Origin of the sequence: Leptonema illini DSM 21528 (assembly GCF_000243335.1) — a bacterium.
Classification (GTDB): Bacteria; Spirochaetota; Leptospiria; order Leptospirales; family Leptonemataceae; genus Leptonema; species Leptonema illini.
The window spans coordinates 2,850,654-2,908,324 of record NZ_JH597773.1; the positions used below are offsets into that span (position 1 = coordinate 2,850,654).

A 57,671-nucleotide genomic window follows, 5' to 3' on the forward strand; every position below is an offset into this window, starting at 1 on the left:
GTCGAGAATTCGATGAGCGTAACGATCCAGCATGGCGTAACCGAGCTTGACGGATTGATCAGGCAGCATCTCGGGCGCCCTATTCCCGAAGCCGGTCAACAGATCTGCACCGAGACCATCCGTCTTTACGCCGACGAACTGAAGGCATCCCTCGGCATAAAGGGACCTGTCTTTCTTGCCGGCCATCAACCGATCTTCTATCATCCGGGCATTCTTGCCAAAGATTACCTTGTACAGGCGCTCGTTCGCCGGCACGGCGGAACGGCCGTTTCGCTTATCCTCGACACCGACCAGGAAGCCATCGATTTCGCCTGGCCGGGTACCGGCAGGCATTCCATCGTGCTCTCGGACGTTAGTCGAATCGTCGCCGGTCAGCGTTTGAATCCCAGTCGCAAGGCGCAGCTTCTGCGTTCTATAGATCAGGCGTTGATCGATCTTTCGGCGACGTTCACTCCGGCAGCGGCACAACGAGCTCGTCCGTATCTCTTTCATCTGCATCGGGCTGTAAATCAAACCGACGATATCGTAACGATTACGAATTCCGTGCGCGAATTTCATGCCAGCCGTAACGGCTGGAAGATTGCGTTTCTCAAGGCATCCGACCTGATCAAAACAAGGGCCTTTCGCTTCTTTGCATCCGAGGTCTGTCGCCGACCCGATGAATTCCGTAATGTCTTTAATTTCGCCCTTGCCGAATACCGGCGCAAACACGACATCAAGAACCACGCCCAGCCCTTTCCCGACCTGAAAGAATCGGAGTTGCCGTTCTGGTATTCTCTTCACGGGAATCGCAGGCCTCTTGTGGACAGCGACATCCGCGAAGCCGGCCTTTTTGACGCCGGTAGAGACGCCCCCGCCTTTACTGCGCTGTTCGAGCAGGGGCATGTTCTTCCGCGAGCCATCACGCTCAGTCTATTTATGCGGCTTTTCGTCTGCGACCTTTTTGTACACGGAACAGGCGGCGGACGATACGATCGTATAACCGAAAAGGTCATCGAGCGCTTCTTTAACTGCCACGCGGCGCCGATCACCGTCGCGACGGCCACTCTGCGTCTCGAAGCGAGAGCTGACTTCGCGCTACAGAGCCGAAGTCGAGAAGCCCTGCATGAAGAAGAGCGACGCCTGCTTTTCGATCCTGTACGCTTTCTGCCAGACGAATGCGCCCTGCATGCAGAAAGAGAAGTGCTGATCCACATACGACGACATTTGAGCGGACCGGACGGCCATCTGCTATACGAATCGCCTCTGCCTGATTTGCAAAGAGTGCGTCCTGCCTTTGCCGCCCATATGCAGCGTCTTGCATTGCGGTTAAAGAATCCGGCGATGAACCCGCCGGCATTGCTGCATCGCGAATTCGTCGCCCTGAGAAGACGCGCCGCTCCTTATCTGAAACGACGACGAAAGCTGCTCGAACTGGAAGTTGAACGAGAGAAGCGCTGTGCTGAGAATCTGAGGCTTTTCACCGATCGCACACTGCCGTTCTTTTTCTACGATCTCGCAGAGATAGAAGAGGCAGTCAGGCCCTACGGCGACGTAACTCCGCCCTGAAAGTCACCGAGATGCACTCCATCCGGGCGGCGCATAACGCCTCGCTGCGGCATTGTTAACCGAACAGCCCGCTCAGATTATTCTTTGCCGTCGCCTTCTCCCAGTCGTCGCGATCGATGACGGTGACGTTTCGACCGTCCTGTTCGAGCCGGGCGAGGATTTTTGGCGTTTCAGAGGGGATGCGCGTCGCCAGATAGCGGAACTCCGCCCCGCATTGCGTACACTTGAGATCTTTTGTGTAGTTCAGACCGACATGCCGGCAGTTCGCGCAGCTGCCGTACAGATCGTCGATGAGAAGCAGATGGCCTTTAATCTCGTCGACGTCAAGATGCTTGTAGATGCGAAGATACTGTTTCACTCCTCTATTGAAGATGGCCGTGCGGCGCTGTCAAGTCGCATCGCAACCGGTGAGCTGATCGAGCGTCTTACCAGATTTATCGAGAAACGTATCGATGGAGCGACAGATCTGCGCCGGTAGACCCGGGCCTCTGTAGATGTAACCCGTGTACACCTGAACAAGAGAGGCGCCCGCTTTGATCTTTTCAAGCGCATCCTCTCCTGAAAAGATGCCACCGACGCCGATAATGGGCGTTCTGCCCTCTGTAAGCTGAAACGCACGTCGGATGATCTGCGTCGAACGCTGTCGCACGGGTGCTCCGGATAACCCTCCCTGCACGTCGACGGCTGCGGGCACGGAGCTTTTATCAAGGCTTGTATTCGTAAGAATCAGGCCGTCCGCACGAGCGGCGACGATGGCTTCGATCGAGGCCTTGAGCTCCTCTTCGCTCAGATCGGGAGCGAGCTTCACAAAAAGCGGAACCCTGCGATTCTCGTCGATAAACGAACGCAGGGCGGCGACCAGACTGTGAATCTTCGAGGCCTCCTGTAAAAGACGAAGGCCCGGCGTGTTCGGCGAGCTCACATTGACGGCAATATAATCGGCATAAGGGAGAAGCAGGGCCAGGCTTTTCAGATAGTCCTCTTCAGCCTCTTCGACGGAAGCTGCCTTGCTCTTGCCGATATTGATGCCGCGAACGATGCTGCGCGGCTGATGGGCAAGGATCGCGGCGACGGCCTGCGCTCCTGGATTATTGAACCCCATGCGATTCACAAGGGCGTCATGATCGGGAAAGCGAAACATACGCGGCTTCGGGTTCCCTTCCTGTGCAAGGGCCGTGAACGTGCCCGATTCAACAAAGCCGAAGCCCATGCGCGCGAGAAACGGATACAGCTCTGCCGTCTTGTCGAATCCGGCAGCCATGCCCACCGGATTCTCAAAGCGCAAACCGCAGACAGTACGACCGAGACGCGAAGAGCCATAATGAAAGGCGGCCTGCATCGCCGCAGCCGCTCCGGGAATGCGCACCGCCGCCGACATGAAATGCGACACACGCTCATGAGCGGATTCAGGATCAGACAGAAACAGCAGGGAACGCAAAGCGGAATAGAACATGGGTCAATTCTTCTTTTCCAGATGCCGAGGCAAGCCCGAACGAGACGGCCGGGGCATGCCGACCGGCAGAGTAGAAGACCACGATTAGAGGATTACAATCCGGCAATTGCGATCCGGCGATTACGATCAGGCTATCAGGTCGACTGATAACTCAATAGAACGACGCCGCTTGAGAACTGCCGGCTCTCCGTTAGCCTGAGTCGCTGGACCTCGGGCAGTCCCTGAAAGGGCGAGCGACCGGTGCCAAGCACGACCGGATCGATCATAAACTGATACTCATCAATCAGACGAGCGGCGGCAAGCTGTGCAATCACCGACCCGCTTCCCAGTACGGTCATATCGGCGCCGTCTTCCTGCTTGAGGCGTTTCATATCTGCGATCAAATCGGTCAACACTGTCGTATGCTGCCAGGCAGCAGAAGGCATCGTTTTCGAGAAGACGATCTTCGCTGAATCGTTCATGCCTCTCGCCACATCGGGCATCTGCTTCATCGCCATCTCGGTCGGCCAGAACGACGCCATCATCTCGTAGGTCTTACGGCCGAATACGAGAACGTCTCGCACGGACAGCGATTCCGCGGCGTAGGCCGCCTCTTCGGCGTCGTGTACATGCCATGAGGTGTCACCGTCCTTCGAGGTATAGTATCCATCGAGAGATAAGAAATTATAGGCCCTCAGCTTTCGCATATGCTCCTCCTTTTTTCATATTGGAACATTGTCAACATACCACTCGGTATGTAAAGAAAAATAAGGTCCGGAAAATACTTTTCACAGGAAGAGGGATTGCGTCGCTGTCCCTGTGGGCGGTCCGATACGAAACCTCGAACGAACGCGTGAAGCGCTTCTTGCAGCCGGATTTCAATTAATCTTCAGACGCGGATTTCAGGGCGTAAGCGTCGCCGACATCGTGCAGCAGGCCGGCCTGACTAAAGGCGCCTTCTTTCATCATTTTGAGAATAAACAGGAGCTCGGCTACGCCGTCGTCGACGAAACCATCCGCGAGCTGATGATGAATCGCTGGATTCATCCGATAGAGAACAGTGCCCATCCAGCGAAGGCCATTCTCACTCAGCTGAAAAAGGTGATCGACGAAACCCCTGAAGAGCGGCTGGCGCTTGGCTGCCCGCTCAATAATCTCATGCAGGAGATGTCGTCGATCGATACCGTCTTTCACGAAAAGCTGCAGAGCGTTCTACTGATGTGGATCGACGAAACGGAACGGCAGCTCAAAAGGGCAAAGCAGATGGGCCAGCTGAAACCGGGTGTGAAGCCGAGGCAGGCCGCCGAGTTCATCGTCATGGCGCATGAGGGCTTTTTTGGAATCATCAAAGGTCTCGGTGATAAGCGCATCTTCCGCTCTCTGTATGAATCCCTGAAGATCTATATCGAAGCCATCTCGCTGTAGAAGCCATCGCCCAGAATGGCTTCTACAAGTTATCTCGTTCTATTCCGGAAGCTTAAGTCGTCGTGTGATCTCTTCGATCTCAAGGGCCTTCTTGTGCGGCGACCAGCTCAGCTCGGCAGCGACGATATCGGCGACGGCCTGCACGACCTCTGCGCCCGGATAACCAAGCGTACCGAGTCCGGTGCGGCGAAGAAAGACGTCGGCAAGCGAACAGGCCATCTCATGGCGAACGGCAAAAACGACCTGAGCCATGATCTCGCCATCGGCGTCGAGAACACGCGCAAACGCAGGACTGGAGCGAGCCAGATCAAGGATGGTCTCGGTGTCGGTCCCATAATGACGCATCAGGTAGTCGACCGTACTCGCGGCAAAGTCAGAGTGACGACGCTTCGCCTCTTCAATGACCTGTTCCACGGTCAATCCTCTCGCCTGAGCTCCCGTCTGTGGAAGACGATCGATGTCGCAGGCATACAGCGCTTCTTTTGCCGAAATCGACGCAACGGCCTTCTTGCCGATCTTCTTCTGAATGGCCTTAAAGATCTTCACCGCAAAATCACGGCTTGTCGTGTACTTTCCACCCGCTGCCGTAATCAAACCCTCGATACCGTCCTTTGCATGATCGTGCAGGTCGCTTCTTCTGGATGCCGAATAGGTGTCGCCCTCGCTTTCCACAAGCGGTCGCAATCCGCCATAGGCGAATTTCACATCGGCTAACGTCAGCTTCTCAGGCAGTCGAGCCGAGCTGTTAATCGCATCAAGAAATTCGACGATGCTTTCGCGCGTGAGCTTCCAGTCTTCAACCGGCCCGGTATAAGATTTCTCAGTCGGACCGATCATGCTATGCCCTCTCCAGGGTGCGAAGCTGAAATGGCCATGCTTTTCCACATACAGCGTCATCACATCGGATAACTTTCGCGTGATGAGATAGATGCCCTCCGATCGTTGCTTCGGCATGGCCGTCTCGGTTTCTTTTGTGCGATTCAAAAGATCCTGCGTCCACGGGCCTGCGGCGTTTACAACGACATCGGCTCTGATCTCATAGACGGGCCCGCCTGTGTCCTCAGCATCCGCGCTGCCAGACGCAAGAAGATCGCGCACCTCTGCCCCAACGACGCGCCGGCCGTCGAAGATCAGTCGCTCCACTTTTGTATAATTCGCAACAGACGCCCCGCAGGCGACGGCCGACTTCACAAAGGCGAGCGTCAGGCGTTCGGGACTGATCATGATGCAGTCATAGAAATAGATGGCTCTCTCAAGCGAACCAAGCCCGAGCTTCTCAAGAGCCTTCTTGCCGATGATTCTATGCCACGGTATCTTCTTGCTCGGATCCCGCGTCCATCCGCTGTCAAACGAAAGCAGATCGTAGGCGATCAATCCGACTCGCTCAAGCAATCCTGGATTCGGCAGAACCATCGGATAAGGATACACAAGATTCGGCGCAATATCAGAAAGTATGCGCCGCTCACGCAGCGCCTCGCGCACAAGGGCTATGTCGAATTTCTTGAGATAACGAAGCCCGCCGTGAATCAGCTTTCCCGTGGCCGCCGACGTGGCGCCGCCAAAATCCGACTTTTCGACAAGCGCTACCGTATAACCCCGGCTCGCCGCCTCATAGGCGACGGCCGCTCCGGTGATTCCGCCGCCAATAACAAGCACATCATAGCGCCCCACGGTACCGAGGCGTTTCATCTGCAATGGGGATCGATCCATATCAGCCCTCCTGCATCTGCGCCGACAGAGCGGTTAACAGCATCTTCTGCAGGCGAGGCCGTTCGCTCTGCACGTTCCACTGCCCCATGCGCAGCATCAGCGCCGCAAGCCTCCAGGCGTCGATGGCCTCGTCGCTCATGCCGGTGATTTCCTGATACGTTTTACGATATTTCTTGAGAACGTATTTGCGAATAAACGAATAGAGGAAGACCTTGATCTGCGGAGTTCCAGGCCAGAGCTCCGCCTCGACAGAGATGAGCGAGGTGTAGGCGACATCGGCGGCCGGATCTCCGCGAAGCGCCGTCATCCAGTCGATGACGACGGGGCCTTCCGGGGTCACGATGATGTTCTCGGGATGATAGTCCATATGCAGAAGCGAGCTGCCTTCGGGTAACGCTTTTACGTATCGTCGGGCGGCCTCTTTCTGAGCCTGCGAGAGGAAGGCAAGCGGCTCGCTATCGACCATATCAAGCACGACATCCTTCACGCTTCTCAGTCGATCGGTTTTCTTCTCGTGCATGGATGCATGCAGTCGGCCGAGAATAACCGGCAGCTCAAAGAACATCAGTGGCTTTGTGTCGGGCAGTTTGGTCAGCGAAGGACCGGTCAGTCGATCAAAGATCAGACCGCAGCGATCTGCCTGCTCGACAAACTCGTAGCAGCGCATCGTCGTCGCGCCCAGCTCGAAGGCCTCGCTTGTATTTGTGAATTCACGCCGCACCTCTTCGGCCGAATAATCCGAATGAAAGAGCTTTAAGACACGCCCCTCATCCGGAAGCTCAATAATATCGGCCGATCGCCCGATGGCGATCTGACTGCCCGCTGCCATAGCCCCTCCAGAGAATGAACACCTGTTTACTAAAAACAGAAATGTCCGACACGGGGGCTACGGTCAAGCGGGAAGAAACGCGCAGCGCGAAATATCAGATGGAGTCGGCGATGGCCTTGAAGACCTCGATCTCTTCCATTTCCATCTCCTCTCCCGTCGCACCGCCGTTCTCTGTATAATCCGCATAGGCGGACGTCCGGGCGATCACGATGCGGTTGCGCGGAGAAACATAGATAGACTGCCCGTAGACGCCGATGGCCATGAAATCGCCGTTAGCATTCTCGGGAATCCACCACTGATAACCATAGCCGAGCGTGAACTTCGAGGTATCTCGCTTGCCCGGCATCAGATGAGGGGCGTCGGGCGTTATAGAGGCCTTCACCCACTGTTCGGGCACAAGCTGTGTTCCGTTCCAGTTCCCTCTGTGTAGATAGAGACGACCGAAACGAGCATAATCGCGCAGCACGACGTTCAGCCCCATAAAGGCCGCTTCCATTCCCGTCGAATCGATCTGCCAGGTGGCATCGGACTCCATACCCATCGGCTTCCACAGTTTTTCTTCGAGGTATTCGGTCAGCGGCCGGCCTGTCGCCTCGGTGATAACCATGCCGAGCACCTGCGTATCCATACTCACATAGTTATGATACGTTCCGGGCCGGCGCTCCTGCTTCAGCGTATTCACGAAATCCACTAGCGGGGTATTAAAGGCGAAGACGTAGTTCAGGCGATTGATATCGGATGTAAGATCGCTGTAATCCTCGTTGAAGCGCACGCCCGAAGACATCTGAAGCACGTCTTTAAGCCGAACACCGTTATAACCCGATGGAGCCAGCGCCGGAACATAGTCGGTGACGCTCTCTTCGATGCTCTTGATATGGCCTTCGTGAACAGCGATGCCGAATAACGCCGAAACGAAAGACTTGGCGACGGACCAGGACGTGGCCTTTGATTCTTCGGTATTGCCCAGAGAATACTTCTCGTACAGGATCGTATCGTCGCGCACGACGATGAATCCGGTCGTTTCGGTTCGCGCAAGAAAATCGCTGATCTTTCTCGTCTCGCCCTTGTAGACGTAGGTCTCGGGTAGAGGCCTTTCGCTTCTTTTGAACTGCCAGACGGTTTCGCCTTTATGAATGGCCCTTGATTCAAAGAGCGTACCGAGATTCCGGAAATTCTCGGCAATGATCGGCGCATCAAAAAGCGAAAGAGCCTTGTGCAGCCTTTGCAGCTTATTGAAGTTGAATAACCCGGCCAGGACAAGAACGCCCAGCAGACCTGCGAGTATCGAGGCGATCCATTTCAGGCCGCTTCTCTTTTTCTGTGTCATGCTTCCCCCCTAACAGGCCTCCAGAAACTTTCTGAACTGCATTCAGCAAGCATTTTTGGAAGAGGGAAGCCTTCTGGATTGCGGTCGATCCCCCCCTTCAGGCAAACTGACGGTATAACCCGGCCAGCTTACCAAGGATGATGGCATGCGTCGTATAGATGGGCCTGTATTTGGCGTTCGCCGGCTCGAGGCGGATGCGTGTTTTCTCGCGGTAGTAGTATTTCAGCGTCGCCTCGTCGTCGATTAAGGCGACGACGATCTCGCCGTTATCGGCTGTGTTTGCTTTCTTGATCACGGCAATATCACCGTCCCGGATGCCGGCCTCGATCATGGAATCGCCCGATACGCGAAGGGCGAAGATATCGGTCTGGTCTTTGACCATCGAGCGAGGGAAGGTAAGATATTCTTCGATATTCTCTTCGGCCAGGATGGGCAGACCGGCGGCGACGCGGCCGACAAGAGGCACCTTGATCACCGATTCGGCGACCTCGGGCATGGAGCCGTCGGGCATACGCAGGATCTCGATGGCCCGGCTGCGATTCTTCTCGCACTTAATATAGTCTTTTTTCTCGATGGCCTTCAGGTGGTCGTAGGCCCCCTTTGGCGTGATCTCAAACCGATCGGCAATCTCGCGGATCGTCGGCGGATACCCCTGATTCTGAGAAAAGGCATAGATGTATTCCAGAATGCCGCGCTGCTTTTCGGTAAGGTCCTTCATACTTAACATTTAGAAAGCCGTCAAAGAGCGGTCAACAAAAAAATGCTTCCCGAAGCGAATTATGTCGGGAATCCGGGCAAAACCCTGACGCCCCCCGACCGCTTTCTTAATTCAGCTTGCCCGTGCCGCTGTAGCAGGCAAGAATCACACATGCAAACGCCCGCCCTGCATTCAGATGAACCGATACGCCTTGATGCTCTGCGCGATCTGCGCATTCTCGATACGCCGACCGAGGAACGCTTCGACCGCATCGCCCGACTGGCGCAGTTCATCTTCGGAACACCGATGGCGCTGATCACGCTTGTGGACGAAAAGCGGCAGTGGTTCAAGGCACGCGTCGGATTGGATCTGACCGAAAGCAATCGCGAGATCTCTTTTTGCGGGCATGCCATTTTACAGAATCAAACCTTCTTTATTCCCGATACGGCCGTCGATCAGCGATTCAACGACAATCCGTTAGTCACGGGCAATCCCCATATTCGCATGTACGCCGGACATCCCATCCACGCCGCGAACGGCATGCCCGTGGGCACCGTCTGTGTGCTTGATACGGTGCCGCGCTCCGTCGAGCCGGGTATGCTTTCCGCCCTCGCCGATCTTGCCGCTATCGCCGAATCAGAGATGAACGGCATACAGCTGCAACAGCTTGCGCGGACGCTTAACGACGAAAAGGCCTCGCTTGAATCAAAGCATGCACAGGCGACAAAGCTCAATCAGATCCTCGAAAAGCTCACGCTGCTTGATCCGACATCGCATATACCGAATCCGCTGTATCTGCGCATCTATCTTTCACAGGAGTTGATCCGATGCAGGCAGCAACGCAAGCCTCTCAGCCTGCTCTGTATCGAGATCGACGGGCTCATAGAGCTGCGCCGTCTGCGCGGAGACGAGGTCGCTCGCGAAATCGTGCGTAGAACGACGCCGGCCATCACCGATATTCCGAAATGGCCGCGCGGCATGACCTTTCAGGTTGATCCCTTTCATCTGGCCATCGTTCTTCCCGAAAAGGATAGCGACGGAGCGCTGACCGTGGCCCGCGAATGCCAGAGCCGCTTGCGTGCGCTGAAGCTTGTGATGCCCGGCCGCGGAGAAGCCGTTACCTGCTCGATCGGGCAGATCACGGCCTCATCATCGGGTGCAACGGTCGATTCGCTTCTATTGCAGCTTGAGTCGACGACAAAGATCGCTCAGGAATCGGGCCCGGAACGCATCCGCCAGCTGAGCGTATGAGATTGACAGCGATGCGTCATCGACCAGGCTTGCTCTATGGCCAGCATCTTTACACGCATTATTAACCGAGAATTACCCGCCTACATCGTCGCCGAAGACGACGATCATCTTGCCTTTCTTGACGTGAAGCCCGTCAAGCGCGGACATCTGCTCGTTATTCCGAAGAAAGAGATCGATTATATCTTCGACATGGACGATGAGGCGCTGGCAAGACTGAATGCATTCGCAAAGAAGATCGCCGTCGCTCAAAAAAAGGCCATCCCCTGCAAGCGTATCGGAACGGCCGTCGTCGGCCTTGAAGTGCCGCATGTGCATATCCACCTGATCCCGCTGGATGCCATAGCAGACCTTGATTTCACAAAAGAGCGGCTAACCTTTTCGAAAGAAGAATACGAGAGCATTCGAGATAGCATTAAGGCGGGGCTTTAGTCAAAGCCCTGCTCGGACGGCTTCTGTTCTCATTTTATCGAGATCGCCGGTCCATTGCAGCTTTCCTCTATAGGCCCTGATCTTCGCCTGCCGTTTGAGTCGGATCAGTGTAAGCAGGCCCTCTTCCACAACGGCCTTTTTCGTCGCCTTACCTGAGAGTTTCTGAGCTTCGGCCAGCAGAGCGTCGTCGATATCTATATTGGTTCGCATAGCCCCTCCGATGTGTGAAAAGAGCACAGCAAATACACACCGGCAAGTGTTTTTCATTGCAGGAATAATGGTGACTTTCCGTCTTTACAGGGTGCGGCCCGTTCAGCTTTTCAGCTCGTCGATCGGAACCTCTTCGATTCCCAGCTCGATCCCAAGAAAGAGCTTTTCGAGAAAGGCCACATGTTCGGTGACGTCGGTTAACAGGATGCGCACCTTCGAGCGGCCGTTTGCCTGAGGAGCGCGTCTCAACTGAAGACGATCGAGTTCGGTGGCGACGGTGCGGGCCACCTCCACCGATGAATCCACAAGCTTCAGCTGCGGATAGACGCGGGCAAAGGCCTTCTTCAAGAGAGGATAATGAGTGCATCCGAGGACGGCGGCGCTCATGCCTTTGCTTACAAGGCCGTCCATATACTGCCGTATAACCTCTTCGGTTACGGTGTTATCCGTCCAGCCTTCTTCGACGAGAGGCACAAAGAGCGGGCAGGCCTGCGAGACGACGTTCAGATCGTCGCGTCGTTCTTTAATAAGACGTTCATAAGCGCCCGACTTCACCGTTGAGCGCGTGCCGAGCACTCCGACCGTGGCGCCGGCCTCTGAGGCGGCGGCCAGTAAGGCCTCGACGCCAGGGCGGATCACGCCGAGCACGGGCACCGGCATCTTCTCTTTTAGCAGAGCCTCGGCATGAGCCGTCGACGTGTTGCAGGCGATGACGAGGTACTTGATCTGCTGCTTTACGAGATACGAGGCCACCTCCATGCTGTAGCGACGGATCGTTTCGGGAGAGCGGGAACCGTAAGGCACGCGGGCCGTATCGCCCAGATAGATAAAGCGCTCGTCGGGCAGAGATTGTATCAGTTCATGTAAAACGGTTAAACCGCCCATACCGGAATCAAAGACTCCGATCGGGCGGTTTTTCAGAGCATCGTCCGGTTCCGGCTTCAGGCCGGACTCCGGAGTCTCTTTCGCGTTCGTATCGTTCACTTGCCCAGTTCGAAGGCTTCGTGAACGGCTTCGAGAGCCTTGCGACCGTCCTCTTTATTGATAACGACGGTAATCTTGATCTCAGACGTGCTGATCATCTCGATGTTGATGTTGTTCTTCGCAAGCGCTTCGAACATGGCGCCGGCGACGCCGGAATGCGACTTCATGCCGATGCCGACGGCGGAAAGCGTGGCGATGTTTTCCTGCACGTCGATCGTTCCGCCGCCCATCTCTTTCAGGAACGAATCGCTGACCTCACGGGTAACGCCGACCGACGTCGCCGGTACGGTGAACGAAATCGTGTTGCGGCCGTCTTTGCCCGTGCTCTGCACGATCATGTCGACGTTGATATCGGCGCGGGCAAGGCGGTTAAACAGATCGGCGGCCAGGCCGGGACGATCGGGAATATCGAGTACGGAAATCCGCGCATCATCGGATTTCAATGTCACTCCGCGAACGGCGACTTTTTCCATAATGCTGTCCTCCGGCACGACAAGCGTGCCTTCTACGTTATTAAAGCTTGAACGAACATGAATCACGACACCGTATTTCGAGGCGACCTCGACGCTGCGGCTGTGCAAGACGCCGGCACCGAGACGGGCCAGCTCGAGCATCTCTTCATAGCAGATGTGCTCGATCTTCTTCGCAGACGGCACCTTGTTCGGATCGGTGGTGTAGACGCCGTCGACGTCGGTATAGATTTCGCACTCCTTCGCCTCAAGAGCGGCAGCCAGGGCGACGGCAGAAAGGTCGGAGCCACCGCGGCCGAGCGTCGTAATATTTTCATCTTCATCGACGCCCTGAAAGCCGGCGACGATGCAGACCTTGCGCTCACCCAGGCTCTGCTTGAGCCTGGTCGTATCGATATCTTGAATTCTTGCTTTTGAGTGCTTCTTATCGGTAAGAATGCGTACCTGACCGCCCGTAAAGCTGATCGCAGGCACTCCGATATGATCGAGGGCCATGGCAAGCAGAGCGATGGAAACCTGCTCTCCCGTTGAGAGAAGAACGTCCATTTCCCTGGGCTTCGGATTGGGATTCAGGGCAGCTGCCATGTCGACAAGCTGGTCGGTCGTATGGCCCATGGCCGATACGACGATGACAAGGTCATGACCCTGATCGTAATACATCTTGATGCGGTTTGCCACCCGTTTGATGCGATCGGTATCGCCAACGGAGGTGCCGCCGTACTTTTGAACGACGAGAGACATCGGGCCCAGTTTCCCGGACGCGGTCGGGCGGCAAAGCATTTCTCAAAAAAGAGTATGCGCCTCTTCCGTTTTTCCGAGGTTGTTCACCATGACGATGAGACGGAAGGGGCTCCTGTTTTTCCAGACCATTATACTGATTGGCTCTCTATTTCATTTTCTGACGCTGACCATCTCCGGGAACGCCCCATCCTCCTTCTGGCTTCCTGTTCTCGTCAGCGGGGGCTATCTTGTCTTTCGATATCGTTCAGAGTTTTTCCGGTCCGATTACGCCATCCCTCTCCTCACAGCTTCCGTCCTGATATCTTCTACGATCGCAGATCATTTGCTGAATGCCGTTCCCTTTGAAACAAACGTCCGGATTCAAACCGCCTACAGGCAATTTCAGTCCCTGTTACTGCTAACGATTCCCATTCTTGTCACAGTCCATGGAGAACGGAGTAAAGACATCAAATCAATGCTGGTATTCGGTCTTTGCCTCCAGCTCCTGCCCCCCTATAGCTACGCCATGATGACACAGTTCCTTACTCCTTCCTACGGAAGAATTGTAGTACTGTTCTATATCCTGATGACGCTGCCGGGTACAAGCATCCGCTTGAATCGTCGCATTCTGGCCGCGCTGGTGATGATGCCGTTCGTAGCCCTTCCATCGCTTTTCTACGGGCATTCTCCGGGTAACACGGTCGATCATATCGTCACCTCTTTGCTATTCGTCTTAGCTGCCATGGTTCTCTCGACGCTCTCAGAGAGAGGCACGGATAGGCTCATCAATCTCGTCGTCGCCACGCAGATTTTGCATGTTCTATTCTCCATCGTTATTCCAGGTTTATATGCCATTAACAGCAACGTAACGGCAATGGGAGCAGAAGGAGTAATGATTCTGGCTCTCTATCGTTTCACGCGCGGTCGCTGTTTATCAGCCGTTCTGATTGGGACGCTCATCATCATCGCCGTTCTGATTCTTATGGTTAGAATCGAAGCCGCAACAGGATTTGTTGCCGCCCTGGCGGGAGCATTAATCTTCCTGTATATGCAATTCCTGCATCACCGGTTACCGGTCTGGTGGCGCCCTTTCCTTCTTCCTGTCGGGTTAACCCTGACCATCGCCGGTGCTCTCTACTATCTTTTTCTCGTCTCAGAAAGCCCCTCAATCCAGATACGTCGCCTGCTATGGGAGTTGACCTTATCGGGCACGACGCAATCCGGAATCACAACGCTGCTTGGAACTGGAGATTTTGGCCCGCACCATTTTTTTCTTTTCAGGCATTTGAATAGAGCTTTGCTATCTTCAGATATGCTGCTCATTCAGAGCGAACCTCATACTATCGGCCAACACCCGCATAACGATTTCTTACTGATGCTCTATGGGGGTGGACTGCTATTCTCACTCCTTTCCGGATTTCTGCTTCTGCGGACGTTGCTGTCCTCCCTGATCAAGGACACTCCCGCGAGCGCAATGTCCGCTGCCCTCATGGCATCTATCGTCATCCACAGCCTTACCGAACCTTACACGACATCTCCTGCGACAGGATTTCTGTTCTTTGCAGGTGTCATTCTGTACTGGAAACAATTCCCTGAAGCTCCGATCAGCATTGGCAGAATCGTAATTCCTGTTGCCCTGGCACTGCTCTTTCTTATGACTACGGCCATACTGCATGCTCCTGTCGTCCATTTCTGGAAGGAGAATACGGCTGTATTATTCGAAATTCAATCAGATCAAAAGGTCTCCCCCTTACAGGCGGAAAGACTCAATGCGGCGACGAGCGCGCTAAAGCGTATCGAGCTGTTAGCGATATTGCAGCCGTGGGAATCCGATCTTTTCAGACAGAAAGGCGATCTGTTAACTGCCATTGCGTCGACGACAGGAGGCGTTCAGGAGCACCAGAGTGGATTTGACGCATACTGCACGGCATTCAAACTGCGCTCCTCACCGATTCACTTACAGAGATTGAAGAACGCGCATCTATCCACTGATCGGAACAGACGCTGCCTCGATATGAGTATGGACGAACTGGAAAAATCTTATGATCCTTACGGCCTGATGCACTTCCTTCAGACGGTTCCCGGAGAAAAGCAATGAAACGTTCTTTTCTCGCGGTAATCGTTGTTCTGGTCGCTGTATGGACTTTCCAGTATACAGAATACCTGACGACCATATACTTCGGTAAACCTCTGCTAACGGGAAGCATAGCGTTTGCGCTGACCATGATAGGGGTGCTATTTCAGAGCAAAAAGGGACAGGCTTTTTTTCCGAGAGTCGCAGAAAGGCAGGCATGGATCCGCTACCTTCCGGCAGTTGCTGCCATTGCTCTGCTGTTGCTTCTGCCTGCGCAGCGTATGGAAGAGCCGCCCGTCGGCCCTGGAGACAGCCTTCATCTCGTTGAATTCATCCCGGTTTTTTCGGAACTCTACGGTTACCTGACGACGCCTGACGAACTGCTTGAGCTTTTCGTTCGTTCCAAACTCTTCCTCCTGCTCCAGCCGGTAACGGAGGCCCGGAACGCCATCGGGCTTTACAGCTATTTTGCAGGATTGGTCCATCTCGCCGCTGTAATCTTCTTTCTCAAGAACCGACAGGACTGGATGAGCGGATGGCTTATCCTTTTCTTTACGCCCGTCATGGCTCTTTATGCCGGTTATGTGGAGAGTTACTCAATGGCCCGGGCCCTTATTTTCACCACGATCGTTTCTGGCTGGACGGCCATCAACCAGCGCGCCAGCCGCGCAAGGAACCTATGGGTAGTAGCGGCAGCAGCGACCGCTGCAATCGCTGTTCTGCATCACCTGCTTGCTGGATTAATGCTACCCGCTCTCATCTATCTCATCTGGCAAATCTCCAATCGCGAGAGTAAAACCTTCCTCCGTCTGTCGTTAGTCGCCGGCCTGACGGGTATATGCATTATCTCAGCCGTATATCTCGGTTTCCTTTTTTCTTCTCACTCGGGTCTCGTCTTTGCAGAAAGTCATGTCGGAACCGATGGAATGATGCCTGCCGGCAAACTCCTTTCCCCACGTAATCTGAGCAAGATGGCCGGACTTCTCTTCGCGACTCCGACATTTCTGATCTTATTGTTTTCCAATCCAACGGAAAAAATTCAGGACAAACAGGATGCGTCGATCCGGCGTTTTCTGTGGATATCAACCGTGCCCTTTTTACTGCATGCATTCCTGTGGAATGCGGCCATTGGTATGCCGGCCGATTGGGATCTCTTCACTTTTTTTGCTGTTCCCCTATCTCTGCTGGTTTATCACAACCTTTCGCAAATTCACATTCATCGGATCCTCAAAGCGGTGCTGCTGCCTTTACTGACAGCGCTTCCCGGTATTCTCTGGCTTTGCTGGCTGAACGAAACAACGCCGGCCACTCTGAAAAACAGGCAGTACATTGCCTATATCGAGACTTCAGTAATACCCGTCCTGAAAGAAGACAGGCTGCTGGCTCAGCTTCCAATGAAACGACAGAAAATGTATCTGCGACTGAGACTGTTTGAAGAAAAGGCCCGTTTCAGATTGAGGCAGATGCCGGTCAGCCAGGATCGGCAGAAAGCCGAGCAGGATCTTTCAAAGGGTATGCAGACATTCCATTCGGGACTACTCGAATCTGATGCCATTTTTGAAGCGAGGATCGCAGAAACGCAGAAATATCTGTTTCCAGTCTACCAATTCTTGCAGGCGCAGAACAGCGAATGAAGATATTGTGTGCAACGGCAATCGCAATACTCGCAGCCGCTATTCTGCCATACTATCCGATTAAGCTATTCGCCCTGATTGCAACCGGGCTGATAGCCTTTTCCTTGCTTGCATGGAGATTTCCCGCTCAAGGCGCATTTTTTCTTTTCTTCGCCACTCCTTTCTTCGGGAACCATCCAGGCGGCCGCTTCATGGAACTCTTTCCGCTGCTTTCGTCTGTCTGGACTATCATGAGCACAGGCAAGGATGGACTGAGGTTGAGCCGGCGATTTATGCATTTATATGGGCTCTATTTGGTTTTCTTGCTCCTTCCACTTGTTCTGCATCCGGTTTTTTTCGCAGCTGCATCATTTTATAAGAACGGCTTCTTCTATCTACTTAATGCAAACGAACACAGCCCTCTTTATCCTTTACAGCAGACAGTCTGGCTTGCTTTGATTCCGATTCTTGCTGCTACAGTAAAGCCTTATTATCAACATGTCATCGCGGGTATAGCGAGCGCCTTCGCTCTTACGATTGTCATTGGCATATTCGAAATTCAACTTCCTTTTTTCGCCGACATGCTTGACCGTGCGCATATTTTTCTCGATGGCTATGTCGATCGCACTCACCCTCACCGAATAACTTTTGGACAACATTTCTTCGAATGGCTAACCCATTCTCCGAATTCTCTTTTCTGGAATCGCAGCTGGCATGCCGTCTTCATCATAGCCTCGCTTCCTTTCGCAAGCCTTTTCCTCTATGAAAGAGTGACCGGGGCAACACCTTTGCGTCAACGGTTCGTCTTCATCTTTTCCTCGATTCTTCTGACGTTCTATCTGATCGCCGTTGGAGCGCGCGGGGCGCTCTTCTCCTGGTCTGCCTTTCTCTTCGTTGCCGGCATCGGGTGGATTCTCAGCAGATCGTCCTCTCGCCTTATTTATGCTCTTCCGTACATCGCCATTGTCGGCACTTTCCTTCTTCAGCTCGTCGTTCCCATTCTAATCGTGTTCACGGAACAGGGAAGAACAGAATTTCGTTATCCTCAGTTTGCCGCTGCATTCAAAATCTTCGCCATGTTCCCTCTCACAGGCGGTGGAACGGAATCCTACGGCTACTATAACAATTTCTTTCTAAGAGCAGCCGCCGAGGCGGTCAAGCATGGCTCCTCTCATAATCAGCTGCTTCAAATCGCCGTCGGCAACGGCCTTCTCGGAATCCTTTTCTATTTCGGATTGTTGATCGGGTTTTCCAACGAAATCCGCAAACGCATGATAGCGACAGACCTGGCTTCTACTCCATTCATTCTGATAACGGCTGGTATGGCCTCTGCTATAGTATACGGAAGTGTCCAGGAATGGAACTACTTGCGACCGGTCATGCTGATGTGGACAATGCTTCTCTACCTTCCGTGGCATTATCAAACGGAGAACAGATCGCCTGAAGCAAACCGGTGGTGGGTCCTAACTCCGCTCTGTATTCTTGCGCTGTTATTCAGCTACAGATCGCTTCCGGATTCTGAGTTTTTTCGGGCCACTGATCAGGCCTTTACCAAACAGATTGAAGCCCCGACCGGCGATAATAACTCCGATGTCTCATCGAAGGCCTTCACTCCGACAGCCCCCTGGCTGGGCGTGGAATACGTCGATCCCGATCGCTTTGTTATCATGCAGGGAGAATCCCACATCCTTCTACCCTCTGAGTTGCAGATCGGAAAAATCACGTCTCTGCGCGAAGACACGGAAGTAATCTCTGTATGGAGCCGCGCAGAGAAAGGCCGCTATCTGAGAATCCGATGTCATAGTACCAGCCCGGACCTTCGCGGTGATTTCGACGCGCGCAGGCTCTGCGCTGAAATCACGATCCCCGAGAGCACGAAGTTTTTTCAGTCGCTCGAACGGCCGGCCCTTTACAGAGAAAGAACAAAGCAGAGGGGTCTTTTTTAGTTGCCGCTGGGCTTCGTCTCGATTTTTCTATACGAGATGCAGGTTTGCCGTCGGCAGACTTTCGATAACGGCCGGAGTCGCACCGAAAACCATGAAGTTTCGTTTAAACAAGAGAGAAGTAACCGATCTACTGAAAGAAAAGGGGATTAACCCGACGGCACAGCGAGTCGAAATCGCACATCTCCTGTATCAGAAGCCGCAGCATCTTTCTGCCGACGAAATCCTGAGCCTGCTGAATGCCGAATACGAACAGGTAAGCCAGGCGACGGTTTACAACACGCTGAAGCTTTTTGTCGACAAGAAAGTCGTGCGCGAGCTGATCTTCTCGTCTGACCGCATCTACTACGATTCCAACACCATCCCGCATCATCATTTTGTCGACATCGATACGGGTCGAATCTTCGATATTCCGCTCTGCATTATTCCCGTTCCTGAACTGGATCGACTGAATATGGGCGATGCTCAGATTCTTGAAACGACGCTCGTCCTTCGCGGGCGTTTTCCGCACCGCGAAACCCATGTTCAGATCCAGAACGATCTATCCGATCACGTCGTTAAGAACGGCGAACGCTGCGCCCGCGAATCGGGCATGAATACAGGCATCGAGATCGGCCAGCCGTCGCTAAAAAGCACGGCCAGCTGAAACGCCTGCTTCGTCTCCCTCACCGCCAGGTGTCTCATGCACTGCCTCAGAATGCAATATCGAGCGTGCCGGGCCGCCTGAATGCTCGGCCGGGCTGCCTGTATGCAACCATAATACGATCAGTGCTTCTTACGAATGAGCCAGTCCAGCAAGCCCGGAGCGAGAACCCTGGCCAGATAGATAAACCTTCCCGTGAAGTTCGTGAAGACGCAGCGGCGGTCTGATTCGATGGCCTTGCGAAAGATGCGTGCCACCGCTTCGGGGGTTTTCGCGTTCGAAGCCTGCTCTTCTTGAATCGGCCGACCGTCGGCGCCGATGCCCGATGTGCGCAGCGATGTGGCTACATACCCGGGGTAGAAGATAGCTGTTGTAATGGCGTCATCGCGCAGTTCGTGAGCGATGCTCTCTACAAAGGCCTGTGCCGCGGCCTTGCTGGCGCTGTAACCGAAACGCTCGCTGATGCCATACAACCCCGAAGGGGTCGAGATAAGAACGATCTTTTTCTCGGCATCGGCCTTTTTCAGAAAGGGTAGAAAGGCGCGCACCGTTTCAACGGCACCGAAGAAATTCAGCTCCATAATGCGCCGTAATGCATCGCCAGTTGAGGCGTCAAAACGGCCATGCATGGTCATACCGGCGTTCAGAACGAGCAGATGCAGTCCGTGATCCAGCACTTCTCTGAGAGCAACGGTAGCCTGCTGAAGAGACGTCGGATCAGTTACATCACAGACAACTGTAATGGGACGCCGACCGCAGGCCGATTCCACCGCATCGGCTACGCGCTGTAGCTCATCGGCCCGACGGGCAAGCAACACACAGGTCATGCCGGCACGACTGAGTTCATGCGCCAGCGCCTCACCAATGCCCGATGAAGCTCCTGTAATGACTGCAAGGCGTCCTTTGATCTGCATATCTTTACTTTTCGCGCCGGATCCAGAAGTCAATGCCGTAAAAAAAAGGGCCGGCTACGCCGACCCTCTCTTGAATCAGAAGTCATAGCATCTACGGCCACAACTTCTACGGTGATGGCTGTCTATCAGCGATCCCTTTCTTTATCGGTGAGGGCGCCCAGGAAGGTCACGATCGACTTCACCTCTTCATCGCTGAGCTTCTTGTTCAGCTGTAAATGCGCCATCTGCTGAACCGCATCTTCGAGCGTAGCGGATGCGCCGTCATGGAAATACGGCGCCGTCAGTGCAACGTTACGCAGCGAAGGCACTTTGAAGAAGTACTTATCGGCGTCTTTCTTCGTAACGTCATAGCGACCGAGGTCCTTCGTATTCGCATATGGATTCAGAAGTCCCATTTTCTGATAGGAATTACCGCCAAGCAGCGGGCCGTTATGGCACGACATACAACCGGCGTCCATAAAAGACTTCAGGCCTTTCTTCTCTTCGGCACTGAGCGCTTTAGCGTCACCGCCAAGGAAATCATCAAAGCGGTCTTTTGTGATCAGCGTCGATTCAAAGGCGGCGATAGCAAAGGCAAGGTTATCGTAGGTGATCGCTTCTTTCGCATCAGGGAAAGCTCCTTTAAAAAGCGTCTGATACTCTTCGATCGCGCCGATCTTTTTCACGACCGCCTCTTCGGAGGGCATGGCCATCTCAACGGGATTCAGGATCGGCCCTTTTGCCTGCTCGGTGAGGTCGGCGGCACGGCCGTCCCAGAACTGAGCGAGGTGAAAGCCTGCGTTTAGAACGGTTGGCGAGTTACGGCCACCGATCGTGCCCGCCGGAGCGCCGTTCGAAAACTGATTGTTATCGACGCCGCCGAGCTTCTCATCCACGCGGTGACAGGTATTGCATGATTGCGTATCGTTGACAGAAAGACGAACGTCGAAATAGAGCTTCTTTCCGAGTTCGATCTGCTGCGGGGTAACCTTTTCAAAGCCGGGCATCACAGCCGGAAGCGGCTTGAAAAGCGTGCCGGCCCTTGTCATCAGTTCTTTCGTTTCTGCATCCGGACCGCATGATATAAGCAATCCGACCGTCAGAAATAGGGGAGAAATCAAAATCCTCTTCATAGAGGCGAACGATAATAATCTTCGATTGTGCGGTCAATTAAGAAACATTCTAAATTTTCAATTTCCGAATAACCTTTTTTTATTGAATGAACGCCGTAGCGGTGGAGCATGCTCTCATGAAGACAGTGGCGATGGTTGGCACAGGCATTATGGGTCGCGGCATGGCGATGAATCTGAAGAAGAACGGAGTTAGATTGAGACTCTTCTCGCGATCGCCCGACAAACTCGCCGATCTTCGCGATGAGAACTGTAGCATCTTCACATCGATCAGCGAAGCGGCGAGCGGAAGCGATCTTACCGTAATCTGTTTGACCGAAGACGAAGTTGTGCGTATGGCCTTTTTTGAAAGCGAGCTGCTTGAGGCACGACCTGGCGCCATCATCGATACGGGAACGACGTCGCCCGAACTCACGCTTGAAATGGCCGACGCCGCAACATCGGCAAGTATCCCTTTTCTCGACGCCCCGATGACTGGAAGCAAACTCGCCGCAGCTGCCGGGCAGATCCTCTTCATGGTCGGAGGCGATGCCTCGCTCATTGAGAATTTCAGATTCTTCTTCGACGCCTGCGGGAAAAACGTTATCCATTGCGGCCCGGTTTCAAGCGGCCAGCGCGCGAAGATCGCCCTGAATATGGTTCAGGCCGGCCTCTTCCAGATCTACCTCGAAGGGTTCCATCTCGCCGTCCGCGATGGAGTCTCCGCCGACACACTGATGGAAATACTCAGCCAGTCCGCGGCCGCATCCCCTCTGCTCGATTTTAAAATGGGCTGCGTACTAAAGCGAGACTTTGAACCGCATTTCGCGTTACGGAACATGAACAAAGATATGAACCACGCCATGCAGCGAGCACAGCAGCTTCATACGGCCATCCCGCTCAGCTCGACTCTGAAAAGCTTCTACGATGCCGGTCTGGCGGCCGGCCACGGCGAAGAAGACTTCTGCTCGCTCGCCCATATCATGGAAGCTCTGAATCATCAAAGGCTTCGCTGAGCATCGCAGATTCCGCTTGCTGCTCTTCGGTATTCTCTGGCAGCGATGGCAGAAACAGGCAAAGCGTGGTAAAATGCTCTTTAAACCAGGACGACGGAGTGAATCCCGTAAAATGCCGGAATTCTCTGGTCATGTGCGCCTGATCAGAAAACCCCATCTGCATGGCCAGATTCGCAAGGCCGTACTTTAAGAAGCCCGGAATGTTGTTCTGTGTGCGACGAAGACGTGCGAGTTTTTGAACGGACTTCGGCGCCATACCGAATTCAAGATGGAAGAGACGCTCCAGATGACGGGGCGAAATCGATAAGCCGGCAGCCAGTTCTCGTATCGACAGGTTCGTGTTTGCATTCAGGCGATGAAGCGCAAGGCGGATGAGTGGGTTCGGTTCAGTAAGCCGGCGCAGACGTTTCAGGACGCTTTCAACGGCCTGCACACGCCCCTCAAAGCTCGTCGTTCCATAGCAGGCATCAAGCAACGGATACGCCAGCTCAGGCAGGATCTCGAGAAGATCCGGGAACTGATCCAGAAAAGGATCGGTTTCCAGACGAAACCATTGGAAGGCCGTGCGCGGTTGCAATCTTATAGCGAAGAAGGCACCGTTTACAATATTCTCCGTCGAGATATTCCACCATGTGCTCATCGGCCCGGTGTAGAAAATCAGTGGAAGGATCGCTTTATTGCGATCATTTTCAAGCACGCCAAACGGACGGAGCTGAATGATGATGTTGGATTCAATCGTCGGCGTGATACGCGGAAGCGCCGCGTTCCGGTGAAGGTCGTCCCATGCCCAGTAATGCATAACCATTTCTGAAAGGGCTGGATCGGGTAATTGAAAATTGACTTTCATGGTCGTATTCTTTCAGACCACAGCGGCCCGACCTTTTTTCAATCTTCTGTCTGGAAAAAGCGGCCGTATAAAAAAAACTGCAAAACGGCCTCAGAGATCGGCCTCGGCCATCTCAGCATAGGGTTGCAGCGCTTTTTCAATCTGCTCGGGTGTGATGCCAAAAAGCGCCGCCGTGCGATTGAGCACTCGATCCACCAGGGCATCGGGGCAGCTTGCACCGGCCGAGAGCAGGATCGTAACCGACTCTTTTGCGGGCATCCAGGAAGATGATATCTTCGCCTGACCGCCTTTCAGATCAAGATGCCGAATTTCATCTCTGCTGATCAGTTCGAATTCATCTTTAATATAGTAGGTGGGCATTTTTTCTTCACAGAGTTCGACGAGATGCGATGTGTTCGAAGAGTTATATCCACCCACAATCAAAGCGAGATCGCCCTCGTCCGTCAGCATCTCTTTCAGAGCCGTCTGATTTTCGGACGTCGCATAGCAGAGAGTATCGCGAGTATCGGCGAAATGGTCTGATAAGTTCGTATCTCCGAATCGCCGGATAATGGCCGATTTGAGAAACTCGCTGATGGCGTGCGTTTCGGTGGCCAACATCGTCGTTTGATTGACCACGCCGATGCGCGTCAGATCGGCCTCCGGGCGAAAGCCGGGCGAGCATCGGTCGGGAAAATCCTGAAAGAAACGATCAATCGGCCTTTCATTGCATATGTATTCGGCAAGGACGGCAGCCTCTTCCATGTCCTGGATAACCATTCCCGGCGCATTCAGAAGAGCGTGCGAGAAGGTGGCCCGCGTTTCTTCATGTTTGAAGCGTCCGTGAATGATGACCGTATAACCCTTTTCGCCGAGCTGCGACGAACGGTTCCATACCTTTTCAACAAACGGACAGGTCGTGTCATAAGTCTGCGTGTCGATGCCGCGGGATTGCAGGAGATCAAACATCTCCACCGTCGTTCCAAAAGCGGGAATAATGACGACATCCTCGGGCTTAAGATCGGTAAGCGGAATCAGAGGAGTGCCGTCGGTCTTCATGAGGAACTGAACGCCTCGCTGCTTCAGATCTTCGTTCACGTGAGGATTGTGAATCATCTCGCTCAGCAAGAAGATCCGCTTTCCTTCATTTTCGTCGATGGCTCTGTAGGCCTTTTCAATCGCATGTTCGACGCCGTAGCAGAACCCGAAATGCCTGGCTATCTTGAACCGCAGGCCTTCCAGCTCGAGTACGGTCGGCGTGAGATCCTTGCGATACCGGTCCTGAGCCCGTCTGGCCCTCTTTAATAAGGATATAACAGGGGAACGGTAAAAAACGGGAATCTCAAAATGGCGTCGGGTCACAGGGAGAAGAAAATCATAGAAAGGGGACGGTAAAACCTTTTTTTTGGCGGCCATAGCTCCAGATTTTTGTTCTAATAGAATGACTGTGAGGAAGATCCGATGGATCATCCGGAACAGTCAACCGCCGTTTCCTGATCCGGCCCCGGTGGCCGGATTTTTTTTTGTTTTGACGTAGCGGTGTTCAGAGAGCTAATATCGGCCATGCAAAAGACTTCCTTCCTCAAGCGACTTGTAGTCGGCAGCATGATCTCGCTGACTCTCGTTCTTTCCACCGCTCAGTGTTTTGGCGGCTTCGCGCTGACCAAAAAGTTGTATCAGTTCAACAAATCAATCATGGCCGGCGACAATAGCATGGGGGCTCGATTTGTACGGACGCTTGTTATGTGGATCATGGCAATCATCCCGGTTTATGGAATCGGTATGTTTGTTGACCTGATCATCCTGAATCTTGTCGAGTTCTGGTCCGGCAAGCCTCTGATTGCCTCATCCTCCGGTCCTGACGCAAGAGTGACATTTACTCAAATCAACGAAAACGAGTTGCGCATCGATATTAAAGACGCGAAGATTTCCTCGTTTCATGTGTTCCGCGATCGTCCGGGTGAGTTCTTCCTGAAAGAAGGCTCTTCATACGTTCCGGTTATCATGCCCGAAGATCTACAGGCCTTCGATATAAATGGAACGACGTCCATCAGCTGTGAGCGCACAGAAGCGGCTCTTGTTTGTTCTGAGGGAAAGAGCGAGAACGCGGCGATTCAGAGCGGAGTAGAGCAGGCTCAATATGAACGTCTGCAATACCGTACCCGTCTTGCTCTTGGTATCGGAGCTGAAGCGGCATCACGCTGACATCTTCGCCTTAATTCGCTGGCCGAAACACCGGTGCCGGTCAGCGCTTCTGAGAATCTTCGTCGGCGAGCAGATTCAGCGCCATAACCAGCGGAAAGATGCCGAGCGCCGTAGCCGAAAAGAAATTCCACCAGATCACCGGATCGCGCATCAGCTCTCTCTGCGCCTCTGAAATCATACCTCCCCATGACGAAGTGCCCGGCTCGATGCCGATGCCGATGAACGTGAGCACGGTTTCGGCCAGGATAACGCTCGAAGATGAAAGGGCGAAGTTGATACGTATAATCGGCATCGTATTCGGCAGAATCTCTCGCAGAAGAATCGCCGGCACAGACATGCCCGTCGCCCTGGCAGCTCGAATAAAGGCCTGCTCGCGAAGACGCAGCGTCTCACCTCTGACAAGGCGCGCCAGATCCACCCACGACGTCAGCCCGATCGCGATAACGACCCATAAAAGCCCGCGACCGAACACCATGAGAAACGTGACGACAAAGAGAATCCAGGGAATCGACGCGACGGTCGTATACAACCACTGAATCACATCATCAACGCGACCGCCGAGATAGCCTCCGAGCAGGCCGAGAATGATGCCCACCGGGAACGAAACAAGAGCGACGCCAAACGATAGAAGAATAGCCGTTCTCGATCCCTGAAGAGTCTGCTTGAATACATCGTTCCCGTTTACGTCCGTTCCAAGAAGATGAAAACCGACGGTCGGATTCGAAAGCCCCTCCAGAGGATACGTATAACTCTTTTCTTTGACGACGGCAAAGCCTCTATCAAAAGCGGCGTCAAGAATGCTGCGATATCCCGGAAAGGGAATGATGTCAAGCAGGCCGAATGCGAAATAGAAAACGACGATATAGAGACCGATCTTTCTTCCGCTGAACTTCATGTCTTACTCCAACCGTATACGAGGATCAGCCAGCGCATAACTGATATCCGTTAATATGTTACCCGTCATATACAGGAAGGCGCCCATATACACCATAGCGCGGATCACGGGAAAATCTTGCGAAAGGATAGCCGTAAAGAGCATATCGCCCATGCCGGCAATGCCGTAGAATTGCTCGAGCAAGAGCGAACCGCTGATCAAGAAAGGCAGCGAGATCACGACTGTCGTCAGAATCGGAATCATCGTATTTCTAAGAATATGCCGGACCATCAGAACGTTATCGGTCGCTCCGCGCAGTCGGGCCGCCCTCACGAAAGGAGCCGTCACCGAATCGGCAAGAACTGTACGAAAGAAACGAATATTCGAGCCGATGCCGGCGATGACGGCGACGGCGACGGCCGGAGTAATGGAGCCATGAATGGGAAACAGACGCACAAGATCGCCGAAGATCCAGCCCGAAGCGAGAAGAAAAGCCGGCAGCGGTATACTCATCAAAGAAACCGAGATAAGACGAAGATGTGAATCGAGGCGTCCGCGACGGTAGGCGGCAAGAACGGATAACGCCAGGCTGAGTAGAAGCGTCACAAAAAAAGAAGGCGTCATCAACATCAAAGACGGACCGGCACGACGAACGATCTCGCCGGCAATGCGCCTGCCGCTGCGATCCGTTCCAAAATCCCCGGTCAGAAGATCTTCAAGACCGAGAAAAAAACGAGAGTAAAGAATGCCGTGCTCTTTAAATTCCGGGTGCACGCGACCATCCGCCCTGACCTCTTCGGCCATATAAGGCAGATTCAAGAAATACGGAAGGTGATATCCGTTGGCTCGCACCCAGTTCTGTAAAACAGGCACCGGAGCCTGCTGTAGATTCGTACGAGCGATCGCCATCGGATCTCGAATGTGAAACAGTGCGAACGTAATGCCATAGACGCCAAGAGCGACGGGAATCGAATACAGCAATCTTCGAATAACGAAGGCAAGCATCAGAAGCCTCCTCCGAAAATCGAATTCAGCGCTTTCACTTTTTCACGCCGAAGCTTCGGACGCACGCTGCGGTATTTCAGCTGGTTGAAATTTACCGGATGCGGAACGACCGGATCAAGATACGGCCAGGAAATCGAATACAGCACCGGATGATGCGAGAGCATGAGCGGCACGTCGCGCTTCAGTATCGCATCCATACGTCGCAGTCGATTCCGGCGTTCCGGACCCGGATGCATGGCCAGGATTTCAAGATAAAGGGCATTGAATTCAGGATTATCATACGAAGACTCATTCAGCGTACCGGAACGATTCGGGCCGTAGAAAAGCTGATAGAAGTTCTGCGGATCGGCGTAGTCCGCTCCCCAGGCCCATGTCGTGATCTGAAACTCCTTCTTCATACGCTTCTCGAAATAAGTCGGCGTATCGTAGACGTCGATCTTCAGCGTCCATCCGTTCGCCTCGGCCGATTCCGTATAAAAACGATAGATGGCCGTTCCGCCCGCTCTGGCGATATCGACCATACGTAGGGTTAACCGGTTCCCTGTGGCCGGGTCGACGCCGCCGGGATAGCCGGCTCGCGCAAGAAGGGTCGGCACGCCTTCCGCACATTGATAGGCCCGCCTCTGTTCGGCGATACCGTCGGCATCTCCACTGGCTGATCCGCTCATGTTTGTATTTTCGGTTCCACCCTCAATGCCCGGGGGGATCAGGCCCGCCGCCGGTACAGCGCGGTTACGGTAAAAACGTGCGATAAGATCTTCGATATTAAAAGAACAGGCCACGGCGCGTCGTAGCCAGACGTTCGGCCCGACGACGGGGTCTTGCAGGTTGAATAGCAGGCCATAAGTCACAAGCTCGCTATCGCTGTCAGAATAGATCCCCTGCTTCTGAAAGCGTTCGGTAACATCATGCCCGTCAAAGACCTGATCGAACGTATCCTGTCCGACGCTGATGCGGTCCATGTATCCCTGCAAAAAGAGGCGCCAGAGAGTCGGTCCCGATTTAACCTCGGTCAAGCGCACCTCGTCAAGCAACGGCAGCTCTTGCTCTCCTCTCTCGGGCGAGACCGTATAACGCTGAAAGCCCGCATAACCGGGATTCTTTTCGAGAACGATATGTGACTGCAGCCGGCGATCTTTGATGTAAAAAGCACCCGATGCGGGAATGCCTTCTTCGATAGAGCGACCGGCGGCGACCATGCGTCGATAGCAGGCCTCTGGCATCGGAGCCGACGACGGAATAGCGAAGAAGTAAATCAGTTGCAGATCGGGCTTTTCAAGCAAAATCTGAATGCCGTCGTCGTCGAAACGGCTGACGCCGCGGATATTGCCTTTATAGCGATCCTCACCTTTATCGACAGATCGCTTCTCAAGCTCGTCGGCGTATTCGTTAAAGCCGATGATGCGTTCAAGCAACGGGTAGGCATAAGGACTGAGAGAGCGATCGGCCGTTCTCTTGATCGTGAAGATCACGTCATCGGGCGTCACCTCGGGCCCCGTCTTCCCGTCGAAGCAGAAATCCGGAGCGTAACGAAGACCTTTTTTCACGCGAAACCGAAAGGCATGCACGGGGCGCCCCTCGAAAAGCACGGTCTTCTCTTCGGGCATCTCTGATGCAAGCAGAGGAACGAGTCTCAACGGACGAGCATGATAGTCATATTCATAAGCCGTAGAATGAGTGTTCGAAATGATCGAGAACGAGACGACGTCGGTGGCGCGTACCGGATCAAGCGTTTTGGGATCATCGGAAAGCGGCAGATAGTGTACGGCTCGATCATCCAGAGATCCGTAGGGATTATTCAGCGGCTCTCTGCAGAAGAGAGGAAGAAGCAGAGCAACGACGACGCAGACTCGCAGGATCACCCGCTCATCCCACCGCGACGGCGCAAAAATGTAAAGACGATTTTTGCGCCCGATATGATCAATAGTCGATATTCAGCTCGCGAATCCGTTTATCAAGAGTATTCCGGTTGATGCCCAGATACTTCGCCGCCTTTGTCTTCGTATAGCGAGTACGCTTCATCGCATATTGAATCAGGCGACGCTCCACTTCTCCGATAACGAAGTCATAGGCCCTGCCATCCAGATCGTCAAGATCGGCGCCCGGAAGCAGATTCGCCTCAAGCGATCCGCTCTCAGCCGCCGCCGTCGCTGCCGGCTCCTTTCGCGCCGGAGCAAGATCGAGCATCTTTTCTTTGCCGCTTACCTGAATGTGAGCAAGCACCTCTGAAAAATCGTCGATATCAATCGTCGACGAACGCGAAAGCACGACGGCGCGCTCTACCATGTTTTCGAGTTCACGCACGTTACCCGGCCAGTCATACGTTTCAAGCAGGCGGATGACCTGCGGCGTTATTCCTTCGATCTTCTTCGAATTCTCTTTCGCGTAACGTGCCACAAAATGATGGACGAGAATCAGAATATCTTCATGGCGTTCGCGCAGAGGAGGAATCGTCAGCTGGATAACGTTTAACCGATAAAAAAGATCGGCGCGAAACCTTCTCTCTTCGATCAGCTGTTCGAGATTGGCGTTTGTCGCCGCAATCACCCGTATGTCGACCTTGCGTGAGCGACCGCCTACGGGCTCGATCTCCTTTTCCTGCAAGACGCGAAGAAGTTTCGCCTGCAATCCAAGATCCATCTCGCCAATTTCATCAAGAAAGATCGTTCCGCCGTCGGCGATCTCGAACTTGCCCTTCTTGTCGGCGTTAGCTCCCGTGAACGACCCCTTCTTATGACCGAAAAGCTCGCTCTCAAGCAGATTCTCGGGAATGGCCGCGCAGTTAATCTTGATGAACGGCATGTCCTTGCGCGGGCTGTTATAATGAATGGCCGAGGCGAAAAGCTCTTTCCCCGTACCCGACTCGCCTGTGAGCAGAACCGAAGACCGCGACTCTGCAATGATACGTATCTTTTCAAAAAGCTCCTGCATCAGCTCCGAACGACCGATGAGGTTACCGAACTGATACTTGCGTGAAAGCTCCTGCCGCAGACGGATGTTTTCGACGACGAAAGGACGCGTCTCTTCTTCGATCAGGCTCTGAATGGCGAAGGCCTGTGAGATCATAGAACCGAGAATCTGAAGAAATTCAAGAAGCTCTTTAGGATCGAGCTCCTGCTTGTGCGTGAAGATGGAAAAAACCCCCACCACTTCCTGATTCGAAAAGATCGGACAGCAGAAAAAACCAAGGTCCAGGTTATCGTTAACCACCTTCATGCGATTCAGGAACTCGGGCTCGCTGCGAGCGCTTGGAATAAAGACGGCCTGGCGGTTCTGAAAAGCCGTTCCTGTAATACCTTCGCCCGGAGCATATGTTACCTGAAGTGAGTCCTCCGTATGCGATCCGACCGAAGCGACGATTTTTAACAGGCCTTCCTGACGGTCATAGACGAAAAGCGTGCTGCGGTGAATACGAAAGGCCTTCTGTGTCGTCGTCATGACCTCTTCGAAAAATTCCTGCAGGCTCAGGGATCGGGGAAGGATGCGCGAGATTTCCAGCAAGACACGGTGAAACCGATCGCGCATACGCAGAGTTCTATTATCGGCAATCTTAACAAAGATGGTGGCCGAAAGGTTCGAGACGATTTCAAGCAGGGTCACGTCGTCTTTACTGAAAGCTCCGACCTGCATCGAGTCGAGAGAAAGCACACCGATCATGCGATCCGAATTGATAAGCGGGACGGCGACCTCGGCAAGCAGATCCTCGCGAATCCTCACATAGTCGTCTGCAGTGCGCGTATCGTCGATCAATCGCGGGCGAACGTGCCGCGCCACCCACCCGGTGACACCTTCTCCCAGACGCAGGCGCATTCCTCCAGCATCCTTGTTCAAACCGATGGCGACTCTTGTCACGAGAACCTGCTCCTCTTCATCATAGAGCATGATGCTGCCGGAATCAGCACCAGTCGCCTCCATGCAGGTCTTGAGAAAATATTCAAGCACCTCTTCAGGCTCTTCTATGCGGTTCATTGCCTCTGCAAGGCTGGCAATGACATGGATTAAGCGATCTCGGACATTCTCCCGGTTCATTGGGATCGGTTTGCTACTGCCTCTTTCCTGTGCAATTTTATTTTTTTTTGGGCATAGACACCCACTTCAGCGTTACTTGACACGAAAGTCAACCATAGAGAATCAACCCATGCAGTGGGAAGCGAGCGATCTGCCCTTTCGAGAGCACACCCTGAAGCGGTATACATTTCACGCAGCCGCAAATGCTGGCCCGCCTATCCTCTTCTTCCATGCGACGGGCTACTCCGCTCTAACGTATCGCACGCTCTTTCAAAAATGGGCCGATGCCGGTCATGACGTCCATGCTCTTGATTTCCTGGGTCACGGGCAATCGAGCAAATCGCATGCCTTCTCGGACTGGTTCTTCTTTCGCGACCAGGCCGTTGAACTGATCGACGCCGTTGTCGCCGAAACGAATCGCCTGCCGCTGCTGGTCGGACATTCCCTCGGAGGTGCCAGCGCTCTTCTGGCCGCCCGGCAGCGTGACGTGCTCGGCGTCACGGCCCTTGATCCGGTCGTGCTCGGCCCTCTCAGCATTCAGCTCACGCGCTTTTTCGACGCCCCTCTTGCTAAGGTTGCCGAGCGCCGAAGGGCCGACTTCAAAGACCTTCAAGTAGTGAGTCGAAGCTACCGTCGCAGCCCCGCCTTCAAGCGGTGGGATGACCGCGTTTTCACCGACTATCTCGACTCCTGCTTTGTGAAACAGGGAGACGGCTTTACGCTTGCGCTGCCTCCACAGATTGAGGCCAGGGTGTTCCGCTCGCTGAAGCCTGGCCACTGGTCGCATTACAGGTCGCTTCAGCATCCGCTCTTTATCTTCATAACGACCGGATCGGACGTCTGCCCCGTACGATCCGCACGTGCGCTCTGCTCAAAGCATCCGCTTTCAGAGTGGAAGCTGCACGGGTCGGGATCGCATTTCTTTCCGATGGAAGATCCGGAACAGACGGCTGAAGAGGTGCTGCGCTTTTCGCGCAAGTTAACCGGAGGCTGAACGGGCCCGGGCATTCGGTCCGGCGTTCCGTTAGCGATGCGCAGATCGGTTTACGAACAAAAAACGGCGCCGCAGCGCCGTTTGCATCAGAGGTCGAACCTCTCGACGGTTGTTATTGTGTTACCGTCTCGGTCGCATAGCGGATGTTTTTCACGGAATTCTCGTCCACGAAATGACTGCCCTGCACCGTCTGCACAAGCAGCTTACCACCGGATTGCGCCACGACGACGCCTCGCAGCACTCTACCGTCTGTTAACGTGATCAGCTCGATCTCCTGCTGATAGATACGCTTCAGATCTTCTTCAGACTTCGCCTCTTGCAGCTCTCCCGTAAGAGAAGAGGCCTCTGCAAAGGCGTCGGCATTGCGCTGCATCTCTGCAGCCTCTTCGACCAGCCCTTCGGATTTGCGATCTGACGGCTGATCGAGGTTATCACTCAATCGGATCTCTCTATTCGCTTCGATGATATGCGTTTCGGTTTTTCCCTTCATGCCGGTCGCTTCGACCATGCCCTCGGCGACGACGACGGTCGTTGCATCGGACTCTACGTTAAATTCATAGATCGTGCCCCTTACAGAAGCGACGGCCGTCGGTGAGATAGAGCCATGCTGTGCCCCTGCATCAAGCTTCTTTACAAGGTGCAGGGTTTTACCGTTGCTCTGCTCGATATAGATTCCTTTGCCTGGATCGGCCGGCGTGGCCAGCACGACGTCGGTGCTCTCGCGCAGACGGACGATCGCCCCTCCCTCAAAAGCAAGGTCGACCATCGAGCCGGGCCCGGTTATGATCTTTGTGCCGGCGCCAAGAATGTCGCCGCTGTGCAGAGCGACACTGCCGTCTGCGGTAACCTTAGAGGCCTCGCCTTTCAGAAAAACGACGACGGCCTTCAGTTTGCCTGTATGAGACACGGCCGGCGCCTCAGGAGCGCTCTGCCTGAAAATCGTGAACAATGCGGCCGAAACGGCGATCAAAAGAGTTGCGGCGGCGGAGAAATAGATCTTCTTCTTGTTGTGTGTGTTCGGGGATGCGACCATCGTCGTGTCCTCCAGTTGGATTCTGGGGGCACGGTTTAACCATTCGTCCGAGAAATCCGGAAACGTCGGCTCTGCTACCTTCTCCTTAAAGAGCGGCAGATAGGCGTCAAATTCCGGATTACGCTCTATTTCATGGATTTCAGCCATACTACGAAACGGTTCCCGTCCCCTCTATCCTTCACACACAAGAATCAGACGCATAAATTTCAAAAAACTCCCGTGCCCGGAGCCGATGTCGCTTTTTTTCAAGATCTTCATTCACCATTCCAGATCGGCGGGCTGAAATCCAATCTTTTTCCCTTCAGTGACAAGTTGTTCTTTCGCCTTTTTTAACATGCGAAAGGCCGTCGTAACGGAAAGATCGAGCACCTCGGCAACCTGCTCGATGGTCATCCCATGCTCAAAGCGTAGAATCAGGGCGTTTCGCTCCACCTCGTTCAGGTGCTGCAGTAGATCAGAGAAAATGCGCATCGCCCGCTCTTTTTGATCGGCGCCGATCACACTGGCCTCCACGGCCGACGAAGAGCCGGGCGCGGCCAGCTTCTCGGGATCGTCATGCAGATGCACGCGACGATTATAAGAGCTCTTATAGTAATTGATAAGAATGTTGCGGGCAGCGCGAAAGAGATACATGCGGCAACGATTCTCGTCGGGTATCTCTTTATCTTTGAAGATACGAATGAAATTGAGGAAGACGTCCTGCATCAGGTCAAGGGCGGTCTGCTCGTCCCCCACCGATCTGCGCAGAAAGCCATAGATCGGCATACGGAACGTATTATAGAGATACCGGAATGTCTCCTGCCCCTGACTCATAAATCACCGATGCGTTAATGGGACTGTTTTTTCGTTGATCCTTTTGCGCAAGAAAAATCTTTGTGAACTCTCCGGAATAATCAAGGTCCAAAACATAGAATCCGGAACGACCCGCGAACAGTATTGAAAAAAAAGGTCATCGCCCTTGTGAAAAGAAATGTGAACAGATACATAAAACGCGTTTTTCTCGTTCTTTTACTGCTGCTCTTTGCAAGCCCTCTGCTTGCTCACACCCTCTATATGAAAGACGGACGGGTCATCAAAGGCCGCATCGTGGCACAGACCCGCACAGAAGTGAAGATCAACGTAAACGGGACGGTCCTCACCTTCCAGAAAAGCGACATCAGACAGGTTGAGTTCGATGCGCCTCCACAGAAGCCTGTGCAGCCGATCAAGAAACCCGAAAAGAAGCCGGAACCTGAGAAGAAACCGGAGGGCGATCGTGAGATGCCAATCAATCGCTGGACCCTGGCCGGTCGGTCTGCCCTGATCCCCGGATGGGGACACTGGAAGGCCGATGAAAAGTGGACCGGCGCAGGCTATTTTTTCTTAACTGCCGGCCTCACCGCCTATGCCATTCAGAAACGCTCGGCTGCGATATCGGCTAAAGCGAATTACGAAAGCCAGACGATCGTCAACTTCGCCGTTATCGGCAGTACCAATCCACTCGGCGATCCGACGGGGAACCTGCTTTTAAGCGCGTTGCTCGGTGCGAATAACTTCAACGGTTACCAGTCGAAGGTGAACGCCTACAACCAATCCCTGCAGCTGCTTGCCGTCGCCTATACCGGACAGATCGTTCACGCCTGGTTCACAGGACGCCGTCTCGAAAAAACAGAGGGCGCCCTTCTCATGCCCGTTTCAGACGAGACGGGCCGACCGGCGCTTGGCCTGTATTATTATACGCGCTTTTAATGCACCACTCTGGTCGAGCGCATTCCGTATAGAAAGCGATCGAAGGGATGGGTCATTATTGTAGATCGGTCGACTGCAGCTCGCTTTTCGGTGGTTGCAGAGCCTCGCTCAGTTCCTGCTTTGCCGCCGCGCTGAGCTTACCGTGAGCGAGCAAAAAGCGGCAGTACTCGCGCACAAGACGATGATGGGCGGCATTCGCGCCGATGGACCACTTGGCCGCCCTGTAGTGTACGTCACGCATCGCCGGGGCGCCATCGATCTCATCGCGCTTCGGATGCTGCTGAAACTTCTCAAGCTCGCCGCGATCGCTCACACCTTCGAGCTGCCGTACAAGCACGGCAATGGGCCGAAAGCTGCCTGTGGCAAAGAAACCCGACCAGAGCATGTCGAGCTCAAACGGCTGCTCGATGCCATCGTAAGGATCGGGCCATCGCGTACCGCGCAGCTTTTCAAGAACGCCCTTTCCGCTCGAATCAAGGCTCTGCTCAAATTCATGAGTGATGGCGCCCGTTAGATAGAGGACGTGCAGTATATAGAAACGATTCTTTCCGCCCTCATCGGGATACAGGGCGGCCAGCTCGGGCAGAAGATGTCGATTCGCTTTGTATAACTCGACGAAGAAGGTGATCGGCGTGATAAATCCGGCGTCGTCCTGGGGCTCTGACAGTTTTACGAACTTGAAGAAGACGGAGTTAATCTGCTCGGGATGCGGATCTTCATAGTAGGATTGCATCCAGTTTCCAAGATCTTTCAGATCGTCGATGGGGGCCGTGCCGCTCATCTCATCGGCAAGCTCGATGAAGCTGCGATCAGAAGCGACCGTCTGCCCGATGGCGTCACGCACCGTGATCTCAACGGCGTATCGGCCCGCCGCATCCCTCGGCTGAAAGGCAAGGCGCAGGTTGTTTGCGCTGAGAAGTACGAGATCGTCGCGCTCGATGCGCGACTGCACGGCCGGTACGTTCTGCCTTACCAGAAGCGCCGCTCCGTCGGGCTTCACGACTCGAATGTCATAGCTGAGATCGATACGGCCGTCGTCGGTGCGACGGTATCCCTTCATGAGCACGTAGGGGATGAAGGTCTGTCCGCGTACGACGCGATCGGTGCGGCTGACGCGGGGCATCGATTCGGTAATCGTGAAGCGCCATCGTTCGTGGAAAAAGGTATCGACTGAGGGAACAACAGCGGCCTCAAAGCCGCCGCCTTCGGCCCGGGCCGATCCGAACGGAATGAACGCCGGTAAAAAGAAGCAGCTTACACTTACTATCCTTAGCGAAAGAAAAAAGAGAAAAATCCTTGAATTCATGCCAGAACATGCTTTCATTATTCACATCATCTCAGCAGACAGAAAAATCCGTCAAGTCGTTCGATTGTAATCCTCACGAGAGGAATTTTCGGAAAAACGACCCCGAGGTGTCTTTTTTTTATGGTGAAGGTGTCCCCCGGAGGAATTGTCATGCACCGGCAAATACACAGAATTCGCAGCCTTTTTACAACCCTTACCTGCCTGGTCTTGATTTCGTGCATGCAAGCCGAGAAGTTCTCGCTCGATACGTCGGGCATGGAAGGCCTGTTGATTGGCGGCCTGAGCTTCGAGTCCGGGCAGCCGGGAGGAGGAGAAGAGGAGGAGGAGGAGGAGGGAGGCTATTCAGGCGCGCAGTTCGTGGCAGTGGGCGATAATTTTCAAACCTGGTATTCCTATGACGGAATCTCCTGGGAAAAAAGTCCTAACGGTATGATGGACGCCCAGAACCTTCAGTCGGTGGCATTTGGCAGCAACGTTTGGGTAACAGTCGGCCAGACGTCTGCCGGTACCTGCGGTGTCTGGACTAGTCCGGACGGTTCCAACTGGACCCAGCGCAGCTGTCCGGCCGGTGATTCCGTTAGAAAGAACGCTATCGCCTACGGGAATGGATTCTTTCTTGCTGCAGGTGAATGCAATGGGACAAACATTACCGCTATGAAATCGACAGATGGTGGCATAAACTGGACGGCAATCGTCCCATTCGCTGCTGGCTGTTCGAACGAGATCAAATCTCTGATTTTCGAAACGCAATCGCAACAGTTCATTGCAGTCACCAATGCGGGGATTGCCTACAGAACCCCAGATGGAACAAACCCCTGGACTTTTGTCGCTATTCTTGACGGTTATGCCAACTCCGTCAAAATCCAGAAGGGCCTCCCCGGCAAAATACTAATTTCTGGTGTGAATCTAAACGACCACCCGGCTGTGTGGCAGTATTCCCTGGACGGCTCTCTCGAAGCCAGCGCCGAAATCAGCGACGTCACGGCCGATATATTTGAGGGGTTCGCGTATGGTAATGGGCGGTTCGTGGCCACAGGAACCGACACCTCACGGTATAACTGTTATTTCAATACTGCTACCACCGTTGCGGCGATACTTCCTGCGAATAAAAACTCTCTTTTTCCCTTATGCGGGACCGCCGGTTTCTTTCCCCAGAGAATCGACTATCACTCGGGAGTAGGGGTATTTGTGGTGGGTGGCTATTCCATCGATGGAGACCTGAATCAATTTGCCTGGTCGTCTGATGGTCTCAGCTGGACGACCGGTGCCACGACGCCCGGTGCGACCAGCATGAATGCGATGGCAGTCGTAGAATGATCTTGCTCCTCTGAGATGGCACAGATGTGCGGTACGGCTTTTTTGAAAAAAAGCGACCTTGCGTTGTCGTTCTTTTCAGGCAATGCCGCTCTCTGGAGGGATCTGTTATGCACCGGGAAAAAGAAACCATTCGCAGCCTTCTTTCAGCCCTTGTCTGCCTGCTCTCACTTTCCTGCATGCAGGCCGAAAAGTTCTCGCTCGATACGTCGGGCATCGAAGGCCTGCTGATTGGTGGCCTGAGCTATGATGGAGGGCTTTTTGGTACGAATCCCTCATACACGGTCGGTGGATCAATTTCCGGATATAATGGCTCTGGCATGGTATTGCAGAATAACGGCACAGATAGTTACACGGTGCCTACCGGTGCGACTGACTTCACCCTGCCCTCCGGGCTTGCCGATGGCAGCGCATTCAACGTAACGGTAGCCACGGCGCCAGGCAATCCGCCACAGCAATGCACGGTTACAGGCGGCACGGGAACCATCAATGCAGCGAATGCGGTTGGAGTGAGTATTGCCTGCACCGACAAGGCCTGGGGTGCTACGCAGACGGTCGGGAATCTCAGCGCCAATACAACGGCCACACCACGAATTCGAAACAGCATCGACGGTTCGGGTACCGGCCGCATCGCCTACCTTGATAGAATGAATGCCGGGGTTGACCCACTGTGGCTTCTCTACCAGTTTACCTTTTCCGGTGGAGCATGGTCGGCAGGTCAGAACTTCAGCGGCGGGGGAAGTCACACGGATCTGGGGCTTTCAACAAATGCAGCAGGAAAAACCATTGTTGCCATCAATGCGACGAGTATCCTGGGAAATGCCGGCGTCTACACAGCCCTTTATGAACCGACAACAGGTTGGGATAGTGCTGTTACCCGAATCGGTACCGAGAGTTGCCCGGACCTTCGAACAGGTGTTACAACAAATGGTCAGGCTGTGCTGACCTGTCTGTCTTCTACGTTTGCAATCAACTATGCTGCCTTCACTCAATCCATTCCAACAAGTTTCGCCAGTAGCCAGAGTTGTTCATCTTGCACCGGTTTCTCCATGACAACAGCCGGAAACTCCGTTGCCCTTGCCTCGTTTCAAGACTCTTCGATAAACAACAGCAGGGTCTTTAGATGGACAGGCGCAGGATGGGAGAATACTAATACGCCCAATCAATCTGACAATACAGGCTCCGCTGTATCGACCAATGAAGCTGGCACCATCTTTGCTCTGTTCCGTGACGGAAATGATGATCTTCTGGCTACAAACCGAACTGGATCGACATGGAGTTCCGAGACGACGACAGGCTGCGCCTTCAACAATGAGTTCAGCGCAGGGATTGACGGAAATGGAAACAGTATAGCGGCCTGGATATCATGCGCGGACAATCAGTTCATTCACATCAGGATGCGGAGCAGCCAGAGCGGATGGCAGACACTGCAAAGTTTCGACGAAGGGGCAACCATTCGAAAAGGACCCGTTATTGCTGTTAACGAAGCCGGTTTTGGTTTTGTATTCTGGACAGTGGAAGATACACCTGCCAGAATCCGCTTTGTTCGAATTAATACGATTACCGGTTCAGTCGGAGCCGTTCAACAACTTGCTACGACAGGCGACGGGTATTCTCTTGAAGCCTCCATCAACGCAAAGGGACAGACCGTAGTCTCCTGGAGTGACGGCAGTTCAGGTGCCTTCTCTGTGAAGGCAAAGGTCCTTGAGTAAACTAAACGAACAGCTTAAGCAAAAACAAAAATAGCCTTAGCTGCAGTTATTTGATGAAAGGCAGCCATCGCTGCCGCCCGATAAATAAAAAGGGCCGCTTTCGTTTCGAAAAGCGACCCGGTGTTTCTCGTGTCTGCGATACTCTTTTTTGTTTTTATGCGTCTTTGGCGGTGGAACGGGCTGTAGCTTTCCGGCCACAGACTTCACCGCCTTCAGCGTCTCTTTCTTCATGAAAGGCCTCCGCGGCTGTAGGTTTTCTCATTTAGAAGCAGTTCTGGGCCCCTTCTTTAAGGACGTCCGATGCCGCTGTTTTTCCACTTTTTTTTGAAAAAAGTCGGCGTCCAGACCGTCTGATCTTTATCTGGCGAAACAGGCCGATAAAAACAGATTCAAAAACACTTTCGAAATGATTCACGAAAGCCCTCATTATGAAAACCAAGGCAAAGAAAGTCCTCATAACAAAAGTTCTCTACCGTATAGGGATCAAGGCCGTGCTGGCGCTGTTACTAACGCTCTCGGCCCTTGCTTCCTGTATGCAGGCCGAGAAGACCTCCCTTGATACCTCGGGCGCCCAGGGGCTGCTTCTTGGAAGCCTTAGCTTTGAGGGGGGCCTGTTTGGAGGCGGATCGGGCGGAGCTACGGGGCCTTTCAGCAAAGACGGGAATCCGACCGTTGTCGCTACCAGCCCGACGAACGCAGCCACGATCGCTCCGTGTTCGGGCTCTCCGTGCCGGGCGCGTGTCAGAATTCAGTTCGACGAGAGCATGGATACGTCGACCGTTCTGCCGCTGCTCGTAGAGATCAGCGATGGAAGCTGGGCGGATTCCAGCATCGCTCCACTGACATCAAGCATCTCATGGAGCGGGACAAAATATCAGAACGATACGGTTACATTCGAGCTCGACTCCGTTCATCTGCCCGAGGGCTCGAATTTTAAGTTCAACATTCTAACAGGTTACCTCAAAGATCTTGATTCGGTACCAAATGATCTTTCAGCCCCCTATTCCTGGACGGCGACGACCTCATTCCACTCCGGTCGTCTGCCTCTTGTCGATACGGGCTCGACACTGTGCACCGATGTGAACGGGAATTCAATTACATGTACGGGAACTCTCCAGGACGGAGCCATCTCGCAACCTCGCAATCTTACACGCAACGCGAACGGAACCGTGGTCGATAACGTTACGGGCCTTGTGTGGTCAGCCTGTCCTCAGGGAACGACCTATGTGCATTCCGATCCGGGCGGATCGTGTACGGGAGCGGCGACAGGCATGACCTGGTATGCAGCGCAGGCTGCCTGCTCAGCACGGAATACGGAGGCCCTTGGCGGGCGAACGGACTGGAGGCTTCCAACGGCCGACGAACTTCATACGATTATGGATCATAGTGTTCGTATGCCTTCGATAGATCTGCTAACGTTCCCGGGGACGCCAGCCAGCAGTATCTTCTGGTCGGCCACAACCAGTCCGAAAGGACCGGCGTATGCCTACTATGCTAACTTTGATGAAGGCATTCTACTGCATCTTCAAAGCAAGGGCGTCGTTGGTTCGGCTCCTCTTGTCCGCTGCGTGGCGGGAACAGGCAACCGCTCCACTGCCGGCTTTCGCGATAACGGTGACAATACGATCACCGATCAACGGACGGGGCTGCGATGGACGAAATGCTCTCTGCCCTCGTCGGGGTCGCTCTGCGTCGCTGCACCTGCGCGAATGAACTGGGATGTAGCAAATACTGCCTGTGGCGGCCTCAGTATCGGTGGACGCCAATGGCGGATGCCTTCCAAGAATGAGTTGCAGTCGATATGGAACCTTCAAGCCATCAACCCTACGCATTCGCTATTCAACGCTACGGCGGACAAGCTCTGGACGTCCACAACTCGCGCTCTTTTCAGCGTCGGAGCTTACCCGACCGTTTTCATAATCGATTTTGCGACGACAAACAACGGCATCGGGACTTCTACGGGGCGAGCACCGATCCCTGATGCACCGTTTGTTCGATGCGTGGCCGACGAATAAGCCCGACTTGACGCCGTCGGGCCGTTCCGTGATGATGCAGGCCGATGCTCGAAGCCTTCGACCTGACCGTCCTGACGATCGCCTCCCTGATCATCATCAGCATCGTCATGCTGCGAGCGTCGTCGCGCATCGGAGTTCCGACGCTGCTCATCTTCCTCACGCTGGGCATGATTGCCGGATCAGACGGACTGGGTATCCCCTTTGACGACGCGGTGCTTGCTCAGAAGGTCGGCGTCATCGCCCTTGCATTCATTCTGTTCTCGGGCGGACTGGAGTCTGACTGGCCGACGATCAGGCCCGTGCTTCTGCCAGGGGCACTGCTTGGCACGGTCGGCATCGTTCTGACGGCGTCGCTGCTCGGGCTTTTCGCCATCTTTGTGCTGAATTTTCCGCCCGTTGCGGGCATGCTGCTTGGCGCCGTCGTTTCCTCGACCGATGCGGCGGCCGTTTTCAACGTGCTGCGCACGAAACAGATCGGCCTCAAGGGCGAGCTGAAATCCCTTCTTGAATTCGAATCGGGCAGTAACGATACGATGGCCGTCATCCTCACTGTCGGATTCATCGGCCTCATGCAGACGCCCGATCACGATATCATCGATCTCATCGTCACGATTTTCAAACAGATCATCCTCGGCGCGGTCGTCGGACTTGCGACAGGTAAAGGATTGCAGCTTCTAATCAATGCCCTTCATCTGGAATACGAAGGCCTCTATCCTGTTCTTCTGTCGTCGTCGATTCTATTAATCTATGCTGCGACGAATATGATCGGAGGCAACCCCTTCCTCGCCGTCTATCTTGCCGGATTGGTCCTCGGGAATACGACATTCGTTCACAAACGCAGTCAGATCCGATTTCTCGACGGGATCGCCTGGCTGATGCAGATCGTGATGTTCCTCACGCTCGGATTACTTGTGTATCCGACCCGGCTGGCCGATTACGTTCTGCCGGGCATCGCCTTCTCGCTTTTTCTTATGTTCGTCGCCCGGCCGCTTGCCGTTTTTCTCACGCTTCCTTTCTGTCGGCTGAACATTCGCGAAAAGCTGCTGACGTCCTGGGTCGGCCTTCGCGGAGCGGCGCCCATTATCCTGGCGACGTTTCCTTTTGCCGCCGGCATAAAAGAATCCGATCAGATCTTTAACATCGTCTTCTTTACCGTTCTTACATCGCTCATATTGCAGGGATCAACGCTGCCGCTCGCCGTAAAATTGCTCAAGCTTGAGGCTCCTTTGATTCGCAAGGCATCATATCCTTTCGAATACGAGAACAAAGAGGCGAGCAATACACGCCTGCAGGAGTTTATCGTTCCTTATAACTCGGCGGCCACCGGAAAGCGCATCTTCGAGCTGAAGATGCCCGAGGATTCGCTCATCACACTCATTTACAGAGGAGAGTCTCATCTGGTGCCGACGGGACGAACCATTCTCGAACCGGGTGACGTCATCCTTGTTCTCGTCAACAATGACAATGCAAAGGCCGTGGCCGCTGCTCTGACCATGCCGCCGGCATAGAACACGTCTCAAAACCGGCTTATATTTTTGCTTGTTTCTTCTGCACGCTTTGCTTTTGCTTGAGGTGATGCCATCTACTGCTCGGTCCTTTCAACCGAGCGAATGCAAATACCCTGTTCGGGGTATTTACGTCGGCCCGGTTGGTCGCTATAAAGAAAACACCTCTTCTCTGGAGTGTATATGCTCAGCCAGCCGATTCGGATTCTGTTGCTCGAAGATTCGGCAAGCGATGCAGAGCTTGTTCAACGGGAGCTGCTGAATCTCTCGCCCTCTCCTGCCGTCACACACGTAGACAATGGCACGGCCTTTGAGAAGGCCCTGCACAGCGAACCCGATCTCATTTTATCCGATTTCAATATCCCGGGGTTCAGCGGCGTCGAGGCCATCACGCTTGCTAAGGCCGCCCTGCCGAATACGCCTTTCATCTTTGTGAGCGGAACGATCGGCGAAGAGATGGCCGTCGATCTCGTCATACGAGGGGCGACGGACTACGTTCTCAAAGATCGTCTCAAGAAGTTGATTCCTGCCGTCCAGCGCGCCATGGAGCAAAGTGAAGAGGTGCGCAAAAACCAGCTCTTGCAGAAGCAACTACGAGAGGCAGAAGAACGATACAGCTCTCTGTATAACCTCAGCCTCGACGGCATCTATCTGCACGACTTTGACGGACGCTTTCTTGATGCCAATGAGACGGCGCTACAGATGCTCGGCTATCAGGCCGATGAGCTGCGTCATCTGACTATCAGAGACCTTGCAGGCGATGCCGAGCAGATAGCTCTTATGGACCTTACGATCGGCGAAATCATGAAGGGCGGACGCCAGACCGAGATTCGCGAGTTCAGGCTACGGCGCAAAGACGGATCAGATATCTGGGTAGAGGCGGCCGGCTCCATCGTATTAAGCGCCGGTCGGCCTGTAGCCGTTCAGGGTATTGTGCGCGATATCACCGATCGTAAGCTGCGCGACATGGAGATCCGAAAGCTCTTTCTTTCGGTCGAGAATTCGCGCGATCTGATAATGATCACAGACAAAAACGGTCGCATCGAGTATGTGAATCATGCCGCATGCGTTCTGACGGGCTATTCAAAGTTTGAGTTGATCGGGCAGACGCCTGCGATCATGAAATCGGGCATGCACGACGGCGAGTTCTACAGATCCATGTGGGAAACGATCCGGTCGGGCCGCGTCTTTTCAGAAGTCTTCATCAATCGCAAAAAGAACGGCGAGCTGCTCTACCTGTTGCAGACGATATCGCCGCTCAGCGACGACTCCGGGCAGATCAGCCACTTCATCGGAACATCGAAGGATCTGACGACGCAACGCGGCATGGAAGATCGGCTGCATCACCTCATGTGGCATGATGCGTTAACCGATCTACCGAATCGATACTCGTTGATCAGAGGAATGCAGGATCTTCTTGAGAGAAACCATTGCAACGGCTGTTCTCTGATTTTTCTCGATATCGATCGCTACAATCGCATCAATCAGATCGCCGGCTATGAAACGGGTGATCTGATCCTGAAAAACTTCGCCCGCATTCTCGCCGAGGTCTGCCGCCCGGGCGACATTGCGGCTCGCGTCGGCACCGATGAGTTCGTTATTCTTTTGCCGGGCGTAATAGATACGGAGCTTCCCGATGCCTTACTCTATGCGATCCGACAGGAGCTGCGTTCCCCCATACTCGTCGGCGAACAGGAGTATGTCATTACCGTTTCTGCAGGAGTGGCCAGGTTCCCCGAACATGCACGACATCCTGACGAGTTAGTTCGCAAAGCACAGCATGCCATGATACGCGCACGCATGAACGGTCGCAATCTGCATGAATTCTATCTGGAAGGTAGCAGAGAGATAGTTCCCGAAATCCTGCGCATCGAACAGAAGCTCTTTCGTGCTCTTGATAACGCCGAATTTACCCTTGTGTATCAGCCTTACCTGAATGCAAAAACGCATGAGCCCGGTGGAATGGAGGCCCTGCTTCGCTGGAAAAACAACGAACTGGGCTCCGTCTCGCCCGGCGTTTTTATACCGTTGCTTGAAGATACGGGAATGATCGTCGAAGTGGGGAACTTCATCCTGCGCACGGTCTGTCAGCAGATCGCCGTATGGCAGCGGCGCGGATTGACGGTCGTTCCGGTTTCCGTGAATCTCTCCCCCCTGCAATTCAAGCAGCTCGACCTGCCCAATAACATTCTGAAAATGACCGACGATACCGGCATATCTCCGAGACTTCTCAATCTCGAAATCACAGAGAGCGCATTCATGGAAGACGCCGAGTATTCAAGGCGTATGCTGATGCAGCTTCGCGAGGCCGGCACGTCGGTTTCTATCGACGATTTCGGAACAGGCTATTCCTCGCTGAGCTACCTGAAGCGCTTTCCGATCAATCACTTGAAGATAGACATCTCATTCGTAAGAGATATTGCCGATCCCGAAATAGAAGCGATCGTTCGCGCTATTATCGGCCTGGCCGAAAACCTTCACCTGAAAACGATAGCCGAAGGCGTCGAAACCGAAGAACAGAGCTTCAAGCTACGATCACTCGGAGCGGACTATTTGCAGGGATATCTTTTTAGCAAGCCCGTCCCGGCCGACGAAGTGACTCGCTTCCTGTCAGGGCCCATCAAGACCGGGCGCGAAGAAGCGTAGAATCCAGTGACTTCCGACTTATAGCGCGCTGCCTGCTCTCCCTGAAATAGACAGAGCAGGCATACAGCGTCACAGAAGCTCGAAGAAATCGTTACCCTTATCGTCGACGACGATGAAGGCAGGGAAGTCCTCGACATCAATCGCCCAGACGGCCTCCATGCCCAGCTCGGGCATATCAAGCACCTCGACCTTCTTGATATTCTCTTTTGCAAGAAGAGCGGCCGGACCGCCGATCGAACCAAGATAAAAGCCGCCGTTCTTTTTGCAGCTTTCCGTTACGACCTTCGAGCGGTTGCCTTTTGCGAGCGTGATCAGCGAATAGCCCTTTTCCTGAAAGATCGGCACATAGCTGTCCATTCGTCCGGCTGTGGTGGGGCCGAACGATCCTGAAGGCATTCCCTTCGGCGTTTTCGCCGGGCCCGCATAATAAATCGGATGATTCTTGAAATAATCAGGCAGAGGTTCGCCGCGATCAAGACGCTCTTTCAGTTTTGCGTGGGCGATATCGCGGGCGACGACGAGGCGACCGGTTAACTGCACACGCGTCTTCACCGGATATTTCGTCAGCTCGGCGCGGATCTCGTCCATGGGACGATTGAGATCGATTCGAACGACCTCGCCGTCCATGGCCATCTTCTCGGCCGGCGGCAGAAAGCGGGCAGGGTTATACTCAAGCTGTTCGAGGAATATGCCGTCTTTTGTGATCTTCGCTTTAATATTGCGGTCGGCCGAGCAGCTGACGCCAAGACCGACGGGGCATGAGGCGCCGTGACGCGACAGTCGAATCACACGAAAATCGTGTGCCAGGTATTTTCCGCCAAACTGAGCTCCGATGCCGAGGTTGCGGGCGATATCAAGGAACCTCTTCTCAAGCTCAATGTCACGGAAAGCATGGCCCGACTTACTGCCGCTCGTCGGCAGATGATCCAGATAGCCGGCAGAGGCAAGCTTCACGGTCTTCAGGTTCATCTCGGCTGAAGTCCCCCCGATGACCAATGCGATGTGATACGGAGGGCAAGCCGCCGTACCGAGCGACTTCACCTTTTCGGCGACGAACTTATCAAGCGATGCCGGATTGAGAAGGGCCTTTGTTTCCTGATAGAGGAAGGTCTTATTCGCCGATCCGCCGCCTTTTGCAAGGAACAGGAACTCGTACTTCATGCCGTCGACGGAGTAGATGTCGATCTGAGCCGGCAGGTTTGTGCCCGAGTTGAACTCTTCAAACATGGTCATCGGGATGACCTGTGAATAGCGAAGGTTTCGCTCGGCGAAGGTCTGGAAGATGCCGCGCGAGATGGCCTCGGCGTCGCCGCCTGGAGTCATCACCTGCTGCCCTTTCTTGGCGACGACGGTTCCCGTTCCCGTATCCTGGCAGGTCGGCAGTTCCAGCTCACCGGCGATGGCCGAGTTCTTGAGCATGGCAAGGGCGACAAAGCGGTCGTTCTCGGTAGCCTCGGGATCATCGAGAATGGCCCTCACCTTTTCGAGATGGCCTGGCCTCAAGTAGAAAGAAACGTCCTTCATCGCCTCGGCGGCAAGGAAGGTTAGAGCTTCGGGCTCCACCATCAGGATCTCACGACCGCCCAGCGACTCAACACGAATATGATCTTTCGTAAGAAGCCTGTACGGCGTCTCATCTTTCGTCAATGGATACGGATCGGAATAAAGGAATTCGGCCATCTCTCTCTCCTGCCTGACGGGCCTTGAACTCAGCCCGCGAGTCGTGTGCCGGCTTACCAGCCTGTATTACTAAACAACGTTTACTATTTTTCCGGGCAAGGACTTTTCGGCTGTGTTGATGGCCCAAAGCAGCGATGGAATCGGCCATATCATACTTTTCATATCGTTTTTATATGAATTTGTTGCCATTATAGGTTTCTGCTTTTTTTGTGACAGAATCGTAAATTAATGATAGAGGTATCCTATGAAAAAACGACCGGAGATACTCTGGAGGAACTTACCTATTTCGCTCCTCCTTTTCAGTACACCCCTTCTGGCCAATGAAACGGCGTGGAACGATCCGAAGTTTGCCGTGGCAAAGGATCAGGACGGAGCGATCATCCCGAACAGCGTTTTCAAAATTGAAGGAACGCTCTGGGCCGCTTACGAACGAACCGATCACAATCCTGCCGGCATCCCCGACGACAATTCCACGGGTAAGTATACGGGGTTTCGGTTTGGGCGGACCTACCTCACCGCTCGGGGCGATGTGAAAGAAGGAGAGCATAAGGGATGGGGATTTCGCGTCACACTCGACTCAGACCCGAAAACGACAAAAACTACGTTTCTGAAATTCGCCTATGTCACGGCACCGCTCCCGTTAAAAGGACTTTCGCTGCGCATCGGGCAACAGCATACGCCTTCCACCGACGCTCAATCGGGTCGATCGGCGGAATCATTCTGGGGCCACAGGTACCTTGACGAGGACGGTCGCACTCCCTGGGATGAGTTCCGTCTGGCAAGTTCGACAGATCTGGGCGTCTCTCTTCTTTATAAACAAAAGTATTTTCACGGTCAGGTGCTGCTTGCTAACGGCGAAGGCTTCAGCAAAACCAACGCACAATCGATCAGCACATCTCCATCAGCCATTGCATCGGGAAGCGGCGACTCACACGGCCTGGATCTTTACGGCAATATGGCCATCATGCCGCTCGGGTCCGATGGCCCGCTCATCCTTGCGATCAGCTTCCCGTTTCGCCTTCATAACGTCGTCGGAGTCGAGCGCGACGAATACGAGCGAACGAGTTCCATGGACCTGACCACAGGCGCCTTTGAATATGTGAAAGGAGAACGACGGGCAAAACAGGACGTTAGCTACGGAACGGAGGTTGATCTCGAATTTAAAAGTGGAGCCTTTCGATTCACAGTCGGAGGCGGAGCGGCCGTGCGAATCGACCGGCGCAGCAACGTCCTCATCATAGACGAGAACATCAGTACCCTCGACCTGAATACCGCAGCCGGAGCACAATCTTTCTTCGGGAATAACTACATTCGGGCCGCCGACTCTAAAGGCCTTGCCCGCTATGTTTTCGGGCATGTGCGCTACGGTTGGATCGGCTTTGTCGGCCGGTATGCCATCGGCACGGGAAGCGGATCTTTGAATGACACGCTCGGAACATCGAACGGCGTCAGCGCCGAAGAGCGACAGTTCCTTGACGACCTTGGTGACGACGGCATTGCCAATGGAAGCCTCACCCTTGCTGATTTAAGATCACTGGACCGGGGACAGGCACAGTTCCATAAGATCGTTCTGGCCGTCGAATTCTTTCCGAACGAACGCTTTCGCATAGCCGTCGGCTTCAGCCAGATCACGGCGATAGGAAACAACGGTGAAGAGATAAGAACAACGGCGCTCGATCGTCTGCCCGATGAGGTCCTGGACGGTACGGGTACGTATGAGTCAGGCTATACGCCGAACTATCTCGCCAATCAGATCGCTCTGTCAAACGGCGCCGACGCTATTACCGCAGCCGCGGTAAAGGATACGGACCTCTTCGGAAAGCAGGACCGCCGCAGGCAGATCTTTATACGCACGCAGTATATGTTCTGACGGAAAGACGGCGGCTTAATACATCACGGGAATCGAATTCTCGCTTGCATCCAGCCGGGGCTCCTTCATTCTTCGAGCAATGAAGGCAGCCCTGCTTGTATCTGGAAAAAAAGAACTTGAAATCGTAGAACGCTCCCTTCCTGCTCCGGGCACGGGGCAGGTAAGGCTTCGCGTGAAGGCCTGCGGCGTTTGCGGATCCGACGTGCATCTGATTCTTCATGGAACGATGAAATGCAGCGCGTATCCGCGAGTGCCGGGGCATGAGATATCGGGCGTCGTCGAAGAGCTCGGCGAAGGCTGCCATCGCTTCAAGGCAGGCGATCGCGTCGTCGTCGCCGCCGGCACAAGCTGCGGCGAATGCCGCCATTGCCTCGAAGGTCAGGAGAACCTCTGTGATCAGGTCGGCGTCTTCGGCTTTGATCGTGACGGTGGCTATGCCGAAGAGATGATCGTCGACGAGCGTTACCTGAACCTTCTACCCGAATCCATTCCCTTCTCTCTTGGCGCCATCCTCGCCGACGCCGTCTCCACCCCCTATCATGCCCTGCGATACCGCGGACATCTTCGCGCCGGCGAAACGGTGGCCGTCTTCGGCACCGGCGGACTCGGCATTCATGCCGTCGCCCTTGCGCGAGCCCTCGGTGCCGGTCGCGTCATCGCCCTTGACGTCGACGGCGGCGCCCTTGCAAACGCCGACGCTTACGGCGCCGACGAAATCGTTAACCTGCGCGAAGCGAAGAATCCCGGCAAGGCATTGAAAGAAGTATCGGGCGGCGTTGATGTGCTTCTCGATTTCTCGGGCCGTGCCGAAAACGTCGCCGAATCCGTGCGGGCGATGAACAGAGGCGGACGCATGATTCTCGTCGGCATCGGTCGATCGGCGCTGCACTTCTCGATGCCGTTTCTGTTGATTGAAAGACAGATCACGGTCGGCGGATCTTACGGCTCAGATCGCCGCGCCCTGCCCGAGCTCATCGAACTCGTCTCTACGGGACGGCTTGACCTGACGAAGTCCGTTACGTCGGTGCACAAACTCGAAGAGGCTAACGAGTGCTTGCATGCTCTTGAAGAGCGAAGAGGCAATCCGATTCGATTCGTTCTTGAGCCATGATCGCATCGGCCGGCATGGGCATGATGTTCCGGACGATGGACCATCAGAACCACCCCGCTCTATCGCTGCTTGAGATCAGCCAATCTGATGCGATGCCTGATAAGCGTCTTCCCACTTTCATCAAGCGCTTCCACTGTCACGGCAGGATCTTCTCCGTACTCGACAGAAAGCATTCCGAAGTTATGTACGGCATGCGACGCCTCGATGCGCCAGCGATTCGTCTGCTTTGCGCCTCCTTCCCAGATACGGTTCAGGCCGCTTGAAGTAAAATCATAGATCGGAGCCGTCAGGCCGTCCTGCGAGTGCTGCATGCGACTCATTTCGGTATAATGACGATCGCCGCTCAGGATAATGGTGTTCCCGGATCTGGCGACTAACCCGAGAATGCGGTTTCGCTCATGCGGCATCATCGCCCAGATCTCGGTCGTGTAGTCGTCGGGAACAAGCGGAACAGAACTGACAAGCAGGCGCAGATCGGCAGGCTGCTCGAACTGACGCTCCAGCCAGGCCCATTGCTCCCGGCCAAGCATCGTTCGTTTCGTATCGGATGTCGGTGCGTAGGGTCCGCCTGATTTCTTGCCCGCCTTCAGGGCCTCTTCGGATTGATCAAAGGCGTCGCGAAAATAACGCGTATCAAGAAGAATGACCTGCAGCCTGCGACCGGGAGGTCCGTAAAGTACAGCGTCATAGATGCCATCATGCTGCCGGCGCGCAGAGTTCTCCGGCTCCTCAAAGAAATCGAGAAAGAGCCGACGTGACTCTCGTTTCTTCGGATAGGTGCGATAGGCGTCGTTCTCACCATAGTCATGGTCGTCCCATGTAGCAAGCAAACGCCCGGGACCTTTTGCAAGAAGATGCGATCGCAGCGCCTGATAGCCCGGCTCTGCTCCAAGCTGACGGTACTTACGCTCAATGATCGAAACATCCCAGGTATCGGCATAGATATTATCGCCGGCAAAGATGAAAACATCGGGGTCGGTATCGGCAATGGCCGACCAGATCGGCTGAGGCTGTCCCTGAAGCACGCAGGAACCAAAGGCGACGCGCTGAACGACGGCCTCTGAAACGGGCACGGGCTGTTCGAAAACGGGCAGACTACAGGAGGCAAGCAATAAGGCGGTCAGATATGGCGAACGCATAGTTACTGACGGAATTGGCTCCGGGCCCTGCGCAGGCGAGCGAAAAGCGAGCAACGCCGGCCGTATTCAATCAGCGGATTTCCCGGAGATTTCCTTGTGCAGGCCAGCTTTCGGGCCAGGCGATCCAGAGCGGAATGTAAGAAAGAGTCTCAACATGAGTTAGGCATATTTGTTTACAGAGTTTCCAATTGACCGGAAATTTATAAAAAATCTTTAGGATCTCACAGGCATAGTAATGAAGGCAAAGCGAATCATCGGGCTGCTGCTTCTTTTCAGCTTTGGCAGCGCCATCCTGCTCACATCGTATATAACATTCATCACATTCAAAAAGCAGTTACAGCTCATCCACAACGAGCTACGCCTGACGTCCGAGCGTACTTCACTGATTCTCGAGAAACAGGGCAGTGTTGCAGCCATACCGTCCTCCTACAGCCCATCCTGTCTTGACCTCACCGTAAGCCTGATCGCTTTCAATAGAGAACGGACGGCTGTGCTGAGGCGAAACATCTCCGAGCATGAGGCCGACGCCATCATCAGAGCGTTTAAAGAGCAGGCCTGGGCGTCCGAATCATTCCACGAATGGAACAACTCCATCGTTTACGTAAGCGCTTCCTCCAGCGCAGACATCGTTCTTGTCCATGCAATAAGCCGCAACGACATATTGCGATCCGTCGCCGATACTCCGATGCATGTAATGCTGGCCATTGCGATTCTAATTCTGCTCAACGTTGGCGGGCTGTATTTCTTTATCAAGACTCATATTGAAGATCCGCTCAAAAATCTTATCGAGAATCGCATTCAATCCATCATGCAGTCGTTAACAGGAACGACCCACTCGCTTCCGGCGGACTTTTCGCTAAACGTAGGATTTCTGACGTCGGAGCTGAAGAACTCCCTCGAAAAGACCATGAACATCCTTTACGCCTGGGCCCGTGGAAAACGTCTCTTTGAAGAATTCTCAAACATCGCCCTTGCCGAAACGGATAGCCGCAATATCTTTCGCATCATGCATAGCATGGTCGCCGAACAGATGGGCATCAAACGCACGCAGGTTTACGAAATCAGCAATAGCACGAATCGTATCGAACTTCTTTACAGCTCAACCGAAGATGCGAAGTCGGGTCTGTCCCTGGACCACCCCGATCTCTGCTTCGCCTTTCGAAGCGGCCATCCGCTCTTTCAGAGCGTCGATAAGAAAGTCTGCAGCCACTGCCCGAAAGGCGATGGAGAAACCATACTGTGCATGCCGTTGATCGCCGGAGCGACGGCTATCGGCATCTGTCAGTTCTCGTTCGATACGAGCGATCTGTACAGCACCGCTGACTATCAGGAGCGCCCCTTGCTTCATGAACGATTCCTTTCCAACTTCGTTCGACTTGCGGGTACGGCACTTAACGGTCTGAAGCTGCTCAACGCCTACAAGAATCAGGCGATCACAGATTCGCTAACAGGCCTCTATAACAGACGCTATATCGTCGAGTATATGACGAATATGATCAACATCTCGAAGCGATCAAGCGATCCGATGGCCGTCTTGATGATCGACATCGATCATTTTAAAAGATTCAACGACGAATACGGTCATAAGATCGGAGACCTCGTTCTGCGTGAGGTGGCCGGGTGTATTCGTCGAACCGTGCGCGAAGGAGACGTCGCCGGGCGATATGGCGGCGAGGAATTCGTATGCATTCTTCCCGGATCCGATATGCATATCGCGCTCGACGTGGCCGAGCGCATCAGAAGCAGCGTGAAGATGATCGAATATGACGAGCGAATCGGCATGGCAAACATTCCACGCATTACGCTCAGCATCGGCATAGCGCAATTTCCGTTGCACGGCTACAGCCACTATCACCTTACAAACGCCGCCGATAGAGCGCTGTACCGTGCAAAAACGGAAGGACGCGACAGGGTTCGCGTTCATGCGCACATCCCCGAACACGAAGAAGGCTAACTTAACAGGCTGCTGAAAAAGCAGCCTGCTATGTCCTCGTCAATCCTTCAGACTCAGGAAGTTTGCGATCGAGCGACGCAGAAGAGCATCGCTATCGTGAATAACCTTCGTCCTCCATATATGAGAGGTCGGGTTGTAGTGCTCGCGAAAACGTCTCTTCGCCTCAGCCTCGTCATCGTCAGATTCGTAGCCATGCCAGAATCCCTGGTTCTCGACGATCATATTATGCAGGGAACGAATCGAGCCCGACGTCGTCTGTGAATCCATCGTTCCGTATTCAAAGACCATAGGCAGATAGATCTTATCATCGAGCAGCTTGCCCATATACTCAGAGAAATCTCCGGTCGTCGTGTAAAAGTCCTCGGTGTCGCCGTAGTCGATCTGATATCCCGCGAAGACGGCCTCCAACCGCGCACGCACAGCCGGATCACGAATGGCGTTTGGAAAAAGATGCAGACGACCGCGCTCACCGAAGCCGGTATGCAGATCGATAAGCAATACATGGCTGTAGGAAGCGGCCGTCTTCTTGAAAAGCGGTTCAAGCAGAGCTTTTTGAGGCTCGAACGTGCGACCTCCAAAATACAGCCCCTGTGGATGAGCGTACTGCCCCTGTAAGATGGCCTGCCTCAATGCAGGCATACCATGCTGCACGATCTGCATGATGGAACGTACGGCAAAAAAACGGTTATCCATGCTGCCGAGATCGACCTTCCCCTTCGGATTCAGCATCTCGTTTACGATTTCATAGCCTTCGTTCGTTGCCTGAAAGAGAGAAGGTTCGACGTCCCAGTTGCGATTGAGATCGACGTTATGCTCGCTTACTCGTCTTTCATAGCGAAAACCATAGGGGTTAACGGCATGTACGGCCAGAACGCCGAGATTCGTACGATCAAGATCGGGCAGGATGCGCTCAAGGAAATACCGCTGCACGGCGCTGCCCGTAAAGGCCTCGATGCCATGCGTACCCGAGGCGATGATTACAAGTTTTTCGGGTCTGCCCTTCGGCGGAATATACAACGTATCTATCGTAAGATCGTCGTCCACGGCAGAAGGAACGCGAAACGACTCGACGACGGCGCCCTCGCTTTTCCAGTGCATGGCAAGGGAGCGGAACGCAGCCCGGCTATCTTCGTAGGAATTCAGGTAATAGGGTTGAACGGCAGCATCGACTTCCCCCTCTTCGGCAGGGTGGTTTGTAAAAAAGAGGACCGTTGCGATCATCGCAAGGACGCCGCTCAGGATCAAGAACAACAGGCTTTTTTTTCGCGTGAACATAGACGAGAGATGAGGCTTCCCGCTCCTCTGTCAAGAGGAACGGGAAGATAGCCCCGTCGCTTCCGGAACGCAGGGCCGTTCACAGCTTCAGAGTTGCGCTTCGAGTTTCTGCCTTAATTGCGCCTCAGGAAGCAATCCCGTTATTCGGTCGACCAGCTTTCCATCTTTATAGATCATCAGTGTGGGCAGCGTCGAAACGCCGAGTGCGGTCGACACCTCGGGATTCTCGTCGGAGTTGATGGCGCAGAATTGAACGCCTCGCATCATCGGGGCCACCCTTTCAATCACCGCGCTCTGCATGCGGCAGGGTCCGCACCAGGTCGCCCAGAAATCCACAAGAACGACACCGCTTGCCGTTCCAGAAGCAAAAGTCTCGTCGGTCAACGTTAACACATCTTTCATGAGAAATCCTCCTGATTAAAATATAGAGGATTCTCCTGCGAGCTGATTGTATCGAAACGTCAGCAATCGTCACAGGCCGGAATCTCACCGCGCAGCCGGCCCGGCGGCAATCCCGTGCGCCGCTTCATATCACGATTGAACTGCGCTTGATCGTAGTAACCGGCATCAAGGGCGATCCCCGTCAGCGATTGTCCGGCGCTCTCCTTTTCAAGCAAAGCCAGCTGATCCCGAGCCCGCTCAAAACGAAAAACGGCAAGCAGAGAACGACGATTCATGCCCGTCATATCGAGGAACTGTCTTTCTAATGTACGAATCCCATAAGAGCTGCGCCTTTCCAGCTCTGCGCGAGCATGTAACGCGTTTGTTTGTTTCATCTCATGGACGATGTCATAAATCAATCGCTCCGTCCTCTGGCCTTCTTTGAGTTTAGCCATCAAGAACTCTTCGAGAAACAGGACGCGTCTTTCGGGCAGATGCGGTATCAACGCTGTGGCAAGGCTGGACCACTCCTGCGGTGTTCCAAACAGCTCATAGACAGGAAGCAGCTGTGAACGAAGAAGCGGCATCGGAACCGATGAGAAAGATCGCAGAGCACCCGGCGTGAATTCAACGATGATCTGATCGATCTGCACGCCAGCTTCGACCGGCATGCAGTAAAAGGTCTCATGCAGTCCGTTTAACTGAAAACGGTCGACATCCGAAGTTCTGCCGAGATCAATAAAAAGCGACGGACCGCTACGCGGAAGAATACGAGCGGAGTAGGATTTGCGAAGAGGCGTGAGACGTCGTAGAAGATATCGTTCGATGATCCCCTGCAACCTGATATGCTGGGGACGAAACTCAATCCAGCCGTTCACAGGAGAAACATACCGAGCGTCAACGATCTGACAAGTGAAAAAATGGCGCGACTGAATCGAATAGAAGCCAATACGGGTATGGGCGGCGAAGAACGACAGGCCCGGGCATACAGAGACCCGAGCCTGCGCCTTCACAGGCTCGGGCTTTTCAGATTACATCGGTGCAAGCCCCTTCCGCTTGATATACTTCAAGCGATTGCGGTCGGCGATCCTTTCCACAAAAGGCAGGACGGCCGGTATCACGCCCGGAAAAAAGCCCAGAAACTTGCACAGATAACCCTCGCTCGTCGGAACGGCGATCTCCATCTTGCGCTTTTTAATCGCGCGGATCACGGCCTGTGCCACCTGCACGGGCTTGAGCGGATCTGAAACAAAGTTCAGAAGCGAGCCCCCGTGCAGTGCCTCATGTTCGAGCATCGGCGTATCGATCGCCGTCGGATAAATCGTCGATACGGTAATGCCATGCCTGCGCAGCGCGATGTTCTGAGCCAGCATGAATCCGCGAACGCCGAACTTCGATCCGCAGTAGCCTGGGGCCTCTTTTAAAGGCAGGATTCCACCGAGTGAGCTGATCGTCACGATGTTACCGCTCTTCTGTCGTTTCATGACGGGAATAAACTCGCGCATGAAATGCAGAACGGCTCTATAGTTAACGCTGTATTCACGATCGATCTCATCGTAATGCGCCTCGTCGAACGGCGTCGTCATGATCACACCGGCGTTATTCACAAGCACATCGAGTCTTCCGAATCGGCTCTGCACCTGCTCCCGGATGCTCGCAACGTTCCTCACGTCGGTAATATTCGAAACGATGCAATGCGGAGCGATGCTCAGCTCTGAAGCCACGCTATTTAGCTTTTCTTCGTTCAGATCCACAAGGATCTGCCTGTAGCCCTCATGATCAAGCAACCGGGCGATCTCACGCCCGATACCGCCGGCCGCTCCGGTTAATAGCGAAATCTTCTCCTGCTTCGTTGTTTCTGTCGTCGCCATTGTCTTATCCAATGTCTTATCCATGCGATTTCCTCACAGAAGAAAGGGGATCGTCATCAGCGCGCTCATGACATACATGGGAAGCACCAATCCCCAGTTTTCGAGGCCGTTGCGATCTTTACGAAACATGCCATGCTGATAGAAATAGGCCGTATCGATGACGGCCAGGAATATCATCATACCTCCGCAGATTTGAGTAAGGCGTTCGCCAAGCGGATGCCCGAGCAACAGCAGTACCGCCGAGATAACCATCAACACCGACATCACCGAATCGGGAAACACGAAGACGCGCTCATGTTCGACATAACCGACGGGCAGCCAGGGTTCTTTATGTTCGGTGCGAAACCACTTCCACCAGAAATGGGCGATTCCGATGGCCATGGCGATCTGCGCCACGGCAACGATCGCATTTACAGAAAGCGTAAGATTCATGCCCTGTTCCCCGCTTCAACGCGAGTTTTCGATTGCAGTCTTTCGGGAATGATGTCTCTTCCGTAAACATCATCCATCGTTTCGGCCCGTTTGATCAGCTCGGCATGACTGCCGTTCACAAGCACCACGGCCGGTCGCGGAAGAGCATTGAAGTTAGACGCCGAAACCTCCTGATACGCCCCCGTTTCCAGAATGGCGATGACGTCGCCTTCGGTTACATCGGGAATTTTCACAAGAGGAAGAATCCGGTCGGCATAGCAGGAATGTCCTACGATATCGGCAATCTGCGTCTCACGCTCTTCGGTTCGGTTTGCGACGACGAAATCATGCATGTTGTATTCATAGACGCCCCCTGTCAGGAAGAAGTAGGTCGTATCGGTCAGCACCCAGTTCATATGCATCGGCCGGGTCTGTCGTTTCACCTTCTTAATCGTCGTCAGATGGATGCCCGTATTGCCGTACAT

Annotated in this window: 50 protein-coding genes (1 of these 50 only partly in view); 20 read left to right on the plus strand and 30 right to left on the minus strand. The window is 54.0% G+C overall.

The features are described from left to right. Positions 1 to 12: 12 nt before the first annotated feature. Entirely contained in the window at positions 13 to 1,548 is a 1,536-nt protein-coding gene (locus tag LEPIL_RS12970) for a hypothetical protein (protein WP_002772990.1), read from the plus strand. A 55-nt stretch (positions 1,549 to 1,603) separates the two neighbouring features. On the opposite strand, the gene LEPIL_RS12975 is transcribed toward LEPIL_RS12970, so the two are convergent. The 3 genes from LEPIL_RS12975 to LEPIL_RS12985 form a co-directional block, all read right to left on the minus strand. After that, positions 1,604 to 1,906, minus strand: coding sequence for a hypothetical protein (locus tag LEPIL_RS12975; RefSeq protein ID WP_002772991.1), 303 nt, complete (start codon positions 1,904 to 1,906; stop codon positions 1,604 to 1,606). Positions 1,907 to 1,936: 30 nt separating this feature from the next. Further along, on the minus strand, positions 1,937 to 3,001 hold the full coding sequence (locus tag LEPIL_RS12980) for a quinone-dependent dihydroorotate dehydrogenase (RefSeq protein WP_002772992.1): 1,065 nt from the start codon (positions 2,999 to 3,001) through the stop codon (positions 1,937 to 1,939). A 134-nt stretch (positions 3,002 to 3,135) separates the two neighbouring features. Beyond that, complete coding sequence (locus tag LEPIL_RS12985) at positions 3,136 to 3,687, minus strand: dihydrofolate reductase family protein (RefSeq protein WP_002772993.1); 552 nt, start codon at positions 3,685 to 3,687, stop codon at positions 3,136 to 3,138. A 112-nt stretch (positions 3,688 to 3,799) separates the two neighbouring features. On the opposite strand from LEPIL_RS12985, the gene LEPIL_RS12990 reads away from it, so the two are divergent. Beyond that, positions 3,800 to 4,405 (plus strand): TetR/AcrR family transcriptional regulator, encoded by a 606-nt coding sequence (locus LEPIL_RS12990; protein WP_002772994.1) that lies wholly within the window; start codon positions 3,800 to 3,802, stop codon positions 4,403 to 4,405. Positions 4,406 to 4,444: 39 nt separating this feature from the next. On the opposite strand, the gene LEPIL_RS12995 is transcribed toward LEPIL_RS12990, so the two are convergent. The 4 genes from LEPIL_RS12995 to lexA all read right to left on the minus strand — a co-directional run bounded on the left by LEPIL_RS12995 (position 4,445) and on the right by lexA (position 8,989). After that, positions 4,445 to 6,115, minus strand: coding sequence for a glycerol-3-phosphate dehydrogenase/oxidase (locus tag LEPIL_RS12995; protein WP_002772995.1), 1,671 nt, complete (start codon positions 6,113 to 6,115; stop codon positions 4,445 to 4,447). Between the two features lies 1 nt (position 6,116). Then, complete coding sequence (locus tag LEPIL_RS13000; protein WP_002772996.1) at positions 6,117 to 6,944, minus strand: aminoglycoside phosphotransferase family protein; 828 nt, start codon at positions 6,942 to 6,944, stop codon at positions 6,117 to 6,119. Between the two features lie 94 nt (positions 6,945 to 7,038). Then, positions 7,039 to 8,271, minus strand: coding sequence for a serine hydrolase domain-containing protein (locus LEPIL_RS13005; RefSeq protein ID WP_002772997.1), 1,233 nt, complete (start codon positions 8,269 to 8,271; stop codon positions 7,039 to 7,041). Between the two features lie 97 nt (positions 8,272 to 8,368). Next, complete coding sequence (lexA, locus tag LEPIL_RS13010; RefSeq protein ID WP_002772998.1) at positions 8,369 to 8,989, minus strand: transcriptional repressor LexA; 621 nt, start codon at positions 8,987 to 8,989, stop codon at positions 8,369 to 8,371. Between the two features lie 150 nt (positions 8,990 to 9,139). Here lexA and LEPIL_RS13015 point away from each other — a divergent pair, with 150 nt between their 5' ends. Beyond that, on the plus strand, positions 9,140 to 10,219 hold the full coding sequence (locus LEPIL_RS13015; protein ID WP_052608322.1) for a sensor domain-containing diguanylate cyclase: 1,080 nt from the start codon (positions 9,140 to 9,142) through the stop codon (positions 10,217 to 10,219). 36 nt (positions 10,220 to 10,255) lie between these two features. After that, positions 10,256 to 10,648, plus strand: coding sequence for an HIT family protein (locus LEPIL_RS13020; protein WP_002773000.1), 393 nt, complete (start codon positions 10,256 to 10,258; stop codon positions 10,646 to 10,648). On the opposite strand, the gene LEPIL_RS13025 is transcribed toward LEPIL_RS13020, so the two are convergent. The 3 genes from LEPIL_RS13025 to LEPIL_RS13035 form a co-directional block, all read right to left on the minus strand. Further along, entirely contained in the window at positions 10,649 to 10,858 is a 210-nt protein-coding gene (locus LEPIL_RS13025; protein WP_002773001.1) for a type II toxin-antitoxin system VapB family antitoxin, read from the minus strand. A 102-nt stretch (positions 10,859 to 10,960) separates the two neighbouring features. Next, on the minus strand, positions 10,961 to 11,842 hold the full coding sequence (murI, locus tag LEPIL_RS13030; RefSeq protein ID WP_002773002.1) for a glutamate racemase: 882 nt from the start codon (positions 11,840 to 11,842) through the stop codon (positions 10,961 to 10,963). Beyond that, positions 11,839 to 13,053: an aspartate kinase gene (locus LEPIL_RS13035; RefSeq protein WP_002773003.1), complete on the minus strand. Its 1,215-nt coding sequence runs from the start codon at positions 13,051 to 13,053 to the stop codon at positions 11,839 to 11,841. Before LEPIL_RS13035 ends, murI begins: the two co-directional genes overlap by 4 nt. Positions 13,054 to 13,558: 505 nt before the next feature. Here LEPIL_RS13035 and LEPIL_RS13040 point away from each other — a divergent pair. The 4 genes from LEPIL_RS13040 to LEPIL_RS22185 all read left to right on the plus strand — a co-directional run bounded on the left by LEPIL_RS13040 (position 13,559) and on the right by LEPIL_RS22185 (position 19,308). Beyond that, positions 13,559 to 15,130: a hypothetical protein gene (locus LEPIL_RS13040; protein ID WP_143464837.1), complete on the plus strand. Its 1,572-nt coding sequence runs from the start codon at positions 13,559 to 13,561 to the stop codon at positions 15,128 to 15,130. 539 nt (positions 15,131 to 15,669) lie between these two features. Then, positions 15,670 to 16,740, plus strand: coding sequence for a hypothetical protein (locus LEPIL_RS13045; RefSeq protein WP_143464836.1), 1,071 nt, complete (start codon positions 15,670 to 15,672; stop codon positions 16,738 to 16,740). Between the two features lie 767 nt (positions 16,741 to 17,507). After that, on the plus strand, positions 17,508 to 18,665 hold the full coding sequence (locus LEPIL_RS23500) for an O-antigen ligase family protein (protein WP_143464835.1): 1,158 nt from the start codon (positions 17,508 to 17,510) through the stop codon (positions 18,663 to 18,665). 91 nt (positions 18,666 to 18,756) lie between these two features. Further along, positions 18,757 to 19,308, plus strand: coding sequence for a Fur family transcriptional regulator (locus LEPIL_RS22185; protein WP_002773008.1), 552 nt, complete (start codon positions 18,757 to 18,759; stop codon positions 19,306 to 19,308). 119 nt (positions 19,309 to 19,427) lie between these two features. Here LEPIL_RS22185 and LEPIL_RS13060 read toward each other — a convergent pair whose 3' ends face one another. Both LEPIL_RS13060 and LEPIL_RS13065 read right to left on the minus strand, forming a co-directional pair. After that, a complete protein-coding gene (locus tag LEPIL_RS13060) occupies positions 19,428 to 20,219 on the minus strand; it encodes an SDR family NAD(P)-dependent oxidoreductase (protein ID WP_002773009.1) in 792 nt (263 codons plus the stop codon). A gap of 125 nt (positions 20,220 to 20,344) precedes the next feature. Continuing rightward, entirely contained in the window at positions 20,345 to 21,331 is a 987-nt protein-coding gene (locus tag LEPIL_RS13065) for a cytochrome-c peroxidase (RefSeq protein WP_002773010.1), read from the minus strand. A 116-nt stretch (positions 21,332 to 21,447) separates the two neighbouring features. Here LEPIL_RS13065 and LEPIL_RS13070 point away from each other — a divergent pair, with 116 nt between their 5' ends. After that, positions 21,448 to 22,323, plus strand: a complete 876-nt coding sequence (locus LEPIL_RS13070) for an NAD(P)-dependent oxidoreductase (RefSeq protein ID WP_002773011.1) — start codon at positions 21,448 to 21,450, stop codon at positions 22,321 to 22,323. Here LEPIL_RS13070 and LEPIL_RS13075 read toward each other — a convergent pair. Next, on the minus strand, positions 22,289 to 23,170 hold the full coding sequence (locus LEPIL_RS13075; protein ID WP_002773012.1) for a helix-turn-helix domain-containing protein: 882 nt from the start codon (positions 23,168 to 23,170) through the stop codon (positions 22,289 to 22,291). The genes LEPIL_RS13070 and LEPIL_RS13075 overlap by 35 nt on opposite strands. A gap of 90 nt (positions 23,171 to 23,260) precedes the next feature. Further along, a complete protein-coding gene (locus LEPIL_RS13080) occupies positions 23,261 to 24,511 on the minus strand; it encodes a 4-hydroxy-3-methylbut-2-enyl diphosphate reductase (protein WP_040920319.1) in 1,251 nt (416 codons plus the stop codon). Positions 24,512 to 24,712: 201 nt separating this feature from the next. On the opposite strand from LEPIL_RS13080, the gene LEPIL_RS22190 reads away from it, so the two are divergent. Then, positions 24,713 to 25,354: a DUF3332 family protein gene (locus tag LEPIL_RS22190; protein ID WP_002773014.1), complete on the plus strand. Its 642-nt coding sequence runs from the start codon at positions 24,713 to 24,715 to the stop codon at positions 25,352 to 25,354. Positions 25,355 to 25,394: 40 nt separating this feature from the next. Here LEPIL_RS22190 and LEPIL_RS13090 read toward each other — a convergent pair whose 3' ends face one another. The 4 genes from LEPIL_RS13090 to LEPIL_RS13105 are packed head-to-tail and all read right to left on the minus strand — an operon-like array spanning position 25,395 to position 31,202. Then, positions 25,395 to 26,249 (minus strand): ABC transporter permease, encoded by an 855-nt coding sequence (locus tag LEPIL_RS13090; protein WP_002773016.1) that lies wholly within the window; start codon positions 26,247 to 26,249, stop codon positions 25,395 to 25,397. 3 nt (positions 26,250 to 26,252) lie between these two features. Beyond that, positions 26,253 to 27,233, minus strand: coding sequence for an ABC transporter permease (locus LEPIL_RS13095; protein ID WP_002773017.1), 981 nt, complete (start codon positions 27,231 to 27,233; stop codon positions 26,253 to 26,255). Beyond that, positions 27,233 to 29,095, minus strand: coding sequence for an ABC transporter substrate-binding protein (locus tag LEPIL_RS13100; RefSeq protein WP_002773018.1), 1,863 nt, complete (start codon positions 29,093 to 29,095; stop codon positions 27,233 to 27,235). The genes LEPIL_RS13095 and LEPIL_RS13100 overlap by 1 nt, the downstream gene beginning before the upstream one ends. Positions 29,096 to 29,153: 58 nt before the next feature. Then, complete coding sequence (locus LEPIL_RS13105; RefSeq protein ID WP_040920322.1) at positions 29,154 to 31,202, minus strand: sigma-54-dependent Fis family transcriptional regulator; 2,049 nt, start codon at positions 31,200 to 31,202, stop codon at positions 29,154 to 29,156. 169 nt (positions 31,203 to 31,371) lie between these two features. Between LEPIL_RS13105 and LEPIL_RS13110 the strand changes: the two genes are divergently transcribed. Then, complete coding sequence (locus LEPIL_RS13110; protein WP_002773021.1) at positions 31,372 to 32,235, plus strand: alpha/beta fold hydrolase; 864 nt, start codon at positions 31,372 to 31,374, stop codon at positions 32,233 to 32,235. 112 nt (positions 32,236 to 32,347) lie between these two features. Here LEPIL_RS13110 and LEPIL_RS13115 read toward each other — a convergent pair whose 3' ends face one another. Continuing rightward, positions 32,348 to 33,415 carry a FecR family protein gene (locus LEPIL_RS13115; RefSeq protein ID WP_002773022.1) on the minus strand — a complete coding sequence of 356 codons (1,068 nt, stop codon included), beginning with the start codon at positions 33,413 to 33,415 and terminating at the stop codon, positions 32,348 to 32,350. 111 nt (positions 33,416 to 33,526) lie between these two features. Continuing rightward, positions 33,527 to 34,081 (minus strand): RNA polymerase sigma factor, encoded by a 555-nt coding sequence (locus tag LEPIL_RS13120; protein ID WP_002773024.1) that lies wholly within the window; start codon positions 34,079 to 34,081, stop codon positions 33,527 to 33,529. A gap of 159 nt (positions 34,082 to 34,240) precedes the next feature. Between LEPIL_RS13120 and LEPIL_RS13125 the strand changes: the two genes are divergently transcribed. Next, positions 34,241 to 34,996, plus strand: coding sequence for an LA_0442/LA_0875 N-terminal domain-containing protein (locus LEPIL_RS13125; RefSeq protein WP_143464833.1), 756 nt, complete (start codon positions 34,241 to 34,243; stop codon positions 34,994 to 34,996). Positions 34,997 to 35,051: 55 nt separating this feature from the next. Here the strand turns inward: LEPIL_RS13125 and LEPIL_RS13130 are convergent, their stop codons facing one another. After that, a complete protein-coding gene (locus LEPIL_RS13130) occupies positions 35,052 to 36,320 on the minus strand; it encodes a hypothetical protein (RefSeq protein WP_040918808.1) in 1,269 nt (422 codons plus the stop codon). Positions 36,321 to 36,521: 201 nt separating this feature from the next. Here LEPIL_RS13130 and LEPIL_RS13135 point away from each other — a divergent pair, with 201 nt between their 5' ends. Continuing rightward, the gene (locus LEPIL_RS13135; RefSeq protein WP_143464832.1) at positions 36,522 to 37,619 is read left to right on the plus strand and encodes a WD40/YVTN/BNR-like repeat-containing protein; all 1,098 of its coding nucleotides are present in this window, start codon (positions 36,522 to 36,524) and stop codon (positions 37,617 to 37,619) included. 107 nt (positions 37,620 to 37,726) lie between these two features. Next, entirely contained in the window at positions 37,727 to 39,328 is a 1,602-nt protein-coding gene (locus tag LEPIL_RS13140; protein WP_002773030.1) for a hypothetical protein, read from the plus strand. Positions 39,329 to 39,364: 36 nt separating this feature from the next. Here the strand turns inward: LEPIL_RS13140 and LEPIL_RS13145 are convergent, their stop codons facing one another. Then, positions 39,365 to 39,559, minus strand: a complete 195-nt coding sequence (locus tag LEPIL_RS13145; RefSeq protein ID WP_002773032.1) for a hypothetical protein — start codon at positions 39,557 to 39,559, stop codon at positions 39,365 to 39,367. Positions 39,560 to 39,756: 197 nt separating this feature from the next. On the opposite strand from LEPIL_RS13145, the gene LEPIL_RS13150 reads away from it, so the two are divergent. The 3 genes from LEPIL_RS13150 to LEPIL_RS13160 all read left to right on the plus strand — a co-directional run bounded on the left by LEPIL_RS13150 (position 39,757) and on the right by LEPIL_RS13160 (position 45,494). Continuing rightward, positions 39,757 to 41,343, plus strand: coding sequence for an Lcl domain-containing protein (locus LEPIL_RS13150; RefSeq protein WP_002773043.1), 1,587 nt, complete (start codon positions 39,757 to 39,759; stop codon positions 41,341 to 41,343). A 44-nt stretch (positions 41,344 to 41,387) separates the two neighbouring features. After that, positions 41,388 to 42,851 (plus strand): potassium/proton antiporter, encoded by a 1,464-nt coding sequence (locus LEPIL_RS13155; RefSeq protein WP_002773044.1) that lies wholly within the window; start codon positions 41,388 to 41,390, stop codon positions 42,849 to 42,851. A 180-nt stretch (positions 42,852 to 43,031) separates the two neighbouring features. Then, complete coding sequence (locus tag LEPIL_RS13160) at positions 43,032 to 45,494, plus strand: EAL domain-containing protein (RefSeq protein WP_002773045.1); 2,463 nt, start codon at positions 43,032 to 43,034, stop codon at positions 45,492 to 45,494. A 69-nt stretch (positions 45,495 to 45,563) separates the two neighbouring features. On the opposite strand, the gene LEPIL_RS13165 is transcribed toward LEPIL_RS13160, so the two are convergent. Beyond that, positions 45,564 to 47,174 (minus strand): fumarate hydratase, encoded by a 1,611-nt coding sequence (locus tag LEPIL_RS13165; RefSeq protein WP_002773046.1) that lies wholly within the window; start codon positions 47,172 to 47,174, stop codon positions 45,564 to 45,566. Positions 47,175 to 47,418: 244 nt separating this feature from the next. On the opposite strand from LEPIL_RS13165, the gene LEPIL_RS13170 reads away from it, so the two are divergent. Both LEPIL_RS13170 and LEPIL_RS13175 read left to right on the plus strand, forming a co-directional pair. Further along, positions 47,419 to 49,044 (plus strand): hypothetical protein, encoded by a 1,626-nt coding sequence (locus LEPIL_RS13170; protein WP_002773047.1) that lies wholly within the window; start codon positions 47,419 to 47,421, stop codon positions 49,042 to 49,044. 79 nt (positions 49,045 to 49,123) lie between these two features. Continuing rightward, complete coding sequence (locus LEPIL_RS13175) at positions 49,124 to 50,155, plus strand: zinc-binding dehydrogenase (RefSeq protein WP_002773048.1); 1,032 nt, start codon at positions 49,124 to 49,126, stop codon at positions 50,153 to 50,155. A 59-nt stretch (positions 50,156 to 50,214) separates the two neighbouring features. Here LEPIL_RS13175 and LEPIL_RS13180 read toward each other — a convergent pair whose 3' ends face one another. After that, entirely contained in the window at positions 50,215 to 51,294 is a 1,080-nt protein-coding gene (locus LEPIL_RS13180; RefSeq protein WP_002773049.1) for an alkaline phosphatase D family protein, read from the minus strand. 235 nt (positions 51,295 to 51,529) lie between these two features. On the opposite strand from LEPIL_RS13180, the gene LEPIL_RS22195 reads away from it, so the two are divergent. After that, positions 51,530 to 53,248: a sensor domain-containing diguanylate cyclase gene (locus LEPIL_RS22195; protein ID WP_002773050.1), complete on the plus strand. Its 1,719-nt coding sequence runs from the start codon at positions 51,530 to 51,532 to the stop codon at positions 53,246 to 53,248. 39 nt (positions 53,249 to 53,287) lie between these two features. Here LEPIL_RS22195 and LEPIL_RS13190 read toward each other — a convergent pair whose 3' ends face one another. The 6 genes from LEPIL_RS13190 to LEPIL_RS22200 all read right to left on the minus strand — a co-directional run. Further along, the gene (locus LEPIL_RS13190) at positions 53,288 to 54,523 is read right to left on the minus strand and encodes a M14 family metallopeptidase (protein WP_002773051.1); all 1,236 of its coding nucleotides are present in this window, start codon (positions 54,521 to 54,523) and stop codon (positions 53,288 to 53,290) included. 87 nt (positions 54,524 to 54,610) lie between these two features. Beyond that, positions 54,611 to 54,925 carry a thioredoxin gene (gene trxA, locus LEPIL_RS13195; protein ID WP_002773052.1) on the minus strand — a complete coding sequence of 105 codons (315 nt, stop codon included), beginning with the start codon at positions 54,923 to 54,925 and terminating at the stop codon, positions 54,611 to 54,613. Between the two features lie 59 nt (positions 54,926 to 54,984). Beyond that, positions 54,985 to 55,782, minus strand: a complete 798-nt coding sequence (locus LEPIL_RS13200) for an AraC family transcriptional regulator (RefSeq protein WP_143464831.1) — start codon at positions 55,780 to 55,782, stop codon at positions 54,985 to 54,987. A gap of 153 nt (positions 55,783 to 55,935) precedes the next feature. After that, a complete protein-coding gene (locus tag LEPIL_RS13205; protein ID WP_002773059.1) occupies positions 55,936 to 56,799 on the minus strand; it encodes an SDR family NAD(P)-dependent oxidoreductase in 864 nt (287 codons plus the stop codon). Between the two features lie 9 nt (positions 56,800 to 56,808). Next, on the minus strand, positions 56,809 to 57,207 hold the full coding sequence (locus LEPIL_RS13210) for a hypothetical protein (RefSeq protein WP_002773060.1): 399 nt from the start codon (positions 57,205 to 57,207) through the stop codon (positions 56,809 to 56,811). Continuing rightward, positions 57,204 to 57,671, minus strand: the end of a protein-coding gene (locus LEPIL_RS22200) for a diaminopimelate decarboxylase family protein (protein ID WP_002773061.1). Its footprint extends 1,074 nt past the window's final position; 468 of the gene's 1,542 nt are visible here — the last part of the coding sequence; the start codon falls outside the window, past its right edge — the gene reads right to left on this strand; its stop codon occupies positions 57,204 to 57,206. Before LEPIL_RS22200 ends, LEPIL_RS13210 begins: the two co-directional genes overlap by 4 nt.

Coding starts and splice junctions, on each gene's coding strand:
- LEPIL_RS12970 (WP_002772990.1), top strand. CDS start 13: ATGAGCGTAACGATCCAGCATGGCGTAACCGAGCTTGACGGATTGATC.
- LEPIL_RS12980 (WP_002772992.1), bottom strand. CDS start 3,001: ATGTTCTATTCCGCTTTGCGTTCCCTGCTGTTTCTGTCTGATCCTGAA.
- LEPIL_RS12985 (WP_002772993.1), bottom strand. CDS start 3,687: ATGCGAAAGCTGAGGGCCTATAATTTCTTATCTCTCGATGGATACTAT.
- LEPIL_RS12995 (WP_002772995.1), bottom strand. CDS start 6,115: ATGGATCGATCCCCATTGCAGATGAAACGCCTCGGTACCGTGGGGCGC.
- LEPIL_RS13000 (WP_002772996.1), bottom strand. CDS start 6,944: ATGGCAGCGGGCAGTCAGATCGCCATCGGGCGATCGGCCGATATTATT.
- LEPIL_RS13005 (WP_002772997.1), bottom strand. CDS start 8,271: ATGACACAGAAAAAGAGAAGCGGCCTGAAATGGATCGCCTCGATACTC.
- lexA (WP_002772998.1), bottom strand. CDS start 8,989: ATGAAGGACCTTACCGAAAAGCAGCGCGGCATTCTGGAATACATCTAT.
- LEPIL_RS13015 (WP_052608322.1), top strand. CDS start 9,140: ATGCAAACGCCCGCCCTGCATTCAGATGAACCGATACGCCTTGATGCT.
- LEPIL_RS13020 (WP_002773000.1), top strand. CDS start 10,256: ATGGCCAGCATCTTTACACGCATTATTAACCGAGAATTACCCGCCTAC.
- LEPIL_RS13025 (WP_002773001.1), bottom strand. CDS start 10,858: ATGCGAACCAATATAGATATCGACGACGCTCTGCTGGCCGAAGCTCAG.
- LEPIL_RS13035 (WP_002773003.1), bottom strand. CDS start 13,053: ATGTCTCTCGTCGTTCAAAAGTACGGCGGCACCTCCGTTGGCGATACC.
- LEPIL_RS13040 (WP_143464837.1), top strand. CDS start 13,559: ATGATGACACAGTTCCTTACTCCTTCCTACGGAAGAATTGTAGTACTG.
- LEPIL_RS13045 (WP_143464836.1), top strand. CDS start 15,670: ATGGCTCTTTATGCCGGTTATGTGGAGAGTTACTCAATGGCCCGGGCC.
- LEPIL_RS22185 (WP_002773008.1), top strand. CDS start 18,757: ATGAAGTTTCGTTTAAACAAGAGAGAAGTAACCGATCTACTGAAAGAA.
- LEPIL_RS13060 (WP_002773009.1), bottom strand. CDS start 20,219: ATGCAGATCAAAGGACGCCTTGCAGTCATTACAGGAGCTTCATCGGGC.
- LEPIL_RS13065 (WP_002773010.1), bottom strand. CDS start 21,331: ATGAAGAGGATTTTGATTTCTCCCCTATTTCTGACGGTCGGATTGCTT.
- LEPIL_RS13070 (WP_002773011.1), top strand. CDS start 21,448: ATGAAGACAGTGGCGATGGTTGGCACAGGCATTATGGGTCGCGGCATG.
- LEPIL_RS13075 (WP_002773012.1), bottom strand. CDS start 23,170: ATGAAAGTCAATTTTCAATTACCCGATCCAGCCCTTTCAGAAATGGTT.
- LEPIL_RS22190 (WP_002773014.1), top strand. CDS start 24,713: ATGCAAAAGACTTCCTTCCTCAAGCGACTTGTAGTCGGCAGCATGATC.
- LEPIL_RS13090 (WP_002773016.1), bottom strand. CDS start 26,249: ATGAAGTTCAGCGGAAGAAAGATCGGTCTCTATATCGTCGTTTTCTAT.
- LEPIL_RS13095 (WP_002773017.1), bottom strand. CDS start 27,233: ATGCTTGCCTTCGTTATTCGAAGATTGCTGTATTCGATTCCCGTCGCT.
- LEPIL_RS13105 (WP_040920322.1), bottom strand. CDS start 31,202: ATGAACCGCATAGAAGAGCCTGAAGAGGTGCTTGAATATTTTCTCAAG.
- LEPIL_RS13110 (WP_002773021.1), top strand. CDS start 31,372: ATGCAGTGGGAAGCGAGCGATCTGCCCTTTCGAGAGCACACCCTGAAG.
- LEPIL_RS13115 (WP_002773022.1), bottom strand. CDS start 33,415: ATGGCTGAAATCCATGAAATAGAGCGTAATCCGGAATTTGACGCCTAT.
- LEPIL_RS13120 (WP_002773024.1), bottom strand. CDS start 34,081: ATGAGTCAGGGGCAGGAGACATTCCGGTATCTCTATAATACGTTCCGT.
- LEPIL_RS13130 (WP_040918808.1), bottom strand. CDS start 36,320: ATGAAAGCATGTTCTGGCATGAATTCAAGGATTTTTCTCTTTTTTCTT.
- LEPIL_RS13135 (WP_143464832.1), top strand. CDS start 36,522: ATGCAAGCCGAGAAGTTCTCGCTCGATACGTCGGGCATGGAAGGCCTG.
- LEPIL_RS13140 (WP_002773030.1), top strand. CDS start 37,727: ATGCACCGGGAAAAAGAAACCATTCGCAGCCTTCTTTCAGCCCTTGTC.
- LEPIL_RS13145 (WP_002773032.1), bottom strand. CDS start 39,559: ATGAAGAAAGAGACGCTGAAGGCGGTGAAGTCTGTGGCCGGAAAGCTA.
- LEPIL_RS13150 (WP_002773043.1), top strand. CDS start 39,757: ATGAAAACCAAGGCAAAGAAAGTCCTCATAACAAAAGTTCTCTACCGT.
- LEPIL_RS13155 (WP_002773044.1), top strand. CDS start 41,388: ATGCTCGAAGCCTTCGACCTGACCGTCCTGACGATCGCCTCCCTGATC.
- LEPIL_RS13160 (WP_002773045.1), top strand. CDS start 43,032: ATGCTCAGCCAGCCGATTCGGATTCTGTTGCTCGAAGATTCGGCAAGC.
- LEPIL_RS13165 (WP_002773046.1), bottom strand. CDS start 47,174: ATGGCCGAATTCCTTTATTCCGATCCGTATCCATTGACGAAAGATGAG.
- LEPIL_RS13170 (WP_002773047.1), top strand. CDS start 47,419: ATGAAAAAACGACCGGAGATACTCTGGAGGAACTTACCTATTTCGCTC.
- LEPIL_RS13175 (WP_002773048.1), top strand. CDS start 49,124: ATGAAGGCAGCCCTGCTTGTATCTGGAAAAAAAGAACTTGAAATCGTA.
- LEPIL_RS13180 (WP_002773049.1), bottom strand. CDS start 51,294: ATGCGTTCGCCATATCTGACCGCCTTATTGCTTGCCTCCTGTAGTCTG.
- LEPIL_RS22195 (WP_002773050.1), top strand. CDS start 51,530: ATGAAGGCAAAGCGAATCATCGGGCTGCTGCTTCTTTTCAGCTTTGGC.
- LEPIL_RS13190 (WP_002773051.1), bottom strand. CDS start 54,523: ATGTTCACGCGAAAAAAAAGCCTGTTGTTCTTGATCCTGAGCGGCGTC.
- trxA (WP_002773052.1), bottom strand. CDS start 54,925: ATGAAAGATGTGTTAACGTTGACCGACGAGACTTTTGCTTCTGGAACG.
- LEPIL_RS13205 (WP_002773059.1), bottom strand. CDS start 56,799: ATGGATAAGACATTGGATAAGACAATGGCGACGACAGAAACAACGAAG.
- LEPIL_RS13210 (WP_002773060.1), bottom strand. CDS start 57,207: ATGAATCTTACGCTTTCTGTAAATGCGATCGTTGCCGTGGCGCAGATC.